The 55742-nt window shown below is 70.5% G+C and carries 58 protein-coding genes (1 of these 58 running past the window's edge); 29 read left to right on the plus strand and 29 right to left on the minus strand.

Going from position 1 to position 55742, the window contains the following annotated elements:
- The 6 genes from VGR06_RS12390 to VGR06_RS12415 form a co-directional block, all read right to left on the minus strand.
- On the minus strand, window positions 1-1422 hold a 1422-nt coding region (locus VGR06_RS12390; protein WP_327559178.1), incomplete at its 3' end, for an ATP-binding protein.
- A 5-nt stretch (window positions 1423-1427) separates the two neighbouring features.
- Window positions 1428-2744, minus strand: coding sequence for a GGDEF domain-containing protein (locus tag VGR06_RS12395; protein WP_327559179.1), 1317 nt, complete (start codon window positions 2742-2744; stop codon window positions 1428-1430).
- Between the two features lie 157 nt (window positions 2745-2901).
- Window positions 2902-4407 carry a carboxypeptidase-like regulatory domain-containing protein gene (locus tag VGR06_RS12400; RefSeq protein WP_327559180.1) on the minus strand — a complete coding sequence of 502 codons (1506 nt, stop codon included), beginning with the start codon at window positions 4405-4407 and terminating at the stop codon, window positions 2902-2904.
- A gap of 110 nt (window positions 4408-4517) precedes the next feature.
- Window positions 4518-6296: a helix-turn-helix domain-containing protein gene (locus tag VGR06_RS12405; protein ID WP_327559181.1), complete on the minus strand. Its 1779-nt coding sequence runs from the start codon at window positions 6294-6296 to the stop codon at window positions 4518-4520.
- The gene (locus VGR06_RS12410) at window positions 6293-7612 is read right to left on the minus strand and encodes an MFS transporter (RefSeq protein WP_327559235.1); all 1320 of its coding nucleotides are present in this window, start codon (window positions 7610-7612) and stop codon (window positions 6293-6295) included. The genes VGR06_RS12405 and VGR06_RS12410 overlap by 4 nt, the downstream gene beginning before the upstream one ends.
- 88 nt (window positions 7613-7700) lie before the next feature.
- Window positions 7701-8450 (minus strand): 3-hydroxybutyrate dehydrogenase, encoded by a 750-nt coding sequence (locus tag VGR06_RS12415; RefSeq protein WP_327559182.1) that lies wholly within the window; start codon window positions 8448-8450, stop codon window positions 7701-7703.
- Between the two features lie 98 nt (window positions 8451-8548).
- Between VGR06_RS12415 and VGR06_RS12420 the strand changes: the two genes are divergently transcribed.
- Window positions 8549-8878: a zf-TFIIB domain-containing protein gene (locus VGR06_RS12420; RefSeq protein ID WP_327559183.1), complete on the plus strand. Its 330-nt coding sequence runs from the start codon at window positions 8549-8551 to the stop codon at window positions 8876-8878.
- A gap of 5 nt (window positions 8879-8883) precedes the next feature.
- Window positions 8884-9534: an AAA family ATPase gene (locus tag VGR06_RS12425; protein WP_327559184.1), complete on the plus strand. Its 651-nt coding sequence runs from the start codon at window positions 8884-8886 to the stop codon at window positions 9532-9534.
- On the opposite strand, the gene VGR06_RS12430 is transcribed toward VGR06_RS12425, so the two are convergent.
- A complete protein-coding gene (locus tag VGR06_RS12430; protein ID WP_327559185.1) occupies window positions 9480-10766 on the minus strand; it encodes an ATP-binding protein in 1287 nt (428 codons plus the stop codon). The genes VGR06_RS12425 and VGR06_RS12430 overlap by 55 nt on opposite strands.
- A gap of 79 nt (window positions 10767-10845) precedes the next feature.
- Window positions 10846-12027, minus strand: coding sequence for an ATP-grasp peptide maturase system methyltransferase (tgmC, locus tag VGR06_RS12435; protein WP_327559186.1), 1182 nt, complete (start codon window positions 12025-12027; stop codon window positions 10846-10848).
- Between the two features lie 111 nt (window positions 12028-12138).
- On the opposite strand from tgmC, the gene VGR06_RS12440 reads away from it, so the two are divergent.
- The 3 genes from VGR06_RS12440 (at window position 12139) to VGR06_RS12450 (ending at window position 13722) form a co-directional block, all read left to right on the plus strand.
- Window positions 12139-12570, plus strand: a complete 432-nt coding sequence (locus VGR06_RS12440) for a helix-turn-helix transcriptional regulator (protein ID WP_327559187.1) — start codon at window positions 12139-12141, stop codon at window positions 12568-12570.
- Between the two features lies 1 nt (window position 12571).
- Window positions 12572-13249, plus strand: a complete 678-nt coding sequence (locus VGR06_RS12445; RefSeq protein WP_327559188.1) for a hypothetical protein — start codon at window positions 12572-12574, stop codon at window positions 13247-13249.
- 179 nt (window positions 13250-13428) lie between these two features.
- Window positions 13429-13722 carry a DUF2516 family protein gene (locus VGR06_RS12450; RefSeq protein WP_327559189.1) on the plus strand — a complete coding sequence of 98 codons (294 nt, stop codon included), beginning with the start codon at window positions 13429-13431 and terminating at the stop codon, window positions 13720-13722.
- 6 nt (window positions 13723-13728) lie between these two features.
- Here the strand turns inward: VGR06_RS12450 and VGR06_RS12455 are convergent, their stop codons facing one another.
- Window positions 13729-14400: a hypothetical protein gene (locus tag VGR06_RS12455; protein ID WP_327559190.1), complete on the minus strand. Its 672-nt coding sequence runs from the start codon at window positions 14398-14400 to the stop codon at window positions 13729-13731.
- A gap of 75 nt (window positions 14401-14475) precedes the next feature.
- Here VGR06_RS12455 and VGR06_RS12460 point away from each other — a divergent pair, with 75 nt between their 5' ends.
- Window positions 14476-15018, plus strand: a complete 543-nt coding sequence (locus VGR06_RS12460; RefSeq protein ID WP_327559191.1) for a YbaK/EbsC family protein — start codon at window positions 14476-14478, stop codon at window positions 15016-15018.
- 10 nt (window positions 15019-15028) lie between these two features.
- Entirely contained in the window at window positions 15029-15625 is a 597-nt protein-coding gene (locus tag VGR06_RS12465) for a nitroreductase family protein (protein WP_327559192.1), read from the plus strand.
- A gap of 206 nt (window positions 15626-15831) precedes the next feature.
- On the opposite strand, the gene VGR06_RS12470 is transcribed toward VGR06_RS12465, so the two are convergent.
- The 9 genes from VGR06_RS12470 to VGR06_RS12510 all read right to left on the minus strand — a co-directional run bounded on the left by VGR06_RS12470 (window position 15832) and on the right by VGR06_RS12510 (window position 25623).
- The gene (locus VGR06_RS12470; RefSeq protein ID WP_327559193.1) at window positions 15832-16368 is read right to left on the minus strand and encodes a hypothetical protein; all 537 of its coding nucleotides are present in this window, start codon (window positions 16366-16368) and stop codon (window positions 15832-15834) included.
- Between the two features lie 88 nt (window positions 16369-16456).
- Window positions 16457-17833, minus strand: coding sequence for a glycoside hydrolase family 28 protein (locus tag VGR06_RS12475; RefSeq protein WP_327559194.1), 1377 nt, complete (start codon window positions 17831-17833; stop codon window positions 16457-16459).
- Between the two features lie 11 nt (window positions 17834-17844).
- Window positions 17845-18675: an ABC transporter permease gene (locus tag VGR06_RS12480; RefSeq protein ID WP_327559195.1), complete on the minus strand. Its 831-nt coding sequence runs from the start codon at window positions 18673-18675 to the stop codon at window positions 17845-17847.
- Complete coding sequence (locus VGR06_RS12485; RefSeq protein ID WP_327559196.1) at window positions 18675-19589, minus strand: ABC transporter permease; 915 nt, start codon at window positions 19587-19589, stop codon at window positions 18675-18677. The genes VGR06_RS12480 and VGR06_RS12485 overlap by 1 nt, the downstream gene beginning before the upstream one ends.
- Window positions 19586-20671, minus strand: coding sequence for an ABC transporter ATP-binding protein (locus VGR06_RS12490; protein WP_327559197.1), 1086 nt, complete (start codon window positions 20669-20671; stop codon window positions 19586-19588). The genes VGR06_RS12485 and VGR06_RS12490 overlap by 4 nt, the downstream gene beginning before the upstream one ends.
- Window positions 20672-20965: 294 nt before the next feature.
- On the minus strand, window positions 20966-22180 hold the full coding sequence (locus tag VGR06_RS12495; RefSeq protein WP_327559198.1) for an ABC transporter substrate-binding protein: 1215 nt from the start codon (window positions 22178-22180) through the stop codon (window positions 20966-20968).
- Between the two features lie 131 nt (window positions 22181-22311).
- Complete coding sequence (araD, locus tag VGR06_RS12500; protein WP_327559199.1) at window positions 22312-24057, minus strand: L-arabinonate dehydratase; 1746 nt, start codon at window positions 24055-24057, stop codon at window positions 22312-22314.
- Window positions 24054-24968 carry a dihydrodipicolinate synthase family protein gene (locus tag VGR06_RS12505; protein WP_327559200.1) on the minus strand — a complete coding sequence of 305 codons (915 nt, stop codon included), beginning with the start codon at window positions 24966-24968 and terminating at the stop codon, window positions 24054-24056. Before VGR06_RS12505 ends, araD begins: the two co-directional genes overlap by 4 nt.
- A complete protein-coding gene (locus VGR06_RS12510) occupies window positions 24958-25623 on the minus strand; it encodes a GntR family transcriptional regulator (protein ID WP_327559201.1) in 666 nt (221 codons plus the stop codon). Before VGR06_RS12510 ends, VGR06_RS12505 begins: the two co-directional genes overlap by 11 nt.
- A 59-nt stretch (window positions 25624-25682) precedes the next feature.
- On the opposite strand from VGR06_RS12510, the gene VGR06_RS12515 reads away from it, so the two are divergent.
- Complete coding sequence (locus VGR06_RS12515; RefSeq protein ID WP_327559202.1) at window positions 25683-26699, plus strand: NADP-dependent oxidoreductase; 1017 nt, start codon at window positions 25683-25685, stop codon at window positions 26697-26699.
- Here VGR06_RS12515 and purU read toward each other — a convergent pair.
- From purU to VGR06_RS12540, 5 genes are all read right to left on the minus strand, one after another.
- Window positions 26696-27571, minus strand: a complete 876-nt coding sequence (gene purU, locus VGR06_RS12520; RefSeq protein WP_327559203.1) for a formyltetrahydrofolate deformylase — start codon at window positions 27569-27571, stop codon at window positions 26696-26698. The genes VGR06_RS12515 and purU overlap by 4 nt on opposite strands.
- A gap of 166 nt (window positions 27572-27737) precedes the next feature.
- Window positions 27738-28499, minus strand: coding sequence for a maleylpyruvate isomerase N-terminal domain-containing protein (locus VGR06_RS12525; RefSeq protein WP_414637233.1), 762 nt, complete (start codon window positions 28497-28499; stop codon window positions 27738-27740).
- A 4-nt stretch (window positions 28500-28503) separates the two neighbouring features.
- The gene (locus tag VGR06_RS12530; protein WP_327559205.1) at window positions 28504-29265 is read right to left on the minus strand and encodes a MerR family transcriptional regulator; all 762 of its coding nucleotides are present in this window, start codon (window positions 29263-29265) and stop codon (window positions 28504-28506) included.
- 34 nt (window positions 29266-29299) lie between these two features.
- On the minus strand, window positions 29300-30082 hold the full coding sequence (locus VGR06_RS12535) for an alpha/beta hydrolase (protein ID WP_327559206.1): 783 nt from the start codon (window positions 30080-30082) through the stop codon (window positions 29300-29302).
- 3 nt (window positions 30083-30085) lie between these two features.
- Window positions 30086-30577, minus strand: coding sequence for a DUF2505 domain-containing protein (locus VGR06_RS12540; RefSeq protein ID WP_327559207.1), 492 nt, complete (start codon window positions 30575-30577; stop codon window positions 30086-30088).
- A gap of 25 nt (window positions 30578-30602) precedes the next feature.
- Between VGR06_RS12540 and VGR06_RS12545 the strand changes: the two genes are divergently transcribed.
- Window positions 30603-31691: a UDP-N-acetylmuramate dehydrogenase gene (locus VGR06_RS12545; RefSeq protein WP_327559208.1), complete on the plus strand. Its 1089-nt coding sequence runs from the start codon at window positions 30603-30605 to the stop codon at window positions 31689-31691.
- A gap of 115 nt (window positions 31692-31806) precedes the next feature.
- On the opposite strand, the gene VGR06_RS12550 is transcribed toward VGR06_RS12545, so the two are convergent.
- Together VGR06_RS12550 and VGR06_RS12555 are read right to left on the minus strand one after the other, a co-directional pair.
- Entirely contained in the window at window positions 31807-32379 is a 573-nt protein-coding gene (locus tag VGR06_RS12550) for a DUF3800 domain-containing protein (protein ID WP_327559209.1), read from the minus strand.
- Between the two features lie 31 nt (window positions 32380-32410).
- A complete protein-coding gene (locus VGR06_RS12555; RefSeq protein ID WP_327559210.1) occupies window positions 32411-33136 on the minus strand; it encodes an SDR family oxidoreductase in 726 nt (241 codons plus the stop codon).
- Window positions 33137-33253: 117 nt separating this feature from the next.
- Here VGR06_RS12555 and VGR06_RS12560 point away from each other — a divergent pair, with 117 nt between their 5' ends.
- From VGR06_RS12560 to VGR06_RS12585, 6 genes are all read left to right on the plus strand, one after another.
- Entirely contained in the window at window positions 33254-34393 is a 1140-nt protein-coding gene (locus tag VGR06_RS12560; protein WP_327559236.1) for a L,D-transpeptidase, read from the plus strand.
- Window positions 34366-35235, plus strand: coding sequence for an alpha/beta hydrolase (locus VGR06_RS12565; RefSeq protein WP_327559211.1), 870 nt, complete (start codon window positions 34366-34368; stop codon window positions 35233-35235). Before VGR06_RS12560 ends, VGR06_RS12565 begins: the two co-directional genes overlap by 28 nt.
- Complete coding sequence (mshA, locus tag VGR06_RS12570; RefSeq protein ID WP_327559212.1) at window positions 35222-36523, plus strand: D-inositol-3-phosphate glycosyltransferase; 1302 nt, start codon at window positions 35222-35224, stop codon at window positions 36521-36523. The genes VGR06_RS12565 and mshA overlap by 14 nt, the downstream gene beginning before the upstream one ends.
- Before the next feature lie 4 nt (window positions 36524-36527).
- Window positions 36528-37046 (plus strand): YbjN domain-containing protein, encoded by a 519-nt coding sequence (locus VGR06_RS12575; protein ID WP_327559213.1) that lies wholly within the window; start codon window positions 36528-36530, stop codon window positions 37044-37046.
- A 74-nt stretch (window positions 37047-37120) separates the two neighbouring features.
- Complete coding sequence (locus VGR06_RS12580; RefSeq protein WP_327559214.1) at window positions 37121-38044, plus strand: DUF4349 domain-containing protein; 924 nt, start codon at window positions 37121-37123, stop codon at window positions 38042-38044.
- A gap of 386 nt (window positions 38045-38430) precedes the next feature.
- Window positions 38431-39180, plus strand: coding sequence for a phosphoglyceromutase (locus VGR06_RS12585; protein WP_327559215.1), 750 nt, complete (start codon window positions 38431-38433; stop codon window positions 39178-39180).
- Between the two features lie 135 nt (window positions 39181-39315).
- Here the strand turns inward: VGR06_RS12585 and VGR06_RS12590 are convergent, their stop codons facing one another.
- On the minus strand, window positions 39316-39975 hold the full coding sequence (locus tag VGR06_RS12590; RefSeq protein WP_327559216.1) for a DNA-binding response regulator: 660 nt from the start codon (window positions 39973-39975) through the stop codon (window positions 39316-39318).
- Window positions 39976-40078: 103 nt separating this feature from the next.
- Here VGR06_RS12590 and VGR06_RS12595 point away from each other — a divergent pair, with 103 nt between their 5' ends.
- The 13 genes from VGR06_RS12595 (at window position 40079) to VGR06_RS12655 (ending at window position 51898) form a co-directional block, all read left to right on the plus strand.
- Entirely contained in the window at window positions 40079-40954 is an 876-nt protein-coding gene (locus VGR06_RS12595) for an oxidoreductase (RefSeq protein ID WP_414637237.1), read from the plus strand.
- Between the two features lie 202 nt (window positions 40955-41156).
- Entirely contained in the window at window positions 41157-42371 is a 1215-nt protein-coding gene (locus VGR06_RS12600; protein ID WP_327559218.1) for a sensor histidine kinase, read from the plus strand.
- Window positions 42368-43054, plus strand: coding sequence for a response regulator transcription factor (locus VGR06_RS12605; RefSeq protein WP_327559219.1), 687 nt, complete (start codon window positions 42368-42370; stop codon window positions 43052-43054). Before VGR06_RS12600 ends, VGR06_RS12605 begins: the two co-directional genes overlap by 4 nt.
- 35 nt (window positions 43055-43089) lie before the next feature.
- Complete coding sequence (locus tag VGR06_RS12610; RefSeq protein ID WP_327559220.1) at window positions 43090-44046, plus strand: Ppx/GppA phosphatase family protein; 957 nt, start codon at window positions 43090-43092, stop codon at window positions 44044-44046.
- Between the two features lie 58 nt (window positions 44047-44104).
- Window positions 44105-45358, plus strand: coding sequence for a hypothetical protein (locus tag VGR06_RS12615; RefSeq protein ID WP_327559221.1), 1254 nt, complete (start codon window positions 44105-44107; stop codon window positions 45356-45358).
- A gap of 4 nt (window positions 45359-45362) precedes the next feature.
- Complete coding sequence (locus VGR06_RS12620; RefSeq protein WP_327559222.1) at window positions 45363-46139, plus strand: sugar phosphate isomerase/epimerase family protein; 777 nt, start codon at window positions 45363-45365, stop codon at window positions 46137-46139.
- 220 nt (window positions 46140-46359) lie between these two features.
- Complete coding sequence (locus tag VGR06_RS12625; RefSeq protein WP_327559223.1) at window positions 46360-47286, plus strand: proline dehydrogenase family protein; 927 nt, start codon at window positions 46360-46362, stop codon at window positions 47284-47286.
- 58 nt (window positions 47287-47344) lie between these two features.
- The gene (locus VGR06_RS12630; protein ID WP_327559224.1) at window positions 47345-48202 is read left to right on the plus strand and encodes a thioesterase family protein; all 858 of its coding nucleotides are present in this window, start codon (window positions 47345-47347) and stop codon (window positions 48200-48202) included.
- 21 nt (window positions 48203-48223) lie between these two features.
- Complete coding sequence (proC, locus tag VGR06_RS12635) at window positions 48224-49054, plus strand: pyrroline-5-carboxylate reductase (protein ID WP_327559225.1); 831 nt, start codon at window positions 48224-48226, stop codon at window positions 49052-49054.
- A gap of 258 nt (window positions 49055-49312) precedes the next feature.
- A complete protein-coding gene (locus tag VGR06_RS12640) occupies window positions 49313-49531 on the plus strand; it encodes a helix-turn-helix domain-containing protein (protein ID WP_327559226.1) in 219 nt (72 codons plus the stop codon).
- A gap of 138 nt (window positions 49532-49669) precedes the next feature.
- Window positions 49670-49771, plus strand: coding sequence for a 30S ribosomal protein bS22 (locus VGR06_RS12645; protein WP_018684825.1), 102 nt, complete (start codon window positions 49670-49672; stop codon window positions 49769-49771).
- Window positions 49772-49872: 101 nt separating this feature from the next.
- A complete protein-coding gene (locus tag VGR06_RS12650) occupies window positions 49873-50826 on the plus strand; it encodes an NAD-dependent epimerase/dehydratase family protein (protein WP_327559227.1) in 954 nt (317 codons plus the stop codon).
- A 76-nt stretch (window positions 50827-50902) separates the two neighbouring features.
- A complete protein-coding gene (locus VGR06_RS12655; RefSeq protein ID WP_327559228.1) occupies window positions 50903-51898 on the plus strand; it encodes a lysophospholipid acyltransferase family protein in 996 nt (331 codons plus the stop codon).
- Between the two features lie 228 nt (window positions 51899-52126).
- On the opposite strand, the gene VGR06_RS12660 is transcribed toward VGR06_RS12655, so the two are convergent.
- The 3 genes from VGR06_RS12660 to VGR06_RS12670 form a co-directional block, all read right to left on the minus strand.
- Window positions 52127-52945 (minus strand): HAD-IB family hydrolase, encoded by an 819-nt coding sequence (locus tag VGR06_RS12660; RefSeq protein WP_327559237.1) that lies wholly within the window; start codon window positions 52943-52945, stop codon window positions 52127-52129.
- Between the two features lie 146 nt (window positions 52946-53091).
- Window positions 53092-54228 carry a DUF5667 domain-containing protein gene (locus tag VGR06_RS12665; RefSeq protein ID WP_327559229.1) on the minus strand — a complete coding sequence of 379 codons (1137 nt, stop codon included), beginning with the start codon at window positions 54226-54228 and terminating at the stop codon, window positions 53092-53094.
- 128 nt (window positions 54229-54356) lie between these two features.
- The gene (locus VGR06_RS12670; protein WP_414637234.1) at window positions 54357-55004 is read right to left on the minus strand and encodes a sigma-70 family RNA polymerase sigma factor; all 648 of its coding nucleotides are present in this window, start codon (window positions 55002-55004) and stop codon (window positions 54357-54359) included.
- Between the two features lie 250 nt (window positions 55005-55254).
- On the opposite strand from VGR06_RS12670, the gene VGR06_RS12675 reads away from it, so the two are divergent.
- Window positions 55255-55742, plus strand: partial view of an AMP-binding protein gene (locus VGR06_RS12675; protein WP_327559231.1) — the 5' end (the start) only. The gene runs 1027 nt beyond the window's last position; only the first 488 of its 1515 coding nucleotides appear in the window; its start codon is at window positions 55255-55257; its stop codon lies beyond the right edge, outside the window.

Consider the following 55742-nt stretch of genomic DNA (forward strand, 5'->3'; position numbering starts at 1 on the left):
AGTGGTGTACATTTCGATCTGATCGTCGAGAGGCATGACGAGGCTCGATATGTTTGCTGCAGGTAATTGCCATGCCATGCCATGCAGGTTCATCTCGGCGGCTATGCGGGTAACGGCGAGCAGGTTGGAGGCTTCAACTTCCAGCCATTTAATCGCCTCGGACTGGGTTGTGGTGATTAGTGGATAATTCGGAGGATCTGCATCTCGGAGAATCGGCCGGCGGCCGTGGTCGAAATGCCGGGTGGCGTTGTCGGTTACATGTAGATACCAGCCAAGCAGACGGGAGATCGCGGCGTCGCGTTCGCTGTCGGATTCGAGTTGGTGGACCCGTTCGTTTGCGTAGACGCGAAGCAGATCGTGGAACGCGTATCGGTTACTGGCGGTATGGTTGAGCAGATGCGCGTCGGCGAGACCGTCGAGGAGAAACCGGGCATCAAGTGGGGATATGTCGGCAAGTGCCGACGCTGCATCGGCGCTGATATGCGGTCCGGGGTGGAGGCCAAGTAGGCGGAACATTCGGGCCTGGTCGGCGGGAAGGATGCGGTCAGACCAGGAAAGAACCGTTCGAACGGTGGCTAGTTCGTCGCCGGGCACGGTGAGATAGTCGAGCCGGGTTTGCATGTCGGACAGTTCGGCGACCAGTTCAGCGATCGGGCTTTGCGGGTGGGCGGCGGCGCGGTGGGCGGCGATTCGCAATGCCAGCGGCAGGCGGGCGCAGAGTTGGGTCAGTTGGGCCACGGATTCTGGTTCGGAGGCTGCGCGGTCGTTGCCGATGATGCTGCGGACCAGGTCGACAGCCTCTTGTGGGGTGAGGAGGTCGAGGGTCACGCGGATCGCTGATTCGCTGATTACCAGCCCGATCAGGCTTGCGCGGCTGGTTATCAGCACCAGGCAGCCGGCGCTGCCTGGCAGCAGTGGGCGGACTTGGTCGGCGGTGTTGGCGTTGTCGAGCACGATCAGCACGCGGCAGCCGGCTAGGAGGGATCGGTAGAGGCCGGCTTGGGCTTCTTGGCCGATCGGAATTCCTTCTGGTGGGCAGCCTAGGGCGCGGAGGAAGCCGTCGAGGACTTCGGTTGGGGTGGCGGGTTCGCCGGGGCCGTAGCCGCGGAGGTTGACGTAGAGGGTGCCGTCGGGGAAGCGGTCTTGGACGCTGTGGGCCCAGTGGACGGCGAGGGTTGTCTTGCCTACTCCGCCGGTGCCGTCGAGGGCGGAGATCACTACTGTGCCGGCTTCCTCGGTGGGGAGGAGGGCGTCGAGGGCGGCCAAGTGCTCGGTGCGGCCGACGAAGTCTCGGATCGCCAGGGGGAGTTGGCGGGGGACTACGGGCGCCATTGAGGAATGGGCTAGCGAGACGTGGTGGATTGAGCCGGCTTGCACGATTGAACCGTTGAGCCTGCCTCCGGCCTCGTTGTGCACGGTCACGGCTGTCAGTGTGACGGGGAATCCGTTGGGGTGGGGCACACGCGGTTGCGGCCGGTTGCTTTTGCGCGGTACATGGCGGTGTCGGCGGCTTGGAGGAGGCGTTCGATGGAGGTGCCGGAGGTGGGGTAGGTGGCGATGCCGATGGAGGCGGTGAGGTCGGTGATGTGGCGGTCGTGGTCGGCGACCAGGACGGTGATCTTCAGTTTGGTGATGGCGGTGCGGATGCGTTCGGCGATTTCGTGGATGTGGGGCGGGGTCAGGCCGGGGAGGAGGACGACGAACTCCTCGCCGCCGAAGCGGCCTACGGAGTCGCGGCGGCGAACCGTCGCCGCGATGGTGTCGGCGACGGCTTTGAGGACGGCGTCGCCGGCGAGGTGGCCGTGGCGGTCGTTGATCCGTTTGAAGTGGTCGAGATCGACCATGAGCACGCCGAACGGGGCGCCGTCTCTGGTCAGTTCCTGGTTGGCCAGGCGGTGCCAGCCGGCCATGTTCCAGACGCCCGTTTTGTCGTCCTGGCGGGCGGCCGATTCGAGTTGCTCGATGAGGACGGCGCGGTGCAGCAGGTACACCGTTGGGATGATCAGTGCGGCGAGCGCGGGCAGGGTGGCGAATGCTGCCGCGACGAGGGCGCCGAGGCACAGGGTGGCGAACTCGAGCAGGTTGTCCTGCCAGCCACCGATCAGGTTGCGCACGCTGCGGTCGGTGGTGGTGAGACCTGGGATGACGATGACCGCGTTGACGATGAAGTAGGCGACGGCCGCGAGGGCGATCACGCCGGTACCGGCCCGGCCTGCGTGAATGGCGTCCCGCGCGCCGTGAATTCCGGTGGCGTCGGTGACGGAGCGGGTGATGTAACAGGTCAGGATGGTAATCGAGATCGTGAAGACGATCCGGAACGCGGACACCCGTTTCAGCCGGTACCAGCTGCGGCATTTCAGGTGCACGTGGAGCACGATGACCAGGACGGCGGTGAGGGCCGGCGGGAGCAGCAGAATCGCCGGTACCAGCCATACCGAGGTCATGTTGATGTGCACCGTGCCGGCGATCCGGTGGCGGACCCGCTCGACCTGCCGGCCGAGCTCGGCCTGTCCGACACCCATCACCGCCAGCGCGGCAAGCACGGCGATGTCACCGGCATGGACCGGCGCACGGACCGCGATGACCATCGTGGCGGCCAGGGCGATGATCGTGGACAGGCACCAGTAGACGATCGCGCTGCGCCGCTGGGTCCACACCTCCCAGCGGGTGGGCGAGATGAGATCTCGTATCGTCGGCTGGGTCGCTGGGGACGCCGCGGTGCGCTCGATGTTCATGATCGCCATACCCCCGCCTGGCGGATCCAGATTCCGTGCTCACTCAATCACTATGAGCGGTCGGTGGGCGCCGTTCGTTACATCTTGCGCCGGCTGTCCATTGTTTGACCAGCGGGCCGCGCCCCATGGCCTCGGCAGCCGTGCGGCGCGGCTCAGTCCGCCTGGACTAACTTCCTTGCGGTAGCACGGCATCGATGCCGGTGACGGTCGCGCCGGAACGCACCGGCACGGGAGTCGCCGACTCGTAGCTCGACGAGTCGCGGTACCACCGGGTCACCCGGTCACCGCCGGCGTCAAGGAACTCGAGCCGGACGAACTGCGGGCCCGCGACGCCGATAAGGCGGTAGGTGCCGTCCTGTTCGATCAGCGCGTCGTTCGCCACCGGCTCGCCGGTGACCGCGTTGAACGCCTTGACAACCCCCTGCAGCGGTGGTCGCCCGTCGGCGCGGGTGACTCGACCGCTGACCGTCGCGACCGGGCCCAGATGGGCGTCCAGCGGGGTATTCTGTCCAATGTGGATGGTTACCGGCCGCGCGCTGAGCTGGGTCGGCTGATCGCCCGACCACTGCCAGGGATACCCCCCGGTGGTGCTGGTGAACTGGACCGGCCAGACGTACGGCCCGACATGGTTGATCGTGTACGTGCCGTCTGTCTTGGTGCAGTACGTGAGCTCCGGTCCGCCGGTGGGGGTGCCCGCATGCGTGAACGCACACACGTCCCTGGCCGGTTGGCCGGTGGCCTTGTCCACGACCGTGCCGCTGATCGAGCCGGCGCCGTCGAGTTGCACCGGCGGCACGGTCACGGTCTGCCCCGCGGTGACGTCGACCGGCCGGGCGAAGAACTCGATGCCGGTTCCGCCGTGGGGGCCCACCCACTGGTCGCCGTGCACCCCGTCCAGGGCCGAGACATACAGCCGGTACCGGCCGGTATGCAGTTGTCCGATCCTGACCTGCCCATCGGATCCGCTGCAGTAGTCGGAGAAGGGACCGAAGCCGCCGAAGTTTCCCACCGCCTGTAGGCAGGCAAAGGCCACCGGCGCGTGGGTGCCGGCGTCCTGGATGGTCGCCGTGATGAACGCGACCGGTTCCAGCGCGAAATGGATCCGCGTCGTGGTGCCGGCGAACACGGTCACCGCGCTGTCGGCGGAAAAGTAGTTCTCATTGTCTGTGGCAAATACCCGGTAGTCGCCGAGCGGCAGATCCTCGAGTGTTACCGTGCCGGTGTCCGTGCAGCCACCGCCTCCGAACGGCCCGGACGTCGCGGCGCAGAAATGGTTGACCGGTGCGCCGGTCAGCTTGTCCGACGCGGTGACCTCCAGCGTTCCCCTGGGAAAGAGCACCTCGTCCACCACGGTGTCCTCGCCGTCGGTGGGCGTGAACGCCTCAGCATCTTCGAAGGTCGTTTTCTGGTGCGCCCATTGTGCGCTGTTGGACCGGTAGAAGAATTCCACCTTGTATGCGAGACCGAAGCCGTTCAGGTCACCGATGGCGTACCTACCGTTCGCGTCGGTGGTAGCCGAGCCGCCGAAGGCTCCGCGCGGCACCTGGATCACCACGACGAACACACCCGCCACGGGTGTCCCGTCGGTTCTCGTGACCTGCCCGACGATGCGTGTATCGAAGTCCGCTGTGGCCACCGTGGGAGCACCGACCGCGAGTAGCAGTGTGACCATGCCGATGGGAAGGCAGCGTGACATAACCGATCTGGCCAAGAGTCTTTCCTCCCAGTTCGGCGCCGGACCCCCCGGCGACCGCCGGACAAGTGTGCACCGCGCCATTGGGTTCAGGAAAGACTGAGGATGCGGAGCGCGAGTTGGATCTCCAGGGCGCGGTCAGGGGATTGCCAGTTGTCGCCGAGGAGGGAGGTGATGCGGTCGAGGCGTTGGACGACGGTGTTGACGTGGACATGGAGGAGGTCCTTGGCGCGGGTGAGGTTGGCGCCGCACTCGAAGTAGGCCTGGAGGGTGTGGATGAGGTCGGTGCCACGGCGGGCGTCGTAGTCGAGGACGGGGCCCAGGGTCGACTGGATGTACGCACCGAGGTCGGTGCGGTCGCCCAACAGCTGGCCGACGAAGCCCAGGTCGGTCAGCGCGGCGCCGTGGCCTACCTGGCCCAACGCGAGGAGGGCGCGAACGCAGCGGGTGGCTTCGGTGTGCGCGGTGGCGAGAGGTTCGGGGCCGGTGGCGGGTCCGCTGGCGCCGACGGTGACCGGGGTGTCCAGAGTGGACGAAAGCTCGGCGGACAGCTTGGTCGCGAGGGGGCCGGGGGAGGTGTCGGCGACGAGGAGGACGACCTGCTCGGCGTGAATACCGACGAGGGTGGCGTAGCGGGTGCAGGCGGTGGCGAGGCGGCGGCGGGACACGCCGTCGGTGTGCGTGATGAGCACCGAATGAGGGGTCGTGAGGTCGATGCCGAGGCGGCGGGCGCGGGCCAGCAACGCCGTCGGGTTGCGGGAGGGGGTGGTGAGGAGGTCGGCGAGGAGCTCGCCGCGGACGGCGTCTTCGGCTTGGGCCACCGAGCGTTGCAGCAGGATGAGCAGGGCGGTGACGACGCTGGCGCGTTCGAACAACCGGCGGTCGGCGTCGCCCAACTCCCGGCGGCCCGTGAGCACGAGGCTGCCCAGCAACTCCGGGCCGGCGAGGACGGCGCAGACCCAGGTGTCCGAAGTGGACACGGCGCGGCCGCTGGAGCGGGCCACGGCGATGGTGGCGACCGGCGGCGTCACCGGATCCGCATTCACCCGGGCCAGCTCGGTGCCTTCGGCGTCGAAGAGCACGATGCCGCCGTGCAGGACGCCGGCGACGGCGGCGGCCACGGAGGGGATGTCGCCGCCGCGGAGGACCAGGTCGGCGAGGCGGTCGTGGGCTTCCTGGGCCCGGCGGAGTGCCTCGTTGTGGGCGCTGATCTCGTCGAGGAGGCGTGCGTTGTCCAATGCCACGGCGGCGTGGTTGGCCAGGGAGGAGAGCAGCGCGACTTCTTCGGCGGCCCAGGCGCGGGGGGTGCGGTCGGCGGCGTAGAGGACGCCGATCACCTTGGTGCCCAAGGAAAGGGGGACGCCGAGAATGGCGACGAGGCCCTCGTCGCGGACGGCGGTGTCGATCGCGGTGGTGTGGAGGAAGCGTTCGTCGGCGACGTAGCCGGAGGTGGCGTAGGGGCGGGCGGTCTGCGCGACCAGACCGCCCAGCCCTTCGCCCATGCCGAGGGTGACCTGCTGGAACAGGGCGGACGCGGACCCGTCGGTGACCCGCATGTAGGTCCGGCCGGCTGGCTCGTCGTTGAGCGTCAGGTAGGACACGTCCGCGCCGAGCAGCATCCGGGCCCGGTGCACGATCGAGCGGAGCACCGCGTCGGGGTCGCGCAGCCGGGCCAGATCGCTTGCCGTGTCGAACAACGCGGTCAGCTCGGCCTCCCGGCGGCGGTGCGCGGCGAGCGTGTTCTCGATGCGCAGCACCAGCTCCGTGGCGTGCGCCAGCCGCTCGCCGCTCGCGCCTTCGGCGAGCAGGTCGAGCAGCTGGCGTACTGTGCTCTTGCTGTCAGAGCCCGGATGTACCACGAGGGTCATGTTGTCACTGGACTCGCCTTCGTGCCGATCTCGTCGGTCGGCACTCGCGCGGCCGGCACGTGGGGCGCCTCGGCGGTCAGCGATGCTCCGCGGGTCTCCCGGGCCAGCAGCACCGCGATGATGGTGATCACACACATGCCGGCCATGTAGAGCGAGATCGGCACGGTGCTGTGCAGGCCGCCGAGCAGTGCGACCGCGATGATCGGGGCGAGCGCACCCGCGGCGATGGAGGCGAGCTGGTAGCCGATCGACGCGCCGGAATAACGCACCCGGGTTCCGAACAGCTCCGAGAAGAACGCCGCCTGCGGGCCGTACATCGCGCCGTGCAGCACCAGGCCGACGGTCACCGCCAGCGTGATGACCCAGAACGACTTCGTGTCGAGCAGGGCGAAGAACGCGAAGGCCCACACGCCCATGCCGACGGCGCCGAACAGGTAGACCGGTTTGCGGCCGACCCGGTCGGACAGCGCGCCCCACAGCGGCACGGTGACCAGGTGCACGCCGGAGGCGATCAGCACCGCGTTCAGCCCGGTCGAGCGGGTCAGGTGCAGCGCGGTGGTGATGTACACCAGGATGAACGCGGTGATCACGTAGTAGGACATGTTCTCCGCCATCCGGGCGCCCATCGCGACCAGCAGCGACCGCCAGCTCCGGCGGACCACCTCGATGACCGGCGGGTGCTCCTTCTCCGCCCGCTTCCCGGCCTCCTCGGCGGCGGCGAGGAACACCGGCGACTCCGAGATGGACAGGCGAATCCACAAGCCGATCACGACCAGCACCGCGGAGAGCAGGAACGGGATCCGCCAGCCCCAGGACAGGAACGCGGCGTCGGACTGCACCGCGGAGAGGATCGCGAGCACCGCGGTCGCAATCAGGTTGCCGGCCGGGACGCCGGCCTGCGGGAACGACGCCCAGAAGCCGCGCCGTTTCGGGTCGGTGTGCTCGGAGACGATCAGCACCGCGCCGCCCCACTCGCCGCCCAGCGCGAATCCCTGCACCAGGCGGAGGAACGTGAGCAGCAGCGGCGCCGCGACGCCGACCGCCGCGTAGGTCGGCAGCAGGCCCATGCCGAACGTCGAGATGCCCATCAGCACCAGGCTCAGCACCAGTAACCGCTTGCGCCCCAACCGGTCCCCGAAGTGGCCGAACACCAGGCCGCCGATCGGCCGGGCGCCGAATCCGATGGCGTAGGTGAGGAACGCCAGCAGCGTGCCGGTGAGCGGGTCCGCGTTCGGGAAGAACAACTTGTTGAACACCAGGGCCGCGGCCGACTGGTAGAGGAAGAAGTCGTACCACTCGACCGTGGTGCCGATCATGCTGGCGCCGACGACCTTGACGATCTGCCGCCGGTTCGTACTTGTGGACAAGAGAATCACCGCACTTCGTTGGATGGTTGGGGACGGGTCAGTTCGCGGTCCAGCCGCCGTCAAGGGGAAGCGACGCCCCGGTGAGCGCGGCCGCGTGGTCACCGCAGAGCCACAGCACCAGCGCCGCCACCTGCTCGGGCTCGATCAGCTTCTTGATCGCGGACCGGTCCAGCAGCACCCGCTCGACGACCTCGTCCGCGCCGATGCCGTGCAGGGCCGCCTGCGCCGCGATCTGGTTGGCCACCAAGGGAGTCCGCACATACCCGGGGTTCACGCAGTTGCTCGTCACCCCGTGCGGCGCGCCCTCCAGAGCGGCCACTTTGGACAGTCCGTCCAGCGCGTGCTTCGCGGTCACGTACGCCGACTTGTTCGCGCTCGCCCGCAACCCGTGCGCGCTGGAGATGTTCACGATGCGCCCCCAGCCGCGCGCGTACATGTGCGGCAGGCACCGGCGGATCAGCAGAAACGGTGCGGTCACCATGACCTGTTGCAGCAGCAGGAACTTCTCCACCGGAAACTCGTGCAGCGGCGCCACGTGCTGCAACCCGGCGTTGTTCACCAGCACGTCGACCTCACCCGGCAGCCGCTCGATCGCCGTCGCATCCGCCAGGTCCACGACGTGTGCCCACCCGCCGACCTCGGCCGCGATCTCCTCGGCGGCCGCCCCGTCCCGGTCCACCACGTGCACCTTCGCGCCCGCCCCGGCCAGCGCCCGCACGCAGGCCCGCCCGATGCCGCCACCCCCACCGGTGACCAGTGCGGTCCGCCCGTCGAGCTCGTTCGTCATAGCAGTCGACGTTAGGTTTTCCCCGCATTGCCGACGATGTGGTCAAGCCCTACAACCCATGAGCGGCGCATGGTGCCCGCCACCAGTAGGGTGGAAACGTGATTTGTCCGAAATGCCAGAACGTCATGCAGACCGTGGACCGGATGGGAGTGCACATCGAGCAGTGCGAGGGATGCCGCGGCATCTTTCTCGACCGCGGTGAGCTGGAGCAGATCGCCGGTGCCGAGCAGCGGCACTACTCCGCCGCACCGCCGCCCTACCGGCCGGAGCCGGGCGGTGGCGGGTACCGGGACTCGCCGGCGCCGTACCGCGGCGGCTACCGCGATTCGCCGCCCGCGTACGGCGGCGGGGGGTACCGCGACTCGCCGCCACCGCACGGCCACGGCCGGCGCAAGCGGCGCGGCTTCCTCGAGGAGCTGTTCGACTGAACCTGATGATCTGCGCCGGGTGCGGCGAGTGGGCGGACCGTCCGGCGGTCCGCTCCGGCCCGGTCGTCGAGTGCGCCCACTGTGGGCATCGTGAGCCGTTCCGCCGGCTGCCGCTGTTCGCCCTCACCGGCCCCAGCGGCACCGGCAAGTCCACGGTCGGCCGTCTGCTCCCGGCCCGCCTCGGCAGCGATGTGATCGTTCTGGAGCAGGACCTGCTCTGGGTCGACGCCCTGCGCGACCCCGCGGACGACTACGCCGCGTTCCGCCAGACCTGGCTGCGCCTGATCGCGATGCTGCACCAGAACGGCCGCCCGGTCCTGCTCTGCGGCGCCGTCGTGCCACCGCAGCTGGAGCACCGCCCGGAACGCCCGCTCCTCGGCGACATCCACTACCTCGCCCTGACCGCCTCCGACGACGCCCTGCGCACCCGGTTGCGCGCCCGCCCCGCCTGGCGCGAGTGGGACGACGCCCGGATCGCCGAGATGATCACGTTCAACCACTGGGTCAAGGAGAACACCACGACCCCGCAGATGACCCTGCTCGACACCACGGACCGCACCCCCGAGCAGACCGCCGACGAGGTCGCCGCGTGGGTCCGGGATCACGGTCCCAGCAATACGGCGGGGACCACGGCAATGCCGTCGGACCGGCGGTAGGCCTCCCGCCCCGTGGTCACCACGACGGCGTCCAGCAGGTCGTCCCCGATCTGGTTCGCCAGCCAGCGCAGGTGCCGCACGTCCTCGTCGGCGACGGCCTGGGCAAGCTTGACCTCGATCGCCACGACGCGGTGGTCACCACGCTCGACGACGAGATCGATCTCGTGCTCGCCGCCTTTGGTGCGCAGATGCTTGACATTCGCCTCCGCGGCCTGCGCTCCCGCGCGAACTTCGAGGGTCACCAGTGATTCGAAGAGTGCGCCGATCAGGGGCCCGGAGCGCGGAATCGGCGGCCCCAGGGGTCGGGTGTCGAGGAGGGCCGCCGCGTCGGCTCCGAGCAACCGCGCCGCCAGGGCCGGATCGGCGAGGTGATGCTTGGGGGGAAGCGCCAGGCGGGCGATGGGATTTCGGGTCGGCAGCCAGGCGGGCACCGGCTCGATGATCCACAGCTGTTCGAGCACCTCGCGGTAGGGCTGGGTGGTGGTCCTGGCCGGCTTGTTGTCCTCGCCACCGGTAGCCGCGTCGCGGATTGTCTCGTACGTGGCGGTCGTGGCGGTGGCCGCGGCGTAGGCGATCATCCACCGGCGGAGCAGCGCCTGCGAGCGGACCGGGCGGTTCTGCTCGATGAAGTCGTGTTCGGTGATCCGCTCGAGATAGCTGTCCAACTGGGCACGCAGGGCCCGCCCAGGCAGCCCGCGAAGGGCGGGAAATCCCGATGCGACGATTTCCTCCGCGTACCTTTGAAGATCAACCGAGGTGGCCCCTTCGACCGTGGGCCGGCGGCCGGTCAGGAGTTCGGCGATGCTCACGGTCGGCGTGTCGATTCGGCGCTCGGAGAGGGCCAGCGGCCGCATGCGGATCGTGACGATCCGGCCTGCTCCGGAGTGAGTCGGAATCTCCAGCGGCGCCGAAGAGCCAGTGAGCAGGAACTGACCTCCGCTCGAGTCCGCATCGACGGCCCGTCGCACCGTGTCCCATGACTCCGGCACCCGCTGCCACTCATCGATGAGGACCGGCCGGGGGCCGGTGACCAGCCGGTTCAGGTCGCCGTAGGCGACGGCTCGCTCGGCGGGCTCGTCCATCCGGCGGACGGTCCTGGCTCGCCGCAGCGCGGTCGACGTTTTGCCCACGCCGCGCGCGCCTTCGAGGGAGAGCGCCGGCAGGACAGGCAGTAGCACGTCCAGCTCCGCGTCGACAATGCGACGCACATACTTGCGCGCAGGGCCGTCCATGCTGCGCACACTACATCTGGTCGCCTATCAACGCTACGTATGGTCGGAGATCTACGCTACAGATGGTCGAAATGCTGGACTACGCCTGGTCGCCGAGCGACCAGTTGTAGGGGCTGTCCGGGGCGTCCAGCCAGAGTTGCTGCTGGGTGGGCTCGATGGTGATGCCGAACCGGGAGCGGCGCGGGCGGCCCAGGGAGAGCCATCGGGCGTGCGCGGTTTCCAGCTCGTCCCACAGTGGGCGGGGGCCGCCCTGGATGACCTCGTGGCGGCCGCGGCTGGTGTGGTGGCGGGCCCAGGAGCCGTCCTGGTGGAACAGCAACACGGTGGTGGGGTTGAGGGTCAGCGCGGTCACGCCGGGTAGGTCGAGGCCGGCGTAGAACTCGAACGGGCTGGCCGGGCTGGCCACCGCGGCGGCTGGCAGGTCGGTCGGCCGGGACGCGCCGGGGGCCTCGGCGAGCGTGGTGATCATCGCTTCGTCGACCGGGTGGCGGTGCGCGCGCAGCGGCATGAACCGGCCGTCGTCGACGAGCACGCGACCGCTGCCGCACGGGCCCTCGCCGGCGATGACGCGGACCAGCCCGGCGCCGAGCGGGCGGTTGAGCGTGGTGACGACGATGCCGCCGGGGCGGGTCTGGGCGAGCCAGGACAGGGGGACGACGGAGACCGCGCAGGTGCTCAGCACCCGGTCGTAGGGTGCGTCCGGCAGGTAGCCGTGGGCGCCGTCGGTGGCCACGCAGGTGGGGTGGTAGCCGCAGCGGGCGAGGCGCTCCCGGGCGGTGGTGACGAGTGTGGCATCGACGTCCACTGTGGACACCAGGGTGTCGCCGAGGCGGTGGCAGAGCAGGGCGGCGTTGTAGCCGGTGCCGGTGCCGATCTCCAGCACGCGGTCGCCGGCGGCGACCGACAATGCGTCCAGCATCACCGCCATGATGGCCGGCATGCTGGACGAACTCGTTGGCACGCCGCGGATCTCGCCGGTGCGGCGGGCCTTGTCCCAGCGGGACGGATCGCCGTCGAGTTGGGTCACCAGCACCCGGTTGGCGTAGACCTGCGACAGCCAGTCGTCGTCGGTAAGGTCGACCGCGGCCCAGCCGTTCGGCGCCACCGGGCGGAAGAACCGGGGCAGGAACTCGTGCCGCGGCACCTCGTCGAACGCCGCTCGCCATCGGGCATCGGCCAGCAGGCCGTCGCGGACGAGCGCGCGCGCCAACCGCTCGCGGAACCGGCGCGCGTGCCGTTCGACCTCGTCCTGCGTGGCCATCTCCTCCACGGTAGTCGCCTGTGACCGAGCCCACCGGCAAGGTGCGAGCAGAGTGCTTGCAAGAGTTAGCACCCGCGCGTAGTGTCGGTGACGGCGCAAGGAGGTAACCCGGTGAACGAGGCCATCGACAAGGTTGCCGACCTCGGGCGCGGCATCGGCGAGTACATCCGCCAGCAGCGCGAGCACGCCAAGATCTCGTTGCGCCAGCTGGCGAAACAGGCCGGTGTGTCCAACCCGTACCTCAGCCAGATCGAGCGCGGCCTGCGCAAGCCCAGCGCCGAGATCCTGCAGCAGATCGCCAGGGGACTGCGGATCTCCGCCGAGGCGCTGTACGTGCAGGCCGGGATCCTCGACCTGCCGGCGGGCGGTCCGGTGATCGACGCGGTCCGCGCGGACCCGGCGCTCACCGAGCGGCAGAAGCAGGTTCTGCTGGATATTTATGAATCGTTCCGCCGCGAGAACACGAGCATGCAGTCCACAGTGGAGGGGTCCGGTGTGGACGGTGAGGAACAGAAGGACGGACCCCACACGAGGAGTGAGTGAGATGACCACGCCCAAGACGAAGGACGGGCGCAAGGCCCGCAAGCAGGCCGTCGAGGCGCTGAACACCGCCGTCGAGCAGGTCCGCGCCCCGCTGCTGGCCGCCATCGGTGCCGGCGACCTGGCCACCCAGGCCGTGGTGGACGCCGTGAACAAGGCCCGCACCCGGGTCAGCGAGCGGGCCGAGGCGGCCAAGGGTGCCGTCGAGGACCTGCCGGGCGACCTGACCACGCTGCGCGAGAAGCTGGACCCGGCCGAGCTGCGCAAGGTGGTCGACGAGTACACCGAGGCCGCGCAGAAGCTGTACCAGAAGCTGACCGACGCGGGTGAGGACGCGCTGGCCAAGTTCCGCGCGCAGCCGCAGGTCAAGAAGGCCCTGGAGAACCTCGAGGAGGCCATCGCCACCCTGCAGGACCGGGTCGGCGACGTCGCGGGTGACGCCCGCGAGCTGGCCGAGGACGTGCTGGCGCGGGTGACCAGGCGGACCCGCTCGGTCGGCGAGAAGACCGCGCGGAACGTCACCAAGACGGCCGCCGAGGTGGCCGAGGCCGTGACCGAGGCCGGCGACGAGGTCGCGCACGAGGTGCGCAGCACCACCCGCAAGGTGGCCGCCAAGACCGCCCCGCGCCGGACCACCGCCCCGGCCAGCAAGCCGGCCCAGAGCAAGCCCGCCGGCAAGTAGCCCCTCGAATGCCCCATCCGGTGCCCACACCGGATGGGGCATTTCCAGTCCGGGACCGCGAGTCGTACGTTCAGGCCACCGAGTCGTACGTTCGGGACGGTCTCGACGCAGGTCAGCCCTCCCGCTCAGTAGTCGTGTGGAACTGACCACCCGCGCCCACGTAGTCTTGCGGTGTGGATATGCCGTATTCAGCGTGGCTTGTACTGAAGGTGATCGACTGGGGCGCGGTCCCGGTCGGTTTGTTCGCCTTCGTGCACGCCCTGCTGCAGCGGCCCGACGCCTACACCGCCGCCGACCGCCTCACCAAGCCCGCCTGGCTCGCCATCACCGCCGGCTCCGCGGTCGCCCTGCTGCTGTTCAGCTTCGCCGGTGTGGCCTGGATGTTCTGGATGGCCGGCCTGGTCGCCGCCCTCGTCTACATCGTCGACGTCCGCCCGAAGCTCATCGAGGTCCAGCGCGGCAACAAGTGGTGACCGCGCCTACTCGCCGTTCGGCTCGTCCGGCAGCCGCCTGACCACGACGGGAATCCCCAGCACAGGAGTCTCCGGCTCCTCCCGTTCAGCGGCTTCCGCGCGCGCCGGGCGCCAGGCGAGCACGGCGGCCACGACGGCGATCGCGGCGCCGGCCAGGAGCGACCAGAAGCCGGGCCCGACCCCCGCGGCGGAGTGGGTTTCCGGCCCGTCGGGCGGCCGCAGGGCGTCGCGGTACCACAGTTCCTGCATGCCGATGCTCCAGACCGTGGCGACCAGGAAGACCGCGGCGATCACGGCGGACATGCGGTGCACGCGGCCGAACCGGGAGCCGGCCGGCGCCGCCGCGACGAGCAGCCCGAGCAGGGCGGTGGCCAGCAGAACCGCGACCCCGAACATCAGCGGCACGCCGTGCAGGGGCGCGCCGAGGGCATCGCTTTCGGGCACACCGTTGGTGGTGAACTCGAGGTCCCAACTGGTCACGCGTAGGTTCTGCCGCCGGGGCTCGCCCACATACTCGATCTCGACGGCGTACAGCGCCTGGAACGAGCCGATCGCGGTCAACCCCGCGGCACCCAGGAACAGCAGCGCGCCACCCGCCCGGGCACGGTTCCAAGGGGTCCGCGGCGCGGGCGGCTCCGGAACGGGCAACGGCTGCGGATCGGTCCCCGGCTCGGTCATTCCCCGATCCTGACACAGTGAATATCTCGCAATCACCCGGGAACACCGGGAAATCCGGTTGGCTAACCTGGCGTCGTGAACTGGACCATTGCCGGCACCCTGGCCGTCGAGCGCGCCGTCGACCGCCTGGACCTGCTGGGCGAGCCCGTCGCCAAGGCCCTCGAAAACCTGCCGGAGCGTGAGCGGATCGGCGTGGCCGCCATCGATCCGGAGCTGGCCGACACCGCGGCATTCTGCGAGGCGTACGGGTCGCCGCTGGAGGCGTCGGCGAACTGCGTGGTCGTGGCCGGGAAGCGGTCGGGGGAGGAGCGGTTCGCCGCCTGCCTGGTGCTGGCCACCACCCGGGCGGACGTGAACGGGATCGTGCGGCGCCGGCTCGACGTGCGCAAGGCGTCGTTCGCGCCGATGGACCGCGCGGTCGAGCTGACCGGGATGGCGTACGGCGGGATCACGCCGATCGGCCTGCCCGAGGGGTGGCCGCTGCTGATCGATTCCGTGGTCGCGGCGCTGCCGGAGCTCGTGATCGGCAGCGGGATCCGGGGCAGCAAGCTGCTGGTGTCCGGCCCGGCGCTGGCCGCGCTGCCCGAAGCCGAGGTGATCGAGGGCCTCGGCCAGTAGGGTCGGCGGCGTGGAGTTCCAAGACGTGGTGCGGCGCCGTCGCATGATCCGCAGCTACGACCCCGACCGCCCGGTGCCGCCGGAGACCGTCGAGCGCATCCTGCAGAACGCGGTCCGCGCGCCGAGCGCCGGTTTCTCGCAGGGCTGGGGTTTCCTCGTGCTGGAGACGCCGGAGGACATCGCCCGCTTCCGCGAGGCCTGCCACCTCGAGGACGACCCGCCCTACCTGGCCGCCACGGTCGAGGCACCGCTGCTGATCGTGACGCACTCCAACAAGAGCGTCTACCTCGACCGCTACGCCCAGTCGGACAAGGGTTTCACCGACCAGGACGACTCCTGGTGGCCGGCGCCGTACTGGGACATCGACACCGGCATGGCGGCGCTGCTCATCCTGCAGACCGCCACCGACGCCGGCCTCGGTGCGTGCTTCTTCGGCCTGCCCAAGGAGCGGATCCCCCACTACCGCGAGGCTTTCGGCGTGCCCGAGCAGTTCCACCCGATCGGCGCCGTCTCCATCGGCTACCCCGACGACGCACCCAAACGCGACCTACGCAGCCGCCGCAAACCCACCGACGAGGTCATCCACCGCGGCCGCTGGTCCGCCTAGCGCGGTGATGTTCGTGTGTTGGCCACTGACGCTGTCGTGTTGGCGTGTGGCGTCGCTGTATTGGCCGTGTGCGCGTCGGCTGAGTCTCGAGCTCGGTCACCACCGACCGATACACCCGCGCCTGGAGCCAACACGGCGACGTAGCACGCCAACATGACGACGTAAGCCGCCAACACCGTTACGACATGCCGGCGGGTATGTCCGTCTCAGGCGCCGTTGATGCTCGCCGAGGCGTTGACCAGGTCGTTGTGGGCGTCGCCGAGCATGCCGTGGATCTCGGTGGGGTACTCGGACGCGGCGGCCGAGCTGGCGTGCCCCGCGGCGGAGTTCGCCCAGTAGCCGACCTCGTTGCAGGCCTTCACCGAGTAGACCCAGTCCTGCACACCGGCTTCCATGAGCTGGCTCGCGGCGCCGTACCCCTGGCCGGACAGCGTCGCGCACTGCCCGGCGAACGCCTCGATCTCCTCGCGCGTGGCGGAGTCGGCGGTGGCGTACAGGATCGACGCCGCCTGCTCCGCGGCCGCCACCTCCACCTTCAGGTTCCCGCACACCGCGTTGATGTAGTCACTGAGCTGAGCCTGGCGGTCCCACTCCGCCTTCTGCTCCTCGCTGGGCTCCTCGTACGGAACGCTCACCGGCTCCTGATCCGCCGGCGCACTGTCCTGCCCGGTGATCTCCTCGTACTGCTCCTCGACCCACTCGCCGGCCTGGTCGACCCAGCTCTTCTCCTCTTGATCAGGCATGAGCGCCACTGTGACACGGCCAACCGCCCCGCTCATGGCCCAGCAGGCCGCGAACCAGGCAACCGCCGCCGCCCCAAAGGGCGCACGCTCAGGCCGGCGCCCCGTTGACGATCACGTTCACCAGCTCGAGGCCGTCGATGTCCCGGGCGACCGGTGCGGTGGCGGCGGTGGTGAACGTGCAGTCCCGCAGCGAGACGTTGCTGATGTGGTCGTCGGGGTAGCCGACGAGGTACCAGGGCTGCCCGGCCTGGGCGACGGTCAGGTCGGAGACGTGGATGTCGGACACGGTCGGGTTGAACCCGTGCCCCGGGCCGTCCTCGTAGAAGAAGTCGACGAGGAACGCGATCTGGCCGACCACGCCGACCTCGACGTGTCGCATGTGGACGTTCTGGATGAACCCGCCGCGCAGCGAGTTGGTCTTCAGGCGCAGCACGTTGTTCAGGTTGGGGCTGCTCATCCGGAGGTTCTGGGCGAAGACGTTGCGCACGCCGCCGGTCATCTCGCTGCCCATGGTGACGCCGCCGTGGCCGTCGGCGAAGTCGCAGTCGGTGATCACGATGTTCTCCGACGGCACGTTCACCCGGCGCCCGTCGGCGTTGCGCCCGGACTTGATCGCGATGCAGTCGTCCCCGGTGTTGAACGTGGAGCGGCGGATCACCACGTCGCGGCACGACTCGGGGTTGCACCCGTCGTTGTTGGGCCCGTGGCTGTTCACCGTGATGCCCTGCACGGTGACGTTGCGGCAGAGCACCGGGTGGATCTCCCACATCGGCGAGTTGACGATCGTGACGTCCTCGATGAGGACGTTGCGGCAGCGGTAGAACTGCGCCAGGTTCGGCCGCAGCAGCCGCCCGCCGAAGAGCCGTTGCGCCACCGGCACTCCGGCGTCGGCCTGGCGCTGCAGGTCCTGCCAGTCCGGGTCCTGGGTGGTCTTCCACGGCCACCAGTGCGTCGCGTCGGCCTGGCCGTCCAGCGTCCCGGAGCCGGAGATCGCGATGTTCTCCTGCTCGAACGCGTAGATGAACGCCGAGTAGTTCATCAGCTCGATGCCCTGCCAGCGGGTGAACACCGCGGGCAGGTACGCCGCCGGATCCTGGCTGAACCTCAGCGTCGCGCCGGCTTCCAGGTGCAGGTTCACGTTGCCGCGCAGGTGAATGGCGCCGGTCAGGTACGCGCCGTCCGGGACGACCACGCGCCCGCCACCGGCGTGGTGACACCGCGCGATCGCCTCGCGGATCGCCGCGGTGCAGCCGGTGACGCCGTCGCCGCGTGCGCCGAAGTCGGTGATCCGGAACGTCCGGTGCGGGAATCGCGGCGGGCGGACCCGGGCGAGGATGCGGCCCGCCTCCCGCCAGGCGGCATGCTCCGGATCGGCCGTGGAACTCGTGGGTAACGCGCCCGCCGCGATGGCGCTGCCGGCCAGAGCTCCGGCGCCTCTGAGAAATACTCGTCGCGAAGGCCGCATGGACTTCCCTCCTAAGTGGACTCCTTCAGGCGGGTGACAAGCTGGGTGGGGTTGACGAAGCGCAGCGCGATCACGAGCAGCACCAGCATGGAGCCGGTGTAGATCACGGCCATGGCGTCGACGGCCTGCTGGGCGCGGATGCCGGCGGAGAACATCTGCTCGTACAGCGACACCACCAGGGTCTGGCTGCTCGGGCCGGCGGTGAGGAAGGTCAGCTCGAACATGCCGACCGTGCGCACCAGCACCAGGATCGAGGCGGCCAGCATGCCCGGGACGAGCAGTGGGGAGAGCACCCGGGTGAACACCGAAACCGTTGAGGCGCCGCACATCCGGGCCGCCGACTCGATCTTCGGGTCGATCTGCTCGATGAACGGGGTCATGGTGAGCACGACGAACGGCACCGACGGCACCAGGTTCGCCACGATCACACCGGTGATCGACCCGGCCAGGTCGAACTTGTAGAGCACGGTGGCCAGCGGGATGCCGTAGGTCAGCGGCGGCATCAGGATCGGCAGCAGGAACAGCACCGTGAGCAACCGCTTGCCGGGGAAGTTCCGGCGCGCCAACGCATACGCGCACGGCACGCCGATGACGACCGACAGCACGACGACGGCGACGGCCACCTCGACCGTCACGATCAGCACGTCGAGCAGGTTCAGCTCGTGCCACGCGGTGGAGTACCAGGACGCGGTCAGCCCGGCCGGCCACCAGGTGCCGAACCACTGCGTGCTGAACGAGTTCAGCACCACGGTGGCCACCAGGGCGAACAGGTTGATCAGGAAGAACCCGACGACACCCCACACGATCCAGGCGCTCGGCCGGGCCACGAGTGCGCGCGCCATCAGCCCTTCCCTCCGGTCGCCCCACGGTACAAAGTGGACCGCCAGGCCAGCACCAGCCCGATCACCGCGAGCATGACCACCGCCATGATCATCGCGATGGCCGAGCCGAGCGGGAAGTCGAAGTCCCGGAACGCCGACTCGTAGGCCGCGATGGAGATCACCCGGGTGGCTCCCTGCGGCAACCCGACCAGGTACGCCGACGGGAACACCGAGAACGCCAGCACGAACGTCAGGCAGAACGTGATCGCCAGGCCCGGTGCCAGCAACGGCAACGTGATCCGGGTGAACCGGTGCCGCCAGTCCGCGCCGAGCGTGGCCGCGGCCTGCTCCAGCGACGGGTCGATGCCGGACAGGTACGACAGCGTCAGCAGGAACGCGAACGGGAACCCGGTGATGATCAGCGAGAACAGCACGCCCCAGTAGTTGTTCACCAGCCGCAGCGGCGTGTCCGTCAGGTGCAGCCACAGCAGCACCTTGTTGAACCAGCCGACCGGGCCGAGGTACTCGATCAGCCCCTCTGCGGTGAGCACCGTGCCCAGCGTGATCGGCACCACCAGAATCGTGGTCAGCAACCGTTTTCCGCGGAACCGGCCGCGCATCCGGTAGGCGATCGGGATCGACGCCAGCACGTTGATCAGCGCCGCGGGCAGCGCCAGCCGCAGCGTCAGCCAGATCGTGTCGAACAGGTAGGAGTCGCTGAAGAACTTCTGGTAGTTGGCCAGCGGCCCGCCACCGTCCTTGGGTTGGAACGACAGCTGCAATCCGTAGAACACCGGGTAGACGAACAGCACCGCCACGAACAGCACGCCCGGCACCAGCAACAGCAACACCCGGTCCACTCCGCGCTCGGCCAACCGGTGCCGCAGCGCAGGCTTCTCAACTGTCCCTTGTGGACGCTCCAAGGTCGCGGTCACGATGAGCCCTCCGCCGCGAACACCAGCACCCGCTCCGGCGGCACGGCCAGGCGCACCTCGTCACCGGGCGCCAACCGGCTTGTGGTGCGGACGTGCAACGCCAGCCCGCCGGAGAGCCGAGCCTCGACGACCTGCTCGCGGCCGTGGTACTCGACGATCTCCACGGTCGCCGGGATGGTGTTCTCGACGTCCGCGCCGGCGACCGAGAAGTCCTCGGGCCGGACCGCGGCCACGGCGTCGTGACCGGCGGGCAGGTCGTCCCGGTTGGCGCCGACCAGTTCGAGCCCGTCGGCCCGCACGGTCACGGAGTCCCCGTGCGCGGCGTGCACCGCGACCGGGATCATGTTGCGGTAGCCCATGAACCCGGCCACGTACCGGTTCGCCGGGTGCGCGTACACCTCCTCCGGCGAGCCCACCTGCTGCACCTCGCCCTCGCGCAGCACCACCAGGCGGTCGGCCAGGGCCAGCGCCTCCTCCTGGTCGTGCGTCACGTAAACCGTGGTCAACCCGAGGGTCTGGTGCAGCCGGCGGATCTCGGTGCGCATCTCCAGCCGGAGTGCCGCGTCCAAATTGGACAGCGGCTCGTCCATCAGCACCAGCCGCGGCTCCAGCACGATGGCCCGGGCGATGGCCACCCGCTGCTGCTGCCCGCCGGAGAGCTGCGCCGGGAACTTGTGCGCGTGCGCCTCGAGCTGCACCAGCCGCAGCGCCTCGGCCACCCGCCGGATCCGCTCGGTCCGCGGCACCTTGCGCATGGACAGCCCGAACCCGATGTTCCGGCGCACCGACATGTGCGGGAACAGCGCGTAGTTCTGGAACACCATGCCGAAACCGCGGCGTTCCGGCGGGAGCTGGTCGATCCGCTTGCCGTCAAGGAAGATCGCACCGCCGGTGAGCGGAAGCAGCCCGGCCAGGCAGTTCAGCGCGGTGGACTTCCCGCAGCCGGACGGGCCGAGCAGGGCGACGAACTCGCCGCCCTTGATGGTCAGGTCCATGTCGCGCAGCGCCACGTGGTCGCCGAACGCCCGCCGCACGTGGTCGATGTGCAGCTCGGCGAACCGCTCCGCACCCAGCTCACTCACGCCGTCACCTCACGCGCTTGGTCGTCATGTACGCAGTTCCCGGGCATGTTGGCCGGTGGCGTCGCTGTGTTGGCCCCTGACGTCCGCGTGTTGGCCCGTGGCGTCGTTGTGTTGGTCGCTGGCGTCGTGGAGAGCATCGACGACCAGTACCGGTCTCCGATCGTTCCCGATCCCAACTCCGCCGACAGTCGTGGCCGGCCAACACAACGACGTGATCCGCCAACACACCAACGCGGCAGGCCAACATGCGGTCGCGAATTGCGGCTGCCGGCCCGGTTTCGTCTCCCCGTCCGGTCACTTGATCTTCCCGGAGCCGATCTCGCGGTCCCATTTCTGGAACGCGGCCACCTGCTGCTGCGCCGGCAGCGACGTCTCCTTCGGGTTGTCCTCGATGAGCTTGTCGTACTCGGGCCGGCCGAACTTCGCCAGCGCGTCCCGGGAGTCCTGCGGCGCCATGTCCAGCGTGACGTCCTTGACCGCCGGGCCGGGGTAGAAGTAGCCCTTGTCGTAGGCCTTCGCCTGCTGCTTGGGCTCCAGCATCCACTTGATCAGCGCGAGGTCCGCGGCCAGCACGTCGTCGGAGACGCCCTTGGGGATGACCGCGTAGTGCGCGTCGGTGACCCAGTGGAAACCGTCGAGCGTCCCGACCTTCATGCCCGCGGGCACCGTGCCGAGCACCCGCGGGTTGATGTCCCAACCCGTCGTGCTGGCGATGATCTGCGACGTGCCGTTGGCCAGGTTCTTCATCGTGTCCGTGGTGCCCTTGGGGTAGTAGTCCACGTACTGGCCCAGTTCCTTGAGGTAGGCCCAGGTCTTGTCCCAGCCGTTGGCGGGATCCTTGGGGTCCTTGTCACCCAGGATGTACGGCAGGCCCATGAGGAACGTGCGGCCCGGGCCGGAGTTGGCCGGCTGCGCGTACTGGAACTTGCCCTTGTTCGCCTTCGCCCAGTCCAGCAACTCCTGCGCAGACTTCGGCGGGTTCGGCACCTTCGCCGGGTCGAACTCGATCAGCGGGCCGGACGGGTAGTAGGTGATCGTGATGCCCTGACCCTGGGCCAGCTCGTGCATCTTGGCCGCCGGCTCCAGGTAGTTCTTCTCCAGGTCGGGGAACTTGGCGTTGAAGTTGGGTTGCAGCTGTAGCACGAGCTTCTGCTCGATCACGTTGGCCAGGCCGTCGGTTCCGGTCAGCACCAGATGGGTCGTCGACTTGCCGCCGGCCTGCTCGGCCTTGAGCTTGCCGGGCATCTCCGGCGCGGTCGCCTTGGTGAAGTTGACCTTGCTGACGATCTCCGGATGGGCCTTCTGGAACTCCTCGATCATGCCCTGGGTGAGTTGCAGGTTTCCCGCCACGTCAAGGATGTTCAGCTCCACCGGCTGGGACGGCTTGTCCGGCACGGTGCTCGGCGCGTTGCCGCTCGGCGTGTTGACCGCCGGCGCGCCGCACGCCATGGCCACGAGTAGGGCGGCCAGCGCCGGCACACCCAACAGCGACTTCGTTGTCCTGCGCATCTCTGGCTCCCTCGCTCAGCTATTGATCGGATGTTTGACCAATCGCCTCAGATGAGTACACTCGCTGATCTCCCTGGTCAACTGTTCCGGTGGTTCATACTTCAGACTGTTGTGTTTGCCGATTCATCGGACTATTGCGCGTACGGCTCGGGGTACTTCCCGGGTCTGGCCAGGAACTCGAAGTCGCAACCCCGGTCGGCCTGGGTGATGTGCTCCGCGTACAGCGCCCCGTAGCCGCGCTCGAACATCGGCTCCGGCGCCCGCCACTCCGCCCGTCTTCGGGCCAGCTCGCCGGCCGGAACCTCCAGCCGCAACGCCCGCTCCGGCACGTCCAGCGTCACCGGGTCGCCGTCGCGGACCAGCGCCAGCGGACCGCCGACGTAGGACTCCGGCGCCACGTGCAGCACGCACGCCCCGTAGCTGGTGCCGCTCATCCGCGCGTCGGACACCCGGACCATGTCCCGCACACCCTGTTTGAGCAGCCGGTCCGGGATCGGCAGCATCCCGTACTCCGGCATGCCCGGCCCGCCCTTCGGCCCGGCGTTCGTCAGCACCAGCACCGAATCCGCGGTGATCTCCAAGGCCGGGTCGTTGATCCGGTCCTGCAGGTCCCGGTACCCGTGGAACACCACCGCGCGGCCGGTGTGCCGGAGGAGCCTGGGATCCGCGGCGACGTACTTGATCACCGCGCCGTCCGGGGCGAGGTTCCCGCGCAGCACGGCCACCCCGCCTTCCGTCGCGAGTGGACGGTCAAGCGGACGGATCACGTTGTCGTCGTGGACCTCCGCGCCGGCCAGCTCCTCGCCGAACGTCCGCCCGGTCACCGTGACCCGGTCCAGGTGCAGCCGGTCGGCCAGGCGCGCGAGCAGCCCGCGGAGCCCGCCCGCGTAGTGGAAGTCCTCCATCAGGAACGCGCCACCGGGCCGGATGTCCGCCAGCACCGGGGTTTCCCGGGCGATCCGGTCGAAGTCGTCGAGGCACAAAGGGATCTGGCTGCGCCCGGCCATGGCGATCAGGTGGATCACCGCGTTGGTCGAGCCGCCGAGCGCCATGACGGTGGTCACCGCGTCGGCATACGCGCGGGCGTCGAGGATGCGCGACGGTGTGAGGTTCTCCCACACCAGGTCCACCACCCGCATCCCGCTGGCCGCGGCCATCCGGTGGTGTCCGGAGTCCACCGCGGGGATGGACGCGGCGCCGGGCAGCACCATCCCCAGCGCCTCCACCGCCGAGGTCATCGTGGACGCGGTGCCCATCGTCATGCAGGTACCCGGCGAGCGCGCCAGCCCCGACTGCAGCGAGTTCCAGTCCGCCTCCGAGATCGTGCCGGCCCGCCGCTCGTCCCAGTACCGCCACATGTCCGTGCCGCTGCCCAAAATCTCGCCGCGCCAGTGTCCGGCGAGCATCGGCCCGGCCGGCACGAAGATCGCCGGCAGATCCGCCGACGCCGCGCCCATCAGCAGCCCCGGCGTGGTCTTGTCACACCCGCCCATCAGCACCGCGCCGTCGATCGGGTACGAGCGCAGCACCTCCTCGGTCTCCATCGCAAGGAGGTTGCGGTACATCATCGGCGTCGGCTTCTGGAACGTCTCGGAGAGCGTGGAAACCGGCATCTCCACCGGATACCCGCCGGCCTGCCACACCCCGCGGGCCACCTCCTGCGCCCGTTCGCGCAGGTGCAGGTGGCACGGGTTGATGCCGCTCCACGTGTTCAGGATCGCGATCACCGGTTTGCCCAGGTGCTCCTCGGGGTTCAGCCCGAGCTGCCGGCTGCGGGCCCGATGGCTGAACGACCGCAACCCGTCGCCGCCGTACCACTGGTGACTGCGCAGATCCTCCGGCCTCAGGGCTGATGATTCGCTCGCAAGCTCGCTCATGGCTCGTCCCGCACCCCCCAGGATGACAGGATCTCACCGACCTGCGAGCGCTCAACGGTCCCCAATGGACGGATGGGCGGCCGCACATCGCGGCGGCACAACCCGAGCTGCGCCAACGCCTCCTTCACCACCGACACGTTGTTCGACGACTCCGCCGCCGCGCGCAGCTCCTCGAACGGCCGGATCAGCTCCCAGACCGCCATCGCCCCGGTGTAGTCCCCTGTGGACAGTGAGGTGTGCATCCGTTGGGACAGCTCGGGGCTGACGTTGGCCAGCCCGGAGGTGAACCCGGCGGCGCCGACCGCGAAGTACCCCGGCGCGGACAGCTCGGCGAGCCCGGCCACCCAGGTGAACCGCTCCAGCCCGGCATCCCGGGCCACCGAGGCGAACCGCACCGGGTCGGGTACCGCGTACTTCACCCCGACCACGTTCGGGCAGGCCAACCCCAGCGCGGCCAGCTGCGCGCCGGTGATCCTCGGGTTGCGGATGTACAGCACCACACCCAGCTCCGGCACCGCGTCCGCGATCGCCCGGTGGTAGTCCACCCAACCGTCCAGCGACAGGTACGGATGCACCGGCTGGTGCACCATGATCCCGTCCGCGCCGGCCCGCCTGGCGTACCGGGCCGCCGCCGTGGCGGTCGTGACGTCGTGGCCGACCCCGCACAGCACCGCGACCCGGGAGCCGGCCGCCTGTATGGTGACGTCCACCGCCCGCTCGGTTTCCGAAGTGGACAGTGCGTAGAACTCGCTGGTGTTGCCGTTCGGGGTGATCACCGGAATGCCGCCACCGACCAGCCGGTCAACCAGCTTGGCATACGCGGTCTCGTCCACCGTGCCGTCCTCGGCGAACGGGGTGACGGTGATCGCCACGACCCCCGCGAGCTTCTCGGCCAGGAACTCATACGCCATGGGGCAGCTCCTCGACGACTCGATCGGCAAACGCCTGAATATGCCGGCGCATCAACTTGGCCGCCCGGTCCGCGTCACCAGTCTGCGCCGCGGCCAGCACCGCGCCGTGCTCCACGATCTCCGCCTCCCAGGTCGGCTGGATCCCCCACCCGGCAACGGTAATCAGCGCCGTCTGATCCCGCAGATCGTCCACTATCCTGATCATCAACGGATTCCCGCACCCGCAATACATGGCCCGGTGAAACCGCCTGTTGATCAAACTCAGCCGCGCCGCATCCTCCCCGTCCTCGGCCGCCTTCCTGGCGTCCGCGAGCGCCTCGGCCGCCTCCGCGAACCGCGCCCCCTTGCGCACGGCGTACCTGACCGCCTCCGGCTCAACGACCGTGCGCACCTCGTAAACGGACCGGACCAGCTCGGCGTCCACCACCCGCACCGACGCCCCCTTGTACGGGCTCATCACCACCAGCCCGGACCCCGCCAGCGTCTTCAACGCCTCCCGCACCGGCGTCTTCGACACCACGAGGCTCGCCGCGAGCTCCGCCTCGACCAACGCCTGCCCCGGCCGCAACTCCCCGCCCAGGATGCCCGCCTTGATCGACTCCAGCACGAAGTCGGTCCGCGACGCGGGCGGCGCACTCGCCCGCTCATATATCATATATCAGACACTAGGACGCTCCGGCCGGCCTGGTCAACGCCGTGGCAGCATTGGCGACCGTGACGACACCTCAGACCGCCCTGGAGATCCACCTCGCCGCCCGCCCCAAGGGCCGGCCCACCCTCGACAACTTCGCGTTCGTCGAGGTCGACGTGCCGAAACCCGGGCCGGGTCAGGTACTCGTGCGCAACCTCGTCATGAGTGTGGACCCGTACATGCGTGGCCGGATGAACGACGTGAAGTCGTACGTGCCGCCGTTCCAGATCGGCAAGCCGCTGGAGGGTGGCGTGGTCGGCGAGGTCATCGAGTCCACTGTGGATGATCTGCGGCCGGAGGACGTGGTGGTGCACAACCTGGGCTGGCGTGAGTATGCGGTGGTCGAGGCGCGGCACGCGATCAGGATCGGTTCGAACCTGGCTCCGCTGGAGGCGTTCCTCGGGGTACTCGGCATGCCGGGGCTGACCGCGTACGTCGGCCTCGTCGACATCGCCCAGCTGCGCGAGGGGGACACGGTGTTCGTGTCGGCCGCCGCGGGCGCCGTGGGCTCGATCGCCGGTCAGATCGCCAAGCTGCGCGGCGCGGCGCGGGTCATCGGCAGCGCCGGGTCCGCGGAGAAGGTCAGCTACCTGCTCGACGAGCTCGGCTTCGATGCCGCGTTCAACTACCACGACGGCCCGGTCGCCGAGCAGCTCGCGGCCGCCGCGCCGGACGGCATCGACGTGTACTTCGAGAACGTCGGCGGCGACCACCTCGAGGCCGCTCTCGGGGCGCTCAACAACTTCGGCCGGGTCGCCGTCTGCGGCATGATCTCGCAGTACAACGCCACCGAGCCGAGTCCCGCGCCGCGCAACCTGGCGCTGCTCGTGATCAAGCGGCTGGCCATGCGCGGCTTCCTGGTGCTCGACTACGACCACCTGCGTCCGCAGTTCCTCGGCGAGGTCGGTCCCTGGGTCCGCGAGGGCAAGCTCCGCTACACCGAGACCGTCTACCAGGGTCTGCGCGCCGCCCCGGACGCGTTCCTGGACATGCTGGACGGCAAGAACGTCGGCAAGATGCTCGTGCAGGTCGCCGGCTAGAACACCACGGTTTTGTTGCCGTGCACCAGGATCCGGTTCTCCAGGTGCCAGCGCAGGCCGCGGGCGAGGACGACCTTCTCGATGTCGCGGCCCTTGCGCACCAGGTCGGCGATCGAGTCGCCGTGGCCGACCCGGATCACGTCCTGCTCGACGATCGGGCCGGCGTCGAGCTCGGCGGTGACGTAGTGGCAGGTGGCGCCGATCAGCTTGACCCCGCGCCGGTGTGCCTGGTGGTAGGGACGCGCGCCGACGAAGGACGGCAGGAAGCTGTGGTGGATGTTGAGCGCGCGGCCGGTCCACTGGGCGCACAGCTCGGTGGGCAGGATCTGCATGAACCGGGCGAGCACGATGGCGTGCGGGCGGCTGGCCTCGACGAGCTGGCGGAGCTGGCCGAACGCCGCGGCCTTCTCTTCGGGATCACCCGCCGGGAACGGCACGTGGTGGAACGGGATCCTGTGCGCCCGGGTCACCTCGGCCAGGTCCGGGTGGTTGCCGACGACCGCGCTGACGTCCACGTCCAGCTCCCCGGAGGCGACCCGGCCGAGCAGGTCGTAGAGGCAGTGCCCCTCCTTCGACACCAGGATCACCACCCGCCTGCGCTCCGCGGTGTCGGTGATCGACCAGTCGCTCTGCACGGCCAACTGCCCGGCCACCGCGCCGAACCGGTTGCGCAGCTCGGCGATCCCGTACGGCAGCGAGCCGGCCAGCACCTCCTGGCGGGTGAAGAACCAGCCGGTGTCCGGGTCGGTGTGGTACGCCGCCTCGACGATCCACCCGCCCGCGTCCGCCAGGAACGTGGCGATCCTGGCCACGATCCCGGTCCGGTCCGGGCAGCCGAAAATGATCACATAACGCCGATCGGGCACGGTCACCCGGCGAGTTTCCCAGCTCCCCCTCGACCTTCGCTCAGGAAGCCCCCGCGAGTCCCCGTTTCAGGTCCGCGAGTCCCCAACTCAGGCACGCGAGTTCCCAGTTCGGAACCGGGATTTGACGTGCCGGAATCAGGAACTCGCGTGCTGGAACCGGGGACTCGCGGGGTCAGGGCACCTTGAGCGCGGTGATCACGTTCTGGTCCCCGCCCCTGATCGCGGTGCTCGGCCGCTGCCACACCGCCCGGTAGACGGCGTCCGCGGTGCCGACCACCGAGCCGTCCGCGTCCATGCCCGGCTCGGCCGCGGTGACCGCGAGCCCGTCCCCACCCGGCAGCAGCTCGGCGAGCCACGCCTGCCCGGCATCCGCCGCGTGGAACAGCACCGTGCCGGTCAGGGTCCCCGGCTCGCGCTTGAGCCGCCGCGGGACGAGCAGCCGCAGCGCCTCGTCGATGCCGTCGGCCGCGAACTCCGAGTCGAACACCAACGTGGGCACCGCGTCCACTCGGGCCGACCCGGACGCGGCGTGCTCGGCGTCCAGCCGGTGGATCGCGGTCTCGTGCGCCTGCCGCCGGGCCCAGAAGTCCGCTGTGGACGGGACCTGCGGTTTGGCGAACACCCACGCCGGCGCGTCCGGGCCGCGCTCCCGCAACATGCGCAGCAGCGCGTCCCGGCGCTCGTCCCACCATGGGAGCAGCTCATCCCAACTGTCGGGCGGTGTCTCCCGATCCGGGGCCTCCCCGTCCGGGTCGGCCAGCAGCGCGCGCCCGGCCCAGCCATGCACCCGGGCCAGGTGCGCGACCAGATCCCGAACCGTCCACTCAGGACAGGTCAGCACCGGGGCGTCCGGCCCGGCCAGCACCGCGGCCGCGCGCATGGCATGGGCCTGCTCCGCCACCACATCAATGAATTGCTTGAACTCCACGAACATCACCCTAGGCCAGCCGGGCCTGCGCGTACGCGGCAATGGCGTCACGCATGAACTCGGCGAGCCGCGGGTCGGTCCGGTCGTAGTTGGCCCGGAACCGCGGATCGTCCACGTACATCTGCCCGAGCCCGGTGTAGGACTCCCGGTTCGGCGTCCAGAACTCGCAGATCCACCGGTAGTGCCCGTCGACCGCGTCGAGCACCGCCGGGTCGTCCGGCGCCTTGCCCGCGTCGATCAGGGCGACCATGCCGTGCAGCAGGCCGACCCACTGGGTGCCCTGCTCCTGGAACCACGCCTGCGGCTTGTCCTTGACCCGCTCGTTGGCGGCGTCGACCGCCTCGGCGCCCCACCGCTGCCGGGCCTCCTCCTGGTACTCCGCCTGCTTGTCCGGGTCGAACCCCTCGAACCAGTGGGCGGCTGATTTCGTCGTCACTTTCTCACCTCCCTCCAACTCCGTGATCGTCCGCTCGACCGTGCGCGCCAGCTTGGCGAAGCGGTCCCGCTCGGCGACCAGCCAGGCGTGGTGCATGCGCAGTGCCTCCACCGGATCCCGGCCGTCGTGGATGACCTCCGCGATGGCCTCCAGACCGAGACCGAGCTCCCGCATGATCAGAATCCGCTGCAGCGTGAGCAGCTGCTCCGGTTCGTAGTAGCGGTAGCCGTTGCCACCCACCCAGGCCGGGGTGAGCAGCCCGATCTGGTCGTAGTGCCGCAGCGTCCGGGATGTCACCTTCGACATCCGGGCCACCTGAGCCGTCGACCACGCCATGCGACAAACGGTAGAAGTTGACGCAGCGTCAGAGTCAAGACGAATAGTGCGCCGCCGCCAGCATCCGCTCGGCCAGCAGGTCCGGCGCCTCCCGCAGCGCGTTGTGCGCCTGGCCCGGCAGGATCTCCAGCACCCGGTTCGGCAACGCCGCGGCCAGCGCCTCGACCCCGGTGCGCATCCGCTCGTCGCTGCGCTCACCGAGCAGCAGCAACACCGGCACGTCCAGCCCGGCCATCCCGTCGAGACCGGACTCGTCCCGCAGCCGCGTGTCCAGCGGCAGCGTGTGCGCCAGCGCCATCGCGGTGGCCCAGAACGGCGTGCGGCGCATGGCATCCAGCAGCCGCGGGTCATCGCCCACGGCGTCCACGATGAACGTGGCCACCGCACCGTCCCGGTCATCCTCGGCGACCAGCTCGATCAGCCGCTCGGTCACACCATCGCGCCCGGACCCGCCGGGCACCCGGATCGGCGGCTCGTACAGCGTCATGGCCGTCACGGGCGCTCCGGACAGGGCCACCCGCAACGCCAGCAGCGCGCCCGAGGAGTGGCCGAGCAGCTCGACCGGCTCGCCAATGCGTTGCAGCAGCGCGAGGACGTCCTCGACCTCGCGCTCGGTGCGGTAGCCGTCCACCGGTCCGCTCGCCCCGCGGCCGCGCCGGTCCACCGCGTACACGGTGCGTTGCGGTGCAAGGAAACCGGCCGCCGCGGCCCACGCCTTCGCGCCGTAGCAGGCACCGCCGAGCAGCACCACCGGCGGCCCGGTGCCGGACGTCTCGAACGCGATCCGGGTGCCGTCCGCGGACGTCACGAAGTCCACGCCTCAACTCCCGTGCTCGGTGAGCCACTTGCCGGCGAACTCCGACTCCGCGGCCAGCAGCTTCCCGACGTGCTGCGCGATCACACCCTCCAGCTTCCCGCCCACCAGCGGAATGCCGACCCGCACCTCGGCGGTGATCACCAGCTCGCCCCCGGCCAGCCGGCTCCGGCTGTTGATCTCCCCGGGCACGCCGGAGATCGTCGCCCGCCCGGTCGCCGCGTAACCGTCGCCGTCCGGCCGCCAGCTTTCCTCGCGCTCGACGACCAGGTCGCCCTTGAGCAGCGACCGCACCGCGCCCGGCAGCTTGTCCGCCTCGATCCCCTGGCGCAGCCGGAAGCGCACCCCGTCACCGGCCCGGTTGTACTCGGTCACCGCCGCGCCCTTGCCGCCGAGGACCCGGAGCCGTTCGTCCAGAAATGCGCGGTCGACCAGCGCGGAGTACACCGTCGGGGCCGGTGCGGAGAACGTCGCGCGGTGCTCGAAGCGGGTCGGCATGCGCCGGAGGTTACCGTTGGGCCCCATGACCGGCCTCTCGCTTGGCACCGAAGTCCGCGCGGCGGTACCGCTGTCCGGGTACACCACGCTGCGGCTGGGCGGGCCGGCCGCGCGGTTCACCGCGCCGTCCACCGCCGAGGACGTCGCGGCCGCGATCCGGGCCGCCGACCGGTCCGGCGAGCCGGTGCTGGTGCTCGGCGGCGGCTCCAACCTCGTCGTCGCCGACGCCGGTTTCGACGGCATCGTCATCCGGGTGGGCAACCGCGGCAGCAAGATCGACTGCGTCGGCCCCGGCCTGGTCCACCTCACCGTCGAAGCCGGCGAGGACTGGGACACCGTCGTCGCCTCCACCGTCGACGCCGGCCTGGGCGGCCTCGAGTGTCTCTCCGGCATCCCCGGCCTGGTCGGCGCCACCCCGGTCCAGAACGTCGGCGCCTACGGCGTCGAAGTCTCCCAACTCCTCGTCTCCGTCGACCTCCTCGACCGCACCAGCGGCGAGATCCGCACCTACCTCGTCGACGACCTCGCCCTCGGCTACCGCACCAGCGTGCTGAAAGGCACCGACCGCGCCGTCGTCCTCCGCGCCCGCTTCGAGCTCGCCGTCGGCGGCCTCTCCACCCCCATCCGCTACACCGAGTTGGCCCGCGCCCTCGGCGTCCGCCAGAACACCCGCGTCCCCGTCGCCCAGGCCCGCGAAGCCGTACTGTCGTTGCGCCGCACCAAAGGCATGGTCCTCGACCCCGCCGACCACGACACCTGGAGCGTCGGCTCCTTCTTCACCAACCCCGTCATCCCCGACGCCGACCTCCCCGCCACCCTCGCCCGCATCCGCACCCACGTCGGCGACACCCCCATCCCCCAATACCCCGCCGGCCCCGGCCGATCAAAGCTGTCGGCCGCCTGGCTCATCGAACGCGCCGGCTTCACCAAAGGCTTCCCCACCCCCGACGCCCCGGTCACCCTCTCCACCAAACACACCCTCGCGCTGACCAACCGCGGCCCCGCCACCACCACCGACCTCCTCTCCCTAGCCCGCCAAATCCGCGACGGCGTCCTCAACACCTTCGGTGTCGCACTCACGCCGGAACCCGTCCTTATTGGATGTGCGCTGTGACGCACTGTGCTGTATCGTGATCGTCAGTACATCGCCGCGGGCGGTGGGCGAGTCGCAAGGCCAGGTGCACCTGGGGCAGACCGGGACCCTGGCCTTACGCATGTCCTGAGGATGATCAGCAATCCGTGGCAACGTCGATCTCGTAGAGGCAGTCGTCAAGAACTCGCCGGTAACCCGGCTGGCCACGCCGATGCGCATAGACGGCACCCGCCACAACGTCTGCGGCCCAGAACAGCGGCTCGTCAGCGCCTGCTTGGTGATCCACTTGGAACAGGGCGTCCTTGGAGAGGTGGCGGCGTGCCCTGGTGACCGTCGCGACGTCCCGCCGGTCGAGCTGGTCGGTGCGAGACTCGATCATGAGGTGAGTCACGCCATAGCTGTGCAGCTCGTGCACGAGTCGATCAAGGCATTTCGCGCGGGCGCGTTCCTGGCGTTTCACTGGCATCGGAACGCCGACCGTGACCACGTGAAAGCTATCGATGCCAGCGACTGCCTTGGCCGCGTTGTGGCGCTGCTGAGCATCCATCTCGTTCCAGTGCAGCTTCTTCGCTCGGCGCCTGCCGAGTACGTCGCGCATCGCATCGCGGGCAGTCTCGTAGGCCGCCGGATCGAACATCGCGGCCGCCAGGACGTAGAAGCCGCCGGACGGTGCCTCGTGGAAGGACTCGTCGGCGTAGGCCGAGGTCACGAGGCGTGAGGTTACGGGGTGCTCCCGACAGTCACTCTCGGTGGGCGCGGGAAGCGGAGTACTGGGCGCGGGGCTTCAGGATGATCTGGTCGAGGTTGACGTTGGGTGGGCGGGTGACGGCGAAGGTGATCACGTCGGCCACGTCGTCGGCGGTCAGCGGGGTGAGGCCTTCGTAGACGCGAGCCGCCCGGCCGGCGTCGCCGTCGAAGCGGGTGACGGAGAACTCGGTTTCGACCATGCCGGGGAGGATCTCGGTGAACCGGACGGGCTGGCCGAGGTGTTCGCCGCGCAACGTCCGGTGCAGGGCGGATTGGGCGTGCTTGGCGGAGGTGTAGCCGGCGCCGTTGTCGTAGATCTCGTAGGCGGCGACCGAGGTCACGGTGACCACGTGGCCGTTGCCGGAGGCGATGAGCTTGGGGAGCAGTGCCCGGGTCATGCGCACGGTGCCCAGAACGTTGGTCTCCCACATCCAGCGCCAGTGGTCCTCGTCGGCGGCCGCGACGGGTTCCAGCCCCCGGGCGCCGCCTGCGTTGTTCACCAGCACGTGGCACTCTGGGACCCGGGCGCAGAAGGCATCCACCGACGCCGGTTCCGTGACGTCCAGCGGCAACGCCACCCCGCCCAGCTCCGTGGCCAGGGCGGACAGGCGATCCAGCCGGCGGGCGCCGAGGACGACGTGGAAGCCGGCGGCGGTGAGGTGGCGGGCGGTTGCGGCGCCGATGCCCGAGCTGGCACCGGTGACGACGGCGGTGTTCACACGCCGATCCTGCCGCGTGAGCGAACCTGCCGGGCGGCCCAGGCGTCATGAAAGGTGTCACACTGCAACGTCAAACGCGATACGGAGGCGTTCACCGTGAGATCCGGACTGGTCGGCATGCTGCTCGTGGCCACCGTCGCCCTCGCCGCGTGCACCACCCAGGCCAGCGGCACCGCCACCGGGCCGGGCGGGGCGCCGGTGCAGGACCTGCCGAAGGCGACGATCAGCGCGGTGCCCGCGGTCGACGCGAAGGACGCCCCGGTCACCCAGCCGATCAAGATCACGGTGAAGGACGGCACGCTGACCGAGGTGGCCGTGACCAACCAGGACGGCAAGGCGGTCGGCGGCCAGCTCGCGCCGGACAAGCTGAGCTGGACCAGCACCGAGGTGCTCGGTTACGGCAAGAAGTACACCTATGCGGCGAAGGCCACCGGCCCGGACAACCGGACCGCCGAGCTGAAGGGCACCTTCACCACCCTCACCCCGGCGAAGACGGTCCGCGCCACGGTCAACCCGATCGACAACGCCACGGTCGGCGTCGGCATGCCGGTCAGCGTCAAGTTCGAGAGCCCACCGAAAGACCGCGCGGCGATCGAAAAAGCCCTCAAGGTCACCACGTCCAAGGGTGACGTCGAGGGCTCCTGGGCATGGCTGTCCAACGCGCAGGTGGACTGGCGGCCCAAGGTGTACTGGCCGGCCAACGTGAAGGTGACGGTGACCGCGAAGCTCTACGGAGTCGCCTACGGCGACGGCGTGTACGGCAAGGCCGACCTGACCAGCAACTTCACCATCGGCCGCAACCGGGTCACCAAGATCAACACGCCGGACCACAAGATGGACGTCTACCAGGACGGGAACCTCGCGGTCAGCTACCCGACCAGCAACGGCCTGGACGCCGACCCGGAGCGCAACACCCCGAACGGCACCGTGATCATCATGACCCGGGAGCCGGTCGGCGACTTCTCCAACCCGCGCTACGGCTACACCGACGTGCACCTGCCGTGGGCGATGCGGCTGTCCAACAGCGGCGAGTACATCCACGCCTACCAGGCCAACGCCGCCAACATCGGGGTGCGGAACACCTCGCACGGCTGCGTCAACATGCTCGAGAAGGACGCCAAGGCCTACTTCGACAGCGCGCTGATCGGCGACCCGGTCGAGGTCACCGGCTCCAAGACCACCTTCAAGACCACGTCCGACGTGAACGACTGGCTGTTCACGTGGGACAAGTGGAAGTCCATGTCCGCGCTCAAGTGATCCACTTCGTCGAGGGCGCGGGCGGCACCCGCCTGGCCGTCCGCGCGGCCGGTAACCCCGCGAACCCGCCGATCGTGTTCGTCCACGGCTGGGCCCGCTCCGGCGCGGACTGGCAGGCCCAGCTCACCGCACCCGAGCTCACCTCCCGGTACCACCTCCTCGCCGTCGACCTGCGCGGCCACGGCCTCTCCGGCGTCCCGGACACCGGCTACGACGACCCGCACGCCTGGGCCGGGGATCTGGCCGCCGTGCTCGCCCTCGCCGGCCGGCCAGCGGTCCTGGTCGGCTCCTCCTACGGCGGCCTGGTGATCACCGACTATCTCCGGGTCACAGGCGAGGCCGGCGTCGCCGCCCTGCTCCTGGCCGGCGCGCTCACCGAGATCGGCGCCGGCAACCCGGGCGGCGCCACCGGGCCGCTGATGGGCGCCGGCATCCGCGACTACCTCGCCGAGGACCCCGCGGTGGCGGTGCCCGCGCTGACCCGACTGGCCGCCGGCCTCACCGCCGAACCCGCTCCGGGCGACGTCGTCCAACGACGACTAGGGGAGTTTCTCCTCGTCCCGCCACGGGTCCGCCGCGCGCTCTTCCGCCGCGTCGTGACCAGCGCGGACGTGCTGGCTAGCGTCACCGTGCCCACGTTGATCGTGCACGGCACCGAGGACGCCGTGGTCCATCCCACGGCCGCCGAGTACGCCGCGGGGAAGATTCCGGGCGCTTCCCTGCGTTGGTGTGATCGAGTCGGTCACCTACCGTTCGCCGAGCGCGTCGCGGAGTTCAACACGGCCCTGCGCGAGCTCGCGGACCGCCAGCCCGGGAGGACACGCCGAGGTGAGCCCCGTTGACGTCGTGCGGCTGCACCAGCCGCGCCGGGTTGCCGTGCTGTCCGTCCACACGTCTCCGCTCGAGCAACCGGGCACCGGCGACGCCGGCGGGATGAACGTCTACATCACCCAGACCGCGACCCGGATGGCCCGGCGCGGGATCGCCGTGGAGGTGTTCACCCGGGCCACCTCCTCCGACCTGCCCCCCGTCGCCGAGCTGGCCCCCGGCGTGCTGGTCCGGCACATCCACGCCGGCCCGTTCGAGGGGCTGGCCAGGGCCGAGCTTCCGGCCCAGCTGTGCGGTTTCACCAATGGGGTGCTACGGGTGGAGGCCCGGCACGAGCCCGGCTACTACGACCTTGTGCACTCGCACTACTGGCTCTCCGGGCAGGTGGGCTGGCTGGCCCGGGACCGCTGGGGCGTGCCGCTGGTGCACACCGCGCACACCCTGGCCCGGGTGAAGAACGCCGCGCTCGCCGAGGGGGACACGCCGGAGCCGCTGGCCCGGGAGATCGGCGAGCAGCAGGTGGTGGACCAGGCCGACCGGCTGGTGGCCAACACCGTGGTCGAGGCGCAGCAACTGGTCCGGCTCTACGACGCGGCGCCGGACAAGGTGCGTGCGGTGGCCCCCGGGGTGGATCTCGAGGTGTTCCGCCCGGGTAGCCGGCGTGCCGCCCGGGCCGCGCTGGGCATTGCGGCGGACGCGGTGGTGCTGGCGTTCGTCGGCCGCATCCAGCCGCTCAAGGCGCCGGACGTGCTGCTGCGCGCGGCGGCCGAGCTGCTCCGGCGCGGTGCGGTGCCCCGGGAGAAGCTGGTGGTGCTGGTCGCCGGCGGACCGTCCGGCACGGGTCTGGACCAGCCGGCGGCGCTGCAGGAGCTGGCCGCCGGGCTCGGAATCGTTGACGTGATGCGGTTTCTACCGCCGCAGCAGGGGCGGGCACTGGTCGACGTGTACCGCGCCGCGGACGTGGTCGCGGTGCCCAGCCACAACGAGTCGTTCGGGCTGGTGGCGCTGGAGGCGCAGGCCTGCGGGACGCCGGTGGTGGCGGCCGCGGTCGGCGGGCTGCGGGTGGCGGTGGTGGACCGCTCGTCCGGCCTGCTGGTCGACGGGCACGACCCGGTCGCCTGGGCGGACGCGCTGGCCACGGTGGCGTTACGGCCCGAGGTCGCCGAGGTGCTGGCCCATGGCGCGGTGGCGCACGCCGGCCGGTTCTCCTGGGACCGCACCACGGACGCGCTGATCGCCGAGTACGCCGAGGCGACCCGGGCCTTCCGGCGCGCCGTGCTGGCCACCGGGGTGGCAGTGTGAGCGGATGCTCGACGATCTGATCAGGTCCACTTTGGACGAACGGGAGCTGGCCTACGAGCATCCGGCGCCCGGCCGGTTCTTCGTCACGCTCCCGGGCACGAAGAAGTTGCAGACCAACTGCTGGCTCACGGTCGGTACGCACGCCCTGGTCGTCGAGGCGTTCGTCTGCCGCCGGCCGGACGAGGCGCACGCCGACGTGTACCGGTTCCTGTTGCGCCGCAACGCGAAGCTCTACGGCGTGCACTACACGCTGGATCCGGTCGGGGACATCTACCTGCTCGGCCGGGTCGGGCTGGAGCGGGTCAGCGCCGACGAGCTGGACCGGCTGCTCGGCCAGGTGCTCGAGGCCGCCGACGGGGACTTCAACGCGTTGCTGGAGCTCGGGTTCGCCAGCTCCATCCGGCGCGAGTGGGAGTGGCGCATCGCGCGCGGCGAGTCGCTGGCGAACCTGGCCGCGTTCGAGCACCTGGTGCGCCCGGCCGGTGGTCACGGCAGCCGTTTCGCAGCCGAGGCCGACTCGTGACTGGCCGCGCGGCAACCGTGTCCTGATCCACTTCCGTCTGCCGGACAGATCAAACCGGCGGACTGGAGGGACTCATGAACGTTAACTGGCGCTACGCCAGCGAGCAAAATAAGAGAAAACTGCTGTCGGCGCTGCTCGGCCTGCTGCTCGCGGGCGGTGTGCTGGCCGGATGCACCGGCGCGGCAACGAGCGGCTCCACGGCCGGTGGAGTGGGCAGCGGGCGTGCGGCCGAGGTGCCGGCGGCGGGTGGTCCGGCCAAGGCGGACAGCAACCCGGCGCCGAAAGAGCAGCCGGTCAACCAGCCCGGGGTGGACCGCAAGCTGATCAGGACTGCGACCCTGGAGATGACCTCGCCCGACGTGATCAAGGTGGCGAACGGCGCCCGGGACGTCGCGGTCGGGCTCGGCGGGTTCGCCGGTCAGGAGGACGTGCGCAACGACGCGGCGACGATCACCTTGCAGGTGCCGTCGAACCAGTTCGACGAGGCGCTGCGGCGGCTCTCCGATCTGGTCACACCGGAGAACCTGCGCTCCCGCGCGACGACCGCGGAGGACGTCACCGAGCAGCTGGTGGACCTGGACAGCCGGATCGCCACCCAGCGGACCAGCGTGGCCCGGGTGCGCGCGCTGATGGACAAGGCGCAGACGGTCAACGAGGTCGTGCAGATCGAGGGCGAGGTGACCCGGCGCGAGGCCGACCTGGAGTCGCTGGAGAAGCGGCGCGAGGCGCTGTCCGGTCAGGTGGCGCTGTCGAAGATCACGGTGAGGGTGGGCAAGAGCGGCGAGACGGCCCCACCGCCGGCCCGGGACGACTCCGGCATCCTCGGCGGGCTCGCCGGCGGCTGGCACGCGTTCCTGACCGCGGGCGGTGTGGTGCTGCGGGTGATCGCGGCGATGCTGCCGTTCCTGGTCGTCTTCGGTGTCCCCGGCTGGTTCGCCCTTCGCTGGTGGCTCCGCAAGCGGCGCCCGGCGCCGCAACCCGCGGAAACCACTGTCTAGACATGGTTCGCGGGGCGGCTCGAGCGAGGGGGGAGTCGCGATCTCGAGCCGCCCCGCGTCAGGCCCGCCGCAACGGAATCCCATGGCGGGGGGCACCCGGGTTCCCGGCGGGGTGCGACCCGGCAGGGGAGACGAGTCGCACTGCTTGCTCTTGCCCGAATCAGGGAGTGCGTGGGAGCTGATTCAGGGGAGCGCTGTCAACCTGTCAGAAGTCGCACAGTTACACAAGGCCACCGCGTGGTCCAGGGAAGCGATGTAGCCCTCCGTAGGTAACAATTCGGTGACGAAGTTGACCTTCAAGTCAACTAAGCGTCGTCCGAGCGATCAGTTCTAACCCGAACGGGCGATAAGCGATTCGGCGTAGCCGTTCTGGCACGCTTGGCCGTATGGCCCTTGGGATCCTGGTACTGCTGCGGCACGGCGAGAGCGTGTGGAACGCCGAGAACCTGTTCACCGGCTGGGTGGACGTCCCCCTGTCCGACCGCGGCGAGCTCGAGGCCGCGCGCGCGGGCGAGCTGCTGCGCGAGTCCGGCACGGTGCCCGACATCGTGCACACCTCCGTGCTGCGCCGCGCCATCTCCACCGCCAACGTCGCGCTGGACGTGGCCGACCGGCACTGGGTCGACGTGCGCCGCAGCTGGCGGCTCAACGAGCGGCATTACGGCGCCCTGCAGGGCAAGAACAAGAAGCAGACCCTGGCGGAGTTCGGCGAGGAGCAGTTCATGCTCTGGCGCCGCTCCTACGACGTGCCACCGCCGCCGATCGAGCCGGGCACCGAGTACAGCCAGGACGGCGACCCGCGCTACGCCACCCTCGGCGACCTGATGCCCGGCACCGAGTGCCTCAAGGACGTCGTCGCCCGGATGCTCCCGTACTGGACCACCTCGATCGTGCCGGACCTGCGTGCCGGCAGGGACGTCCTGCTCGCCGCGCACGGCAACTCGCTGCGCGCCCTGGTCAAGCACCTCGACGGGATCTCCGACGAGGACATCGCCGGCCTCAACATCCCCACCGGCATTCCCCTGGTCTACGAGCTCAGCGACGACCTCGAACCCCGCAAGACCGGCGGCACCTACCTAGACCCCGAGGCCGCCGCGGTTGCCGCCAAAGCCGTCGCCAACCAGGGCCGTGCCTGATTTGCTCGCTCCGCTCGCGTGAGCGGGCCTTGACGCGGTGCCTTCCCTCCTGCGCTGCTCGGTCACTCGCTGGCGCTCGCTCCCTGCGCTGCTCGTCAGTCCAGGCACCGCCGGCCCGCTCGGGCCTCCGGCCCTTTAGACCAGCCCGAGCTCCCGGGCGCGGACGCCGGCCTGGAACCGTGACGTGGCGCCCAGAGCGGACATCAGCTCGGCCACCCGGCGGCGGTAGGTGCGCACCGACAGCGAGAGGGTGCGCGCCGCCGTCTCGTCCTTGCAGCCCGAGCCGAGCAGCTCGAGGATGCGCGGCGCCAGCACGCGGAGCTCGGTCAGCTCCCGGTCGTAGACGTCCAGCTCGGTGGCCGCCCGCCAGGCCGCGTCGAACAGGGAGGCCACCGCGGTCACGACGTCAGGGGCCCACACCACGCTGAAGCTGCGCGGCCCGTGCGCGACGCCCCCCGCCATGATCACCACGCGGCGGTCGATGATGATCGTCTCGTTGATCTCGTCCGGGGTGATCCGCACCTGCGCACCGTGCTGAAAGGCCAGCCGCACGTGCCGGGTGCCGACCGGGTCGAGCAGCACGCCGGGCCGGTAGAGCTTGCGGATCATGAACCCGGGCGGAGTGTCCTGCGGCACCGGGGGCCGGTCCGCGGTGTCCGCCCGCAGGTGCACCCAGGTGTAGAGATCGTTGGCGGCGCAGGAGATCTCGGTCTTCGCCGCCTGGAACAGGTGCCAGGTCCGCTCGTAGAGCTCCTGGTGCCCGCGGATCACCGCGAGCTCGTTCTGGGCTGTCATCACCGCCCAGTCTCGACCCGCGCGCGGACCCGGTCAAAGGTTGGCAACTTGCTGCCACGGCGGGCGTCCGCGGGCCGGTCCCGGCAGGCTGGAGATCATGACGATGAATGTGACCGCGACCGCCGCCGGGCGCTGGGACCTCGGCGGCGACCTTCGGGTGAACCGGATCGGCTACGGCGCGATGCAGCTCGCCGGCGCCGGCGTGTTCGGGCCGCCGAAAGACGAGGAGCAGGCGATCGCGGTGCTGCGCCGGGCCGTCGAGCTCGGGGTGAACCACATCGACACCTCCGACTACTACGGGCCGTTCGTGGTGAACGAGCTGATCCACCGGGCGCTGCACCCGTACCCGGCGGACCTGGTGCTGGTGACCAAGGTCGGGGCCCGGCGCGACGACAAGGGCAACTGGCTGCCGTGGAACTCGCCGGCGGACCTGCGCCAAGCCGTGCACGACAACCTGAAGCGGCTCGGGGTGGACCGGCTCGGCGCGGTCAACCTGCGGATGATGGGCCTGGAGGGACCGGAGGAAGGCCCGATCGAGGAGCAGTTCACCGCGCTCGCCGAGTTGCGCGAGCAGGGGCTGATCCACCACCTCGGGGTGAGCAACGCCACCGCGGCCCAACTGGCCGAGGCCCGCGCGATCGCCCCGGTGGCCTGCGTGCAGAACCTGTACAACGTGACCGCCCGGCAGGACGACGCCATGGTCGACGCCTGCGCCGAGCAGGGTGTCGCCTACGTGCCGTTCTTCCCGCTCGGCGGGTTCCAGCCGATCCAGGCGCAGGTCCTCGAGCAGGTCGCCGCTCGGCACGGGGTCACCAGCCGGCAGCTCGCGCTGGCCTGGCTGCTACACCGGTCACCGGCGATCCTGATCATCCCCGGCACCTCGTCGGTCCAGCACCTCGAGGACAACGTGGCCGTCGGCGCGATTGAGCTGACCGATCAGGATCTGGCCGAGTTGGACACGGTGTCCAAATCAGGGTAAGGGCTCGAAAAGCACTCGCCGGTTCAGCCGGCGGCGGGCACCGGACCGACTCGTCGGGCAGACCTCCGGCCCACCCTCCTCGCCGGTGAGCCCTTACGGGCCGGTGAACGGATCTTGACCTGAAGGCGAACAGGTGTCACGGCCGTCACTAGTGCCGCGCGGTGCTGGCCTTCCAGGCCGTTGACCTGCTTACGATGCGCACGTGACCGACGTGGTCTGGCTGATCCTGTCGATCGGCGCCCTGCTGGTCGGCCTCCTCGCCGGCCTCGTGATCGGATTGGCCCGGCGCCGGCGGGTGGACCGGCCGGCCGGTCCGACCGTCGCCGCGCTGGTGCAGCGGCTGGTGCACTCCTCGCACAACGGGATCGTGGTGCTCAACCACTTCGGCGACGTCGTGCTGCACAACCCGCGCGCGGCCGAGCTCGGCCTGGTGCGCAACCACCGGGTCGACCCGCGCGCCGGGAAGGCCGCCGAGGTGGTGCGGGAGACCGGCGACCCGATGGAGATCGACCTCTCCCCGCTGGCCGCCCGGGGCCGCCAGCCGGAGGCCGTGCTCGGCGAGGTCCGCCCGCTCGGTGACGGGTTCACCGCGGTGGACGCCGCCGACGAGTCGGACGCGGTGCGGCTGGAGGCCACCCGGCGGGACTTCGTGGCCAACGTCAGCCACGAGCTGAAGACCCCGGTCGGCGCCATGGCCCTGCTCGCCGAGGCGGTGCTGGACGCCGCCGACGACCCGCCGGCCGTCAAGCGGTTCACCGCCAAGATCCTGCACGAGGCCACCCGGCTCGGCACCCTGGTCACCGAGCTGATCGCGCTGTCCCGGCTGCAGGGCGCCGAGCGGCTGCCCGAGCTGAACACCGTCGAGGTGGACGCCGTGGTGCGGGAGGCGCTCGGCCGCTCGCGGCTGGCCAGCGAGTCCACCGGGATCAACATCGCCACCGACACCGACAGCTGCCTGCTGGTCGCCGGTGACCGGACGTTGCTGGTCACGGCCCTGTCCAACCTGCTGGAGAACGCGGTCGCCTACTCCCCGCCGGGGAGCCCGGTGTCGGTCAGCCGCCGGCTGGTCGACGGGTTCGTCGAGATCGCGGTGACCGACCGCGGCATCGGCATCGCCGAGGACGAGCAGCAGCGGGTGTTCGAGCGCTTCTACCGGGTCGACCGGGCCCGCTCCCGGGCCACCGGCGGCACCGGGCTCGGCCTCGCCATCGTCAAGCACGTCGCCGCCAACCACGGCGGCGAGGTCAGGCTGTGGAGCAAGCTCGGCACCGGCTCCACGTTCACGCTGCGCCTGCCCGCGCACGGGTTGGTGACCCCGGCCCAGCGCACCACTGGCGCTCCGCCATCGAGCAAAGGAATTGAACACAGCGATCCGGCGGTCCCGGTCGCGTCGACCGATCATGGAGGAGCGTTGTGACCAGGGTGCTCATCGTGGAGGACGAGGAGTCCTTCGCCGACCCGCTCGCCTTCCTGCTGCGCAAGGAGGGGTTCACGGCGGCCGTGGCCGGCACCGGCCAGCAGGCGCTCGAGGAGTTCGACCGCAACGGCGCGGACATCGTGCTGCTCGACCTGATGCTGCCCGGGATGAGCGGCACCGACGTGTGCAAGGCGCTGCGCCAGCGCTCCGCGGTCCCGGTGATCATGGTGACCGCCCGGGACAGCGAGATCGACAAGGTGGTCGGCCTCGAGCTGGGCGCGGACGACTACGTGACCAAGCCGTACTCCGCCCGCGAGCTGATCGCCCGGGTGCGCGCGGTGCTGCGCCGCGGCGGCGAGGCTGGCGACGGCGAGCTGCTGCCCCAGGTGCTCGCCGCCGGCCCGGTCCGGATGGACGTCGAGCGGCACGTGGTGACCGTGGACGGTGCGGAGATCTCCTTACCGCTCAAGGAGTTCGACCTGCTGGAGTACCTGCTGCGCAACGTCGGCCGGGTGCTCACCCGGGGCCAGCTCATCGACCGGGTCTGGGGCGCGGACTACGTCGGCGACACCAAGACCCTTGACGTGCACGTCAAGCGGCTGCGCTCCAAGATCGAACCCGACCCCTCGTCGCCGCGGCACCTGGTCACGGTGCGTGGTCTCGGCTACAAGTTCGAGTCCTGACCCGCGCGCGACAACGGGCAGGTAACGTTTCCTGGGTGCGCCTAGGGGTGCTTGACGTCGGATCGAACACGGTTCACCTGCTCGTGGTGGACGCGCATCGGGGTGCCGCCCCGGTGCCGGCCCGCTCCGAGAAGTCTGTGCTGCGCCTGGCCGAGCGGCTCACCAAGTCCGGCGAGCTGTCCAGGACCGGCGCGGACGAGCTGATCCGGACCGTGGCCGAGGCCCGCGCGTCGGCGGAGAAGCTGGGCTGCGACGACTTCATGGCGTTCGCCACGTCGGCGGTGCGCGAGGCGGACAACTCGGTCAGGGTGCTGGAGCGCGTCCTCGACGAGACCGGCGTCGACCTGCAGGTGCTCTCCGGCGAGGACGAGGCCAGGTTCACGTTCCTGGCCGCCCGGCGCTGGTTCGGCTGGTCGGCCGGGCGGCTGCTGGTGCTGGACATCGGCGGTGGCTCGCTGGAGATCGCCGCGGGCGTGCACGAGACGCCCGACTTCGCCACCTCGCTGCCGTTCGGGGCCGGCCGGCTGACCCGGACCCGGTTCGCGAACGACCCGCCGACCCGGGGAGAGGTCATCGACGCCGAGGACTGGCTGGCCGACCAGCTCGCCCCGGTGGCCAAGAAGCTGGCCAAGCTCGGTGAGCCGGACCGCGTCGTGGCCACCTCGAAGACGTTCCGGTCGCTGGCCCGGCTCACCGGCGCCGCGCCGTCCTCGGCCGGGCCGCGGGCCCGCCGGGTGCTCACCGAGGCCGGGCTGCGCCAGGTGATCGCGTTCATCTCCCGGATGTCGGCCGCGGACCTGGCCGAACTGGAGGGCGTGAGCCCCAGCCGGGCGCACCAGCTGGTGGCCGGCGCGCTGGTCGCGCGGGCCTCGATGCGGGCACTTTCCCAGCCGGAGGTGGAGATCTGCCCGTGGGCCCTGCGCGAGGGTGTGATCCTCAGGCGGCTGGACCAGACGGACGGTGAGTATCAGACTGTGGTGGATTCGCAATGAGGACGGAGGTCTGCCCGGACGCTGGACGAGGTGACCGGTGTCGGGCACGGTGGAGTCGATGAGTCACGAAGGCGGACCGGAAAGCACGCAGCAGCGAACCGTCGCGGAGCTGCTTGCCATGTACGGCGGCGACACGGGCGAACGCGCCCCTCGCCGCCGGCGCAGACGTGACGACACCGGCGACACCGGGCCGCAGGCGATCATCGAGCGGGTCAACTCGGAGAGCGCGAAGATCGCCCCCATCCGGGACGACCAGCCGCCGCCGACCCGCACCTCGCACCGGCAGCGCCCGGCCAGCCACCACCAGCCGACCGGTGAGCACCGCCCCGTCCAGCCACCACCGCGCGCCGCGGCCACCCCGCCGCCCCGGCCCGCGCCGGCCCCCCCGAAGCCCGCGCCCACCCGGCAGGCCGCGCCGCCGCCCCAGGTGAACGACACCCCCGCGCCACCAAGGCAGGCGCCGCCGGCCCGGCAGCCGGCGCCCCGGGTGAACGACTCGGCCCCCCCGCCGAGCCAGGCGCGGCAGGCTCCCCCGGCGGTCCGGCAGCCCGCGCCGCCGGTGAACGACGCGCCGCCGACCTCCCAGATCCCGGCGATCCTGGACTCTCCCGAGCCCACCCGGCCGGCCCCGCCCACCCGGCGGTCCCGTCCCGCACCGCCGCCCCCGCAGATGCCGTCCGGCACCTTCCCGGCGCCCGCGGCCGGCCCGCAGCAGGGTTCCGGCTACTTCCCGGCCCCGCCCCGCAACGGCAACGTGCCGGAGGCGGCCACCGAGCAGATGCCCCGGATCCCGCCGGCGCCCGGGCGCACCGGCACCGGGTCGCACCCCGTCCCGTTCCCGCCGTCCCGAGCCGGTTTCGGACCGGTGCCGGCCGGTCCCGAGCAGCGCAACGGGCTGGCCCCGGAGCGCTACCCGGACGAGTACCCGGAGCTGGACGAGGACAGCCCCGACGGCGAGTTCGCCGACTACCGTGACTATCCGGACGAGGACGACGTCGAGTCGGACGAGTACGTCGAGGACGACGACCTGGCCGACGAGGACGCCCCGTCGCCCGGCCGGGAGTGGCTGATCATGGCCGGCCAGGTCGCGGTCAGCGTGGTCGGCGGTGCCGCGGTGTGGCTCGGCTTCAACTGGCTCTGGGGCCGGTTCCCGCAGGCCGCCCTGGTCGCCGCGCTCGCCGTGATCGTCGGTCTGGTCTGGATCGTGCGCAGGATCCGGCGCGCCGACGACCTGCAGACCACCGGTCTCGCCGTCCTGGTCGGCCTGTTCGTCACCGTCTCCCCGGCAGCGCTGATCCTGCTGAGTCGGTAAACCCATGCCACCCATCGGCGTGTCCACGGCGTCGGTGTGGCCGCAGACCGCGGCGGCGGGGTTCGTGCTCGCCGCCGAGCTCGGTTACGACGGCGTCGAGGTCATGGTGTGGACCGACCCGATGAGCCAGGACGTCGCGGCACTGCGCCGGGCCGCCCGGCAGTACGGGGTACCGGTCCTGGCCGTGCACGCGCCCTGCCTGCTGATCACCCAGCGGGTCTGGTCGCCGGACCCGGAGGAGCGGCTGCGCCGGTCGGTGCGGGCCGCGGCCGACCTCGGCGCCGGCACCGTGGTGATCCACCCGCCGTTCCGCTGGCAGCGCCGCTACGCCGACGCGTTCCCGGACCTCGTTGCCGAGCTGGAGACGGACAGCGGCATCGCGATCGCGGTGGAGAACATGTTCCCGGTGCGCCGCTTCGGCAGCGAGCTGTCGGCGTTCCGGCCGTCCACCGACCCGACCGACGTCGGCCACCGGCACTACACCCTGGACCTGTCGCACACCTCGGCCTCCGGGGCCGATGCGCTGGAGATGGCCAAACGCATGGGCGACGGCCTCGTCCACGTGCACCTGGCTGACGGCAGCGGCCTGCCGCGCGACGAGCATCTGGTGCCGGGGCGCGGAAATCAGCCGTGTGCGGAGCTGTGCGAGGAGCTCGCCCGCGGCGGCTTCGCCGGCCAGGTGGTCGTGGAGATCAACACCCGCCGGGCCCGCCGCCCGGCGGAGCGCGCGAAAGACCTCGCCGAGGCATTGTTGTTCGCCCGACTGCACCTCGGAACCTGATCACACGCGTCGTACAGTCTGCGCGTGAGCGAGCTTGCGAGCGAACCGTTGAGCACTGCCCGCCGCCGAGGGACGAGGCGGCGGGGTCTCCAGCACCGAGCTTGCGAGGTGATGGGTTGAGCGAGCTTGCGAGCGAACCATTGAGCACTGCCCTGGCGCTGAGCCTGCGAGCGATCTCGTTCCTAGGGATCGCCGCCGACCGAGCTTGCGAGGTGACGCGGTGAACCCGTTGCGCACGCTCATCCTGGCTGCCGCAGGCAACAACACCATCCGGCGGGTTGTGGCCACCGCACCGGTGAGCCGGGACGTGGTGCGCCGGTTCGTGGCCGGGGAGACCACGGCGGACGCGGTCGAGGTGACCAGGAAGCTGGTGCGCGAGGGGCTGACCGTCACGCTGGACCACCTCGGCGAGGACACCACGGACGAGGCGACGGCCGACGCGGTGGTCCGGGCCTACCTCGAGCTGCTCGACGCGCTGGACGAGGGTGGGCTCGCCGAGCGGGCCGAGGTCAGCGTGAAGCTCACCGCGGTCGGCCAGCTGCTCGACGAGAAGCTGGCGCTGGCCAACGCGTCCCGGATCTGCGCGGCCGCGGAGAGCCATGGCACCACGGTCACGCTGGACATGGAGGACCACACCACCACCGACTCCACGTTGCGGATCCTGGCGGAGCTGCGCGGAACCTGGCCGTGGGTGGGCGCGGTGGTGCAGTCGTACCTGCGGCGCACGCTGGACGACAGCCGGCGGCTGGCGGTCGCCGGGTCGCGGGTGCGGCTGTGCAAGGGCGCGTACTTCGAGCCGCCCGAGGTGGCCTTCCCGGACACCCACGAGGTCGACCTGAGCTACGTGCGGTGCGCGCTCGCCCTGCTCTCCGGCGACGGCTACCCGATGTTCGCCACGCACGACCCGCGGCTGGTGCGGCTGGTCGGCGACCGCGCCGCGTTCTACGGCCGCAAGCCCGGCAGCTTCGAGTTCCAGATGCTCTACGGGATCCGGCCGGACGAGCAGCTCCGGCTGGCCCAGCTCGGGCACACGGTCCGGGTTTACGTGCCGTACGGGGCCGAGTGGTACGGCTACCTGATGCGCCGGCTCGCCGAACGCCCGGCCAACACGGCGTTCTTCCTGCGAGCCTTGGCTTCCAGGTCGTGAGCTTGCGCGCGGGGGCACGCACATCCGACGGTTCGACCCACAGGGCAGGATAATGATCATGAGCAGTGTTGCTGGCCAGGGAGACGCACGCGCCCAGGGGGCGGTCACGGCCGGCCCGTTCGCGTCGGCGTCCCGGGTTCGTCCGCTCGGCGACGGCACGTTCACCGCGGAGCTCCCGGCCACCTGGACGGTGCGCGGCCGCCCGCACGGCGGGTTCCTGCTCTCCCTGCTGGCCCGCACCGCCATGGCCACGCACAGCGGCGGCTCCGGCGCCCCCCTGATCGACCCGCTCGCGGTGAGCGCCCAGTTCCTCAACCCGCCCAGCGCCGGCCCGGTCCTGCTGCGCACCGAGCTCCGCAAGTCCGGCCGCCAGGCCACCGTCACCGCCGTCCACCTGGAGCAGCGGGGCAAGAGTTGCGTCGAGGGGGTGGTGACCACCGGCCGCTTACCCAGGGAGCGCGCGGCCTGGTCCGATCTGCCGAACCTGTCCGCCGAGCCCCCGGGCAACGCGGTCGAGGTCGCCGCGCTCCCGCTCGCCTCGGTGTTCAAGCTGACCGCCACCTGCGACATCCGCCTCGACCCCAACGGCGCCGGCTTCCTGCACGGCCACATCGGCGACCCGCTCCGCCTGCGGCTCTGGGTCCGCCCCCGGGCCGAACCGGTCGACGCCCTCTTCGCCATCGTGGCCGGCGACATCAACATGCCCCTGACGTTCAACCTCGGCCGCTTCGGCTGGACCCCCACCGTCCAGATGACCGCCCTGCTCCGCTCCCGCCCCTCGCCGGGCTGGCTCCGCGTCCTCGTCGAGTCCCGTGCCGTCCACGGCCCCTGGTTCGACTCCGACGCCACCGTCATCGACGCCACCGGCCGGCTCATCTGCCAGTCCCGCCAGCTGGCCCTGGCCGCCCTCGCCTGACCGCTCTGGCACGCTCTACGCATGACTGCGAATGGTGAGCGGCCCACGATCGCCGTGCTGGGGGCGGGGAAGATCGGGGAGGCGTTGCTGTCCGGGTTGCTCAGCGCCGGGCGGCGGGTGGACGAGTTGATGTTCACCGAGCGGCATGCCGACCGCGCGGCGGAGATGAGCAAGCGGTACGGCTTGCGCGGGGTCGACGTGGCGACCGCGGCGCACGAGGCGGACGTCCTGGTGGTCGCGGTGAAGCCGCAGGACATCGAGCCGCTGCTGGACGAGCTGGCGCCGGTGATCAGCCCGCCGACGCTGGTGGTCTCGCTGTGCGCGGGGTTGCCGACCGCGCTGTACGAGCGGCGGCTGCCGGCGGGAGTGCCGGTGGTGCGGGTCATGCCGAACACCCCGGCCGTCGTGGGGCAGGCGATGAGCGCGATCTCGCCGGGCGGGCACGCCGGGCCGGAGCACCTGGACATCGTGGAGCACGTGCTGGAGGCGGTCGGCAAGGTGGTGCGGGTGCCGGAGTCGCAGCAGGACGCGGTGACGGCGCTCTCCGGGTCCGGGCCGGCCTACTTCTTCTACCTGGTCGAGGCCATGATCGACGCCGGCATCCTGCTCGGGCTGCCGCGGGCGGTGGCGGAGAAGCTGATCATCCAGTCGGCGGTGGGGGCGGCCACGATGCTCGCCGAGACCGGGGAGCACCCGGTGATCCTGCGGGAGGCGGTCACCTCGCCGGCCGGGACCACCATCATGGCCATCCGTGAGCTGGAGAAACACGGCGTGCGGGCGGCCCTGCTGGCCGCCATCGAGGCGGCCCGCGACCGCTCCGAGGAACTAGGCCGCCAGCACCGCCTCGACTGAGCGAGACCGTGGCTCATCGCGCAGGATCTGGGTCCGCCCCTGCCAACCGCACCTCAGGGGACCGTGACGGCACCCAGCCACGGCTCACCCGCCAACCGCACCATCGGCTGGAACGCAACCGCATCAAGAATTCCGGAGAGGCGGTACTGTCGCATCAGTCACAGGTGTCACGCTACCCTCTGGAGAAGCACGTGCGTGTCCGTTCCGCCGGTGGGGAAGCCGGTGGCGCGACACGTGTCACGAAGGACGCGGTGACTCATGCCGGCGAAGAAGAGGGACCTGGACGCCCCAGGGGTTGCCCAGGTGCAGTTTCTGACCGTGGCCGAGGTGGCCGCGATGATGCGGGTGTCCAAGATGACCGTGTACCGCCTGGTGCACAACGGTGAGCTTCCCGCGGTCCGGGTCGGCAAGTCGTTCCGGGTGCCGGAGAAGGCCGTGCACGCCTACCTGGAGGGCGCCTACTTCGACGCCGGCTGAGCCGCCTGCAAGCCTGATCCGCGGCACCGGTATTCTTGACGATCGTTGTGCCTGGTGCCTTCGCACGCCGCCCAGTGGTCGCTGCCCGCACCGGAGCTCAAGCCGTGTGACGACCACTGACAACAGCGAAGGATCCGCATGGGTTCGGTCATCAAAAAGCGCCGCAAGCGCATGTCGAAGAAGAAGCACCGCAAGTTGCTGCGGAAGACGCGGGTTCAGCGGCGCAAGCTGAAGAAGTAGTATGACCTGCGTTAATAGCGTGTTGCCGAGGGTATCTTGATCACCGGACGCGGGTAGAGTCGCGTATCTCAACGGCTGATCCCTAAGGACCACAAGACCACATGACCCCCAACGTCGTCCTGGTGACCGGCGTTGGCGGCACTCTCGGTGGCACCCTGGCCGCACGGCTCGCCGCCAACCCGGACATCGAACGAGTCCTCGGCGTGGACACCACGCCGCCGGCGAAGGATGCCCGCGGGCGCGTCGAGTTCGTGCGCCTGGACATCCGCCACCCGATGATCGCCAAGATCATCTCCTCGGCCGGGGTGGACACGGTGGTGCACGCGTCGACCCTGGTGAACCCGCCGGGACCGGCGCGCCGCAGCCACCTCAAGGAGATGAACGTCATCGGCACCATGCAGCTGCTGGCCGCCTGCCAGCGGTCCCGCACGGTGCGCAAGCTCGTGGTGAAGTCCACCGCGGCGGTGTATGGCGCGGGCTCCCGGGCGCCGGCCGTGTTCGCCGAGGACGACCCGCCGGCGGAGATCGCCACCAGCGGGTACGCCAAGGACGCCGTCGAGGTCGAGGGCTACGTCCGCGGGTTCAGCCGGCGCCGGCCCGACGCCGTGGTCACCACGCTGAGGCTCGCCAACGTGATCGGTCCGGGTGTGGACACCGTCATGACCCGGTACTTCGCCCTGCCGGTGGTGCCGACCGTGTTCGGCTTCGACGCCCGGATGCAGCTGCTGCACGTCGACGACGCGCTGGCGGTGCTGGAGCGGGCGGCGGTGCACGACCTGCCCGGTGTCTACAACGCCGGCGGCGACGGCGTGCTCATGCTGTCCCAGGCGATCCGCAAGGCCGGCCGGGTCCCGCTGCCGCTGCTCCGCTCGGCCATCCCGGCGATGGCGACGCTGTTCCGCGGCGGCCGTCCGGTGGACTTCTCACCGGACCAGGTGCAGTTCCTCAACTACGGCCGGGTGCTCGACACCAGCCGGTTGAAGACCGCGTTCGGATACCCGCCGCGGTGGACCACGGCGGCGGCGTTCGACGACTACGTGCTCGGCCGAGGCTGAGGCCGGCGCACCCGAACAACGCCATCAAGGCTCAGAGCTGAGCGCCAACACAGGGGAGTCTGGAAGGTAGCGCAGCATGCCACAAGCACAGGTGATCCCGCTGCAGCGCGCGGATCGCCGGCCCAACACCATCACGGCCCCGGCGAAGGGCGCCGTCCCCCGGCGCGCCCCGGCCAGACCCACGCAACCGGCCGAGCCCATCCCGCTGCACCCGCGCCGCGAACCGGCCGGCGTCGAGGGTTTCCAGCACCGGATCGCCGACCTGGCCGGTTTCCTGCGCCGGCGGGTCACCGGCGACTACCCGGTCGACGAGTTCGGCTTCGACCAGGAGCTCACCGACCGCGTCCTGCTGCCCCTGCTCCGCCCGCTCTACCAGCACTGGTTCCGGGTCGAGGTGACCGGCGCCGAGCACCTCCCGCTGACCGGCGGCGCGCTCGTGGTCTGCAACCACGCCGGCACCCTGCCGCTCGACGCCGTGATGACCGCCGTCGCCGTACACGACACCCACCCGCGCCACCGCCACCTCCGGATGCTCGGCGCCGACCTCGTGTTCCAGGTGCCGCTCCTCGGCGCGCTGGCCCGCCGCTCCGGCCAGACTCTGGCCTGCCACCCCGACGCCGAACGCCTGCTCAACGCCGGCGAACTGGTCGGCGTGTGGCCCGAAGGCTTCAAGGGCATCGGAAAGCCGTTCCGGGACCGCTACAAGCTGCAGCGCTTCGGCCGCGGCGGCTTCGTCGCGGCCGCGATGCGCTCCGGCGTGCCGATCATCCCGTGCGCCATCGTCGGCGCCGAGGAGATCTACCCCAAGATCGCCGACCTGCGCCCGGTCGCCCGCCTGCTCGGCCTGCCCTACTTCCCCATCACCCCGCTCTTCCCCCTCCTCGGCCCCCTCGGCGCGATCCCGCTCCCCTCCAAGTGGCACATCGAGTTCGGCGCCCCCCTCCACCCCGACCCGGCCGCCGCCGAAGACGACCCCATGTTCGTCTTCAACACCACCGACCAGATCCGCGAAACCATCCAGCAAACCCTCTACAAACTCCTCGCCCAGCGCCGCAACCCGTTCCTCGGCTAACCCGACGTTGCTGTGACTCTGGACCGAGCGCGACGAAGGCGTCCTTCCTCGCGCCCAGGGTGACCAAGGACGCCTTCGCCGCACTACCTCCGCACCCCTGCCGTGGACTCATTCCCTTGCGCCAGAACATGATCGTTGTTTGTGGGCGTTCACGCTCATATGCGAACGGGAACGCCCACTTCTGGCGATCATGAACGATTTCTCGGCGTGTTGAATCAGCGAGGCGGGCTACGCGTTCTCTCGTTTGCGGTAGGCGAGGCCGACAGCCACCGCTCCGGCTACGGCGCCGGCGCCCAGGACTGACGGGACGCCGATCTTGGCGGCTTTGCGGCCGGTGCGGAAGTCGCGGATCTCCCAGCTGCGTTTGCGGGCGACCTCGCGCAGGCCGCTGTCGGGGTTGACGGCGACGGCCGTGCCGACCACGGAGAGCATGGGGACGTCGTTGGCGGAGTCGGAGTAGGCCGTGCAGCGGCGCAGGTCGAGGCCTTCGCGGGCGGCGAGGGCGCGGACCGCGTGGGCCTTGGCCGGGCCGTGCAGCATCTCGCCGACGAGGCGGCCGGTGTAGACGCCGTCCTCGTGCTCGGCGACGGTGCCGAGGGCGCCGGTGAGGCCCAGGCGCCGGGCGATGATCGTGGCCAGTTCCACCGGGGTGGCGGTGACCAGCCAGACCCGCTGCCCGGCGTCGAGGTGCATCTGGGCGAGCGCCCGGGTGCCGGGCCAGATCTTGTCGGCCATCAGCTCGTCGTAGATCTCCTCGCCGAGGATGTTGAGCTCGTCCACGGTATGACCGGCCACAAAGGACAGGGCCTGCTCGCGGCTGGCCCGGATGCCGTCCTGGCTCTCCTTGCCGGCCACCCGGAACTTGACCTGCTGCAGGGCGAAGCGGGCCAGGTCGGAGTTGGTGAAGAACTTCCGCGCGGCCAGCCCGCGGGCGAAGTGGAAGATCGACGCGCCCATCATCATCGTGTTGTCGACGTCGAAGAAGGCCGCGGCGGTCAGGTCGAGCGGCACCGGCTTCGCGTCCTCGGCCGGCTCGGGGAGCTCCATCGTGACCGCGGCCTCGGCCGACGCCGCACCAGCCAGCTCGGCCAGCCGCTCGAGCTCGTGGACCTTCCTCTCGTCCTGCCGACGGGACACCGCATTCGCCTCCGGGTTCGACCAGCGCCTGGGCCAAGGGTAGCGATCGGTGCCGGCTAGCTCCCGATGCGAACCCCGGGCAGGCCGGGGGCCAGCGGGGGCACCTCGATGGTGGGCAGCGGCAGCGGAAGGGTGATCGTCGGCGACTGGGTGCCGGTGGAGCCGGACGGGGTCGAGGTCGTCGGCAGGATGCCCGGGAGGGCCCCGGGTGCGCCGCTCGGCGCCGGCTGACCGGGTGCCGGGGTCTGGGATTGGGCCTGCGGTGCGCCCGGTGGCGTGGTCAGGGTCTGGCCGGGGAGCGGCTGCTGGCGGGTGTTGCCGGCGTTGGGCGCGGTCTGGGCCGGCGAAGGGGCGCCGGGGATGCGCTCGCAGACGCCGGTGGCCGGCAGCGCGCCGATGTCGTCGAACGAGCCGGTGGTGATCTGGTAGCACTGCATGCGGGCGAGCAGCGCGTCCGCCCGGCCGGAGATCTTGGTCAGCAGGTCGAGCGAGGCGCTCTCCCGGCTGCGGGCCGAGCCGGGCAGCCTCGGGGCCACCGCGGAAAGCCGGGTGTCCTGCTGCTTCGCCCAGTCCCGCAACGACTCCAGCTGCCGGCCGTCGTTGCGGGTGGCCAGCGCGATGAGCTGGCGGGAACCGGCGGCGGCGTCGTTGTCGAAGTCGCTGAGCGCGGTGAGGTAGCCGCCGACCGGTGCGTCGGCCGGGTTGGCGTAGCGCTGCGCCAGCGTCTCGATCTCGGTCACCCGGGACGCGGCGAACTCCAGGTGCTTCAGCGCCTTCGGCTCGTCGCCGAAGGTGAGCCCGAGCGAGGCCGCCTCGGCGGTGCGTTTGACGCCGTAGAGCGTGTCGCCCGGCAGCGCGTCCCTGGCCAGCAGCAGGCTCATTCCGGTGAGCGAGAGCACCAGGGCGAGCAGCGCGACCGCGGCGATCGCGAACCGCGCGCGGGCCCCGGTGCCGGCTCTCGGTGGGTCGCCGGGGCGGGCAGTTCCCCGGCCGGCCCCGGCGGGCCGGGTACGCGGTAACCGCCTACGCCGGCCGGGCGCCGTGTGCCGTTCCGCGACCGTGGTCGTGTGGCCGGAGGTGGTGGTGGGCAGCCCGGCCAGGATCCGCTCCCGCATGCGGTCCCTCGCCCGCGCGTCGGGCGCGGTCAGCGGGGCGAGGCCGCGCACGAGGTGGACGATGGTGCGTTCGTCCACCTCTCTCGGGCCGTCCGGCCCGGGCGATCCAGTTCCGCTGTCCACCATCTGCTCCGGCTTGTTGATCCACGTAGCGGATCTCGCACTGTGAAAAACGATTGGCTCTCTACCAAGTTACGGACCGTGCGTCACCTCAGTTCCGCCGGGAGGAGCTGGGCGAGCCGGCGCACCGCCCGGTGCTGCAACGCCTTCACCGCGCCCTCGTTGCGGTTCATGATCTCCGCGGTCTCGGCCACCGACAGGCCCTGCAGGAACCGCAGCACGATGCACTCCCGCTGGTCGTCGCCGAGCTGCCCGACGCACTCCAGCAGGGCGGCGTTGGTGACCTTGGACATGACCTGCTGCTCCGGGCCGGACTCGACACGCTGCGAGTCGACCTCGGCGGTGGCGATCTCGAGCCGGAACCGGCTGGATTTGACGTGGTCGAGCACCAGGTTGCGGGCGATGGTGACGAACCAGGCGCCGACGTCGCGGCCCTGGTAGCTGACCGAGGTGATCCGGCGCAGCGCGCGCAGGAACGTCTCGCTGGTCACGTCCTCGGCGAGCTCGCGGTCACCGACCCGGAACAGCACGTAGCGGAACACCACGTCCACGTAGCGGTCGTAGAGCTGGGCGAATGCCGAGGTGTCCCCGCGCTGCGCGGCGTGCACCAGAGCCCAGGACTCGCCGGGATCACGGGCCTCTGGCACGGTCGTCACCGTATCGATGTCGTGCACCTGCACGTGCACCGAGGTTTCCGAGGGCATGGGCGCGCCCGACCGCGCCTGACGTGTCATGGGGTGGCCGCACCCCTGCACCGCCGCGGCGATGTCGTTGGTGAGGCCATCGCCACTCCTCGTCGGTCCCCGGGTGATCGCACCACCACTCGGAGCCGTTAGGCAGCATACGTGTGTTGTTACTGCTAGGTAGGTAGATGTTCAGTGAGCCCTGGTCACCAGGACGCCACAGGTACTCCAATCATGACGCCGGTAACCCATGACACACTTCGGCCCTGCGACGACAAGCATTACGCAGAAAGAGGTCCCGATGGTCGAAGCGCGCACCGGCAACGTCGCCGACCTGGTCGCCGCGGCGGCCACCGCGGTGCCCGAGCACCTCGCGCTGGTGGATCATGCCGCCGGACACGAGTTGACCTGGCGGCAGGTGGACGGCGCGGTCAGCGCGTTCGCCGCGCGGCTGCTGGAGTCCGGTGTGGAGGCCGGCGACCGGGTGGCGATGGTGCTGCCTGGCGGGGCTGCGTTCGTGGTCACGCTGTTCGGCGTGCTGCGGGCCGGCGCGGTGGCGGTGCCGCTGAGCGTGGAGTCGCCGGAGCCGGAGCTGCGCCGGGTGCTGACCGACAGCGGGGTGCGACTGCTGGTCGGTTCGGGCCCCGAAAGCGCCGGGGTGACCGCGGTGGCGGCGCCGGAGCTCGACGTGGCGGCCGCCGAGGCGCCGGCCGGAATCACCCGGGCGGGTGAGGGCCTCGCGGTGCTCTGCTACACCTCCGGAACCGCCGGTGTGCCCCGCGGCGTGAT

Source organism: Actinophytocola sp. (genome assembly GCF_036002505.1).
In the GTDB taxonomy this organism is placed as follows: domain Bacteria; phylum Actinomycetota; class Actinomycetes; order Mycobacteriales; family Pseudonocardiaceae; genus DASYTH01.

What these genes read in the sequence shown, in the direction of transcription:
- VGR06_RS12395 (WP_327559179.1), bottom strand. Translation starts at nt 2,744, where the DNA reads ATGGCGATCATGAACATCGAGCGCACCGCGGCGTCCCCAGCGACCCAG.
- VGR06_RS12400 (WP_327559180.1), bottom strand. Translation starts at nt 4,407, where the DNA reads ATGGTCACACTGCTACTCGCGGTCGGTGCTCCCACGGTGGCCACAGCG.
- VGR06_RS12405 (WP_327559181.1), bottom strand. Translation starts at nt 6,296, where the DNA reads ATGACCCTCGTGGTACATCCGGGCTCTGACAGCAAGAGCACAGTACGC.
- VGR06_RS12410 (WP_327559235.1), bottom strand. Translation starts at nt 7,612, where the DNA reads ATGATCGGCACCACGGTCGAGTGGTACGACTTCTTCCTCTACCAGTCG.
- VGR06_RS12415 (WP_327559182.1), bottom strand. Translation starts at nt 8,450, where the DNA reads ATGACGAACGAGCTCGACGGGCGGACCGCACTGGTCACCGGTGGGGGT.
- VGR06_RS12425 (WP_327559184.1), top strand. Translation starts at nt 8,884, where the DNA reads ATGATCTGCGCCGGGTGCGGCGAGTGGGCGGACCGTCCGGCGGTCCGC.
- VGR06_RS12430 (WP_327559185.1), bottom strand. Translation starts at nt 10,766, where the DNA reads ATGGACGGCCCTGCGCGCAAGTATGTGCGTCGCATTGTCGACGCGGAG.
- tgmC (WP_327559186.1), bottom strand. Translation starts at nt 12,027, where the DNA reads ATGGCCACGCAGGACGAGGTCGAACGGCACGCGCGCCGGTTCCGCGAG.
- VGR06_RS12445 (WP_327559188.1), top strand. Translation starts at nt 12,572, where the DNA reads ATGACCACGCCCAAGACGAAGGACGGGCGCAAGGCCCGCAAGCAGGCC.
- VGR06_RS12450 (WP_327559189.1), top strand. Translation starts at nt 13,429, where the DNA reads ATGCCGTATTCAGCGTGGCTTGTACTGAAGGTGATCGACTGGGGCGCG.
- VGR06_RS12455 (WP_327559190.1), bottom strand. Translation starts at nt 14,400, where the DNA reads ATGACCGAGCCGGGGACCGATCCGCAGCCGTTGCCCGTTCCGGAGCCG.
- VGR06_RS12470 (WP_327559193.1), bottom strand. Translation starts at nt 16,368, where the DNA reads ATGCCTGATCAAGAGGAGAAGAGCTGGGTCGACCAGGCCGGCGAGTGG.
- VGR06_RS12475 (WP_327559194.1), bottom strand. Translation starts at nt 17,833, where the DNA reads ATGCGGCCTTCGCGACGAGTATTTCTCAGAGGCGCCGGAGCTCTGGCC.
- VGR06_RS12480 (WP_327559195.1), bottom strand. Translation starts at nt 18,675, where the DNA reads ATGGCGCGCGCACTCGTGGCCCGGCCGAGCGCCTGGATCGTGTGGGGT.
- VGR06_RS12495 (WP_327559198.1), bottom strand. Translation starts at nt 22,180, where the DNA reads ATGCGCAGGACAACGAAGTCGCTGTTGGGTGTGCCGGCGCTGGCCGCC.
- araD (WP_327559199.1), bottom strand. Translation starts at nt 24,057, where the DNA reads ATGAGCGAGCTTGCGAGCGAATCATCAGCCCTGAGGCCGGAGGATCTG.
- VGR06_RS12505 (WP_327559200.1), bottom strand. Translation starts at nt 24,968, where the DNA reads ATGGCGTATGAGTTCCTGGCCGAGAAGCTCGCGGGGGTCGTGGCGATC.
- VGR06_RS12510 (WP_327559201.1), bottom strand. Translation starts at nt 25,623, where the DNA reads ATGATATATGAGCGGGCGAGTGCGCCGCCCGCGTCGCGGACCGACTTC.
- VGR06_RS12525 (WP_414637233.1), bottom strand. Translation starts at nt 28,499, where the DNA reads ATGTTCGTGGAGTTCAAGCAATTCATTGATGTGGTGGCGGAGCAGGCC.
- VGR06_RS12530 (WP_327559205.1), bottom strand. Translation starts at nt 29,265, where the DNA reads ATGGCGTGGTCGACGGCTCAGGTGGCCCGGATGTCGAAGGTGACATCC.
- VGR06_RS12540 (WP_327559207.1), bottom strand. Translation starts at nt 30,577, where the DNA reads ATGCCGACCCGCTTCGAGCACCGCGCGACGTTCTCCGCACCGGCCCCG.
- VGR06_RS12545 (WP_327559208.1), top strand. Translation starts at nt 30,603, where the DNA reads ATGACCGGCCTCTCGCTTGGCACCGAAGTCCGCGCGGCGGTACCGCTG.
- VGR06_RS12560 (WP_327559236.1), top strand. Translation starts at nt 33,254, where the DNA reads ATGCTGCTCGTGGCCACCGTCGCCCTCGCCGCGTGCACCACCCAGGCC.
- VGR06_RS12575 (WP_327559213.1), top strand. Translation starts at nt 36,528, where the DNA reads ATGCTCGACGATCTGATCAGGTCCACTTTGGACGAACGGGAGCTGGCC.
- VGR06_RS12580 (WP_327559214.1), top strand. Translation starts at nt 37,121, where the DNA reads ATGAACGTTAACTGGCGCTACGCCAGCGAGCAAAATAAGAGAAAACTG.
- VGR06_RS12585 (WP_327559215.1), top strand. Translation starts at nt 38,431, where the DNA reads ATGGCCCTTGGGATCCTGGTACTGCTGCGGCACGGCGAGAGCGTGTGG.
- VGR06_RS12590 (WP_327559216.1), bottom strand. Translation starts at nt 39,975, where the DNA reads ATGACAGCCCAGAACGAGCTCGCGGTGATCCGCGGGCACCAGGAGCTC.
- VGR06_RS12595 (WP_414637237.1), top strand. Translation starts at nt 40,079, where the DNA reads ATGAATGTGACCGCGACCGCCGCCGGGCGCTGGGACCTCGGCGGCGAC.
- VGR06_RS12615 (WP_327559221.1), top strand. Translation starts at nt 44,105, where the DNA reads ATGAGTCACGAAGGCGGACCGGAAAGCACGCAGCAGCGAACCGTCGCG.
- VGR06_RS12620 (WP_327559222.1), top strand. Translation starts at nt 45,363, where the DNA reads ATGCCACCCATCGGCGTGTCCACGGCGTCGGTGTGGCCGCAGACCGCG.
- VGR06_RS12630 (WP_327559224.1), top strand. Translation starts at nt 47,345, where the DNA reads ATGAGCAGTGTTGCTGGCCAGGGAGACGCACGCGCCCAGGGGGCGGTC.
- proC (WP_327559225.1), top strand. Translation starts at nt 48,224, where the DNA reads ATGACTGCGAATGGTGAGCGGCCCACGATCGCCGTGCTGGGGGCGGGG.
- VGR06_RS12640 (WP_327559226.1), top strand. Translation starts at nt 49,313, where the DNA reads ATGCCGGCGAAGAAGAGGGACCTGGACGCCCCAGGGGTTGCCCAGGTG.
- VGR06_RS12645 (WP_018684825.1), top strand. Translation starts at nt 49,670, where the DNA reads ATGGGTTCGGTCATCAAAAAGCGCCGCAAGCGCATGTCGAAGAAGAAG.
- VGR06_RS12650 (WP_327559227.1), top strand. Translation starts at nt 49,873, where the DNA reads ATGACCCCCAACGTCGTCCTGGTGACCGGCGTTGGCGGCACTCTCGGT.
- VGR06_RS12655 (WP_327559228.1), top strand. Translation starts at nt 50,903, where the DNA reads ATGCCACAAGCACAGGTGATCCCGCTGCAGCGCGCGGATCGCCGGCCC.
- VGR06_RS12660 (WP_327559237.1), bottom strand. Translation starts at nt 52,945, where the DNA reads ATGGAGCTCCCCGAGCCGGCCGAGGACGCGAAGCCGGTGCCGCTCGAC.
- VGR06_RS12670 (WP_414637234.1), bottom strand. Translation starts at nt 55,004, where the DNA reads ATGACACGTCAGGCGCGGTCGGGCGCGCCCATGCCCTCGGAAACCTCG.